The organism is Streptomyces sp. NPDC048659 (genome assembly GCF_040650575.1).
Taxonomy (GTDB): Bacteria; Actinomycetota; Actinomycetes; order Streptomycetales; family Streptomycetaceae; genus Streptomyces.
This window is the reverse complement of the sequence record NZ_JBEZHM010000046.1, coordinates 1-56,481: the sequence shown is the minus strand read 5'-3', so window position 1 is coordinate 56,481 and position 56,481 is coordinate 1. Positions and strand designations below refer to the sequence as shown.

Genomic DNA, 56,481 nt, shown 5'->3' with positions numbered 1-56,481 from the left:
GGAGGCGAGCACGAGGACAGTGACCAGTCCCAGTGCGCCCGCGGCCATCGGACGCCGGCGATATTCCGTGAACATGCGATTCCCCTTGCCTGGCCGTCGCGCGCGGCCAACCGATGCGGCGTGGATCAGGTGATGTCGCGGAGGTCGCCGCGAGGTGACAGGAACGGGGGTTCCGATCCGGGCGAACGACCGTGCGAGGTTGGTGACTTGGTCCTCAGAGGCGCCAAAGTCACCACAGTGCAACACCAATCAACTAGACACACCACAGAAAAGCGCTGACCTCACCAAAAGTCAACATCAGATTCCAGGCGTCCTGGGTCGATCCTGCTCCGCTGTCGGCGCCGACTTGGATGACTTCACCCTCTTGCCACCCTCTTGCCCGCAAACCGGGCATGCCGCTCTTCACCGTCGAGATGTTGAACTTTGTTGGTTCCGGCTGGGCGGGACTGTGGCCGGCCAGAGCCGTCCTCGTCTCGGCGAGGAGGCGGTGCTCCGCGGGCTGGACGCCGAACGGATCACAACCGCGGTCGGCGCGCTCCCCCGGGACCAGTGGCAGGTCCTCGTCATGCGGGATGTGCAGGGCCTGCCGGGCAGGACCGTGGCGCGGGCGCTCGGCCTGAGCACGGCCGCGATGAAGCTGGGTCGTCGGTCTCGTCCGGACCGTCTCCCGGGGCCGTCTGCGGCGCCGTTGCGACGACGGCGTCTGCGGCCTCGTCGCGGCGCCCACGGTGAGCGTGACCCGCGGAAATCCGGGTGCCGGACGGCCGTTCGCCCGACGGCCGGGGTCGTCCCGGCCGCCGGGCGGAGGTAACTCAAGCGGTGGACGCGGCTGCGGTCAGGCCGCCTCGGTGACGAGGCGGTTGACCAAGGCCGTGAGCTGGGTCGGGGTCTTGGCCAGGGCGAAGTCCTCCTCTTCCAGGGACACCTGGAACTCCCGCTCCAGCCTGCTCGCCGTCTCCAGTAGGGCCAGCGAGTCGTAGCCGAGGGTGGTGAACTCGGTCTCTTCGGGGCTGCGGTTGGTTGCCACCGGGTCGCCCTCGCCCGCGCACTCCCGGATGATCTCCATGAGGCGGTCGGTCGTCAGCTGTGTCATGTGGCTGTTCTCCTGTCGGCGGTGGGTGGGCGTGGCGCGGCGGTGCTCAGTGCGGGGCCGTCAGGACCACGGCGGAGTTGAAGCCGCCGCGGCCCCGGGCGAGGACCAGGGCCGCGGCGAGCGGGGCCTGGCGCGGGGTGGTCACGAGGTCGAGGGTGTGCTCGGGCAGCGGGCGGCCGACGTTGACGGTCGGGGGGATCACTCCCTCGCGCAGGGCCAGCAGGGCGGTGGCCACGTCGAGGGCGGAGCCGCCGGCGCTCAGCCGGCCGGTCATGGTCTTGGGCGCGGTGACCGGGACCCCGTGCGGGCCGAACAGGGTGCGCAGGGCGTCGGCCTCGGCCGCGTCCTCCTCGCGGGTGCCGGCCGCGTCCGCGAAGACCACGTCGATCCCCTCGGGGTCCAGCCCGGCGTCGTCGAGGGCGGCGCGGGCGGCGCGCAGCAGGTTCGGGGGGCGGCCCGAGCCGGGCGGCGGGTCGAACGTGGCCGCGTAGCCGGCGATCCGCCCGTACCACCGGGTGGCCCCGCGGGCGCGGGCGGACTCCTCGCCCTCCAGGACCAGCAGGGCGCCGCCCTCGCCCGGCACATAGCCGTCGGCGCCGGGGCCGAAGGGGCGGTACGCGGTGGCCGGGTCCGTCTCCCCGCTCATCCGGCCCGTGCTGAGCTGGGCCACCCAGCCCCAGGGGCACGGGGAGCCGTCCACCGCTCCGGCGAGCACCATGGGCCGGCCGCGGCGCAGGTGCCCGCGGGCCTGGCCCAGCGCGTCCAGGCCGCCGGCCTGTTCGGTGACGAGCGCCCCCGCGGGGCCGCGCAGGCCGTGCCGGATGGAGACCTGGCCGGTGTTGACCGCGTAGAACCACGCGAAGGACTGATAGGCGCTGACGTGGGCCGGGCCGCGGCCCCACAGGTTCTGCAGCTCCCGGTGGCCGAACTCGAAGCCGCCCGCGGAGGCGGCGGTGACCACGCCCATCCCGTACTCCGGCAGCGCGGCCGGGTCGACCGCGGCGTCGGCGAGGGCCCAGTCGGAGGCCACGAGGGCCATCCGGGTCATGTGGTCGGTCTGCGGCAGGAGCCTGCTGGGCAGGTGCTCCTCGGGTACGAAGCCGGGCACCTCGCCGGCCAGACCGCTCGGGTAGCGCGCCGCGTCGAAGCGGGTGACGGGGCCGATCGCCGAGGCGCCGCGCAGGGTGTTCGCCCAGTGCTCCTCGTGCCCCAGGCCCGTGGGCGCGACCACGCCGAGGCCCGTGACGACGGTGTCCGCGCTCATCCCGCCGCCCCGGCGGCCGCGTCCGGCCCGGCCAGCACCATCGCGCTCTGGAAGCCACCGAACCCGCTGCCGACCGTGAGGACGCGCGAGACCGGCACCGCGCGGGCCTCCAGCGGCACGTAGTCCAGGTCGCACTCGGGATCGGGCTCCCGCAGGTTCGCCGTGGGCGGCACCACGTCGTGCCGGACGGCGAGCGCGCAGGCGGCGATCTCCAGGGAGCCGATGGCGCCCAGCGAGTGGCCGATCATCGACTTGATGCTGCTCACCGGGGTGCGGCGGGCGTGCTCGCCGAGGGCCCGTTTGAAGGCGGCGGTCTCGTGCCGGTCGTTCTGGCGGGTGCCCGAGCCGTGCGCGTTGACGTAGTCGATCGCGGACGGGTCCGTACGGGCCTCGGCGAGGGCCGCCCGGATCGCCTCGGCCATCTCCCGCCCGTCGGGCCGCAGTCCGGTCATGTGGAAGGCGTTGCAACGGCTCGCGAAGCCGGTGATCTCGGCGTACACCTCGGCGCCCCGGCGGCGGGCGTGTTCCCGCTCCTCCAGGACGAACACCGCCGCGCCCTCGCCGAGGACGAAGCCGCGCCGGGTGCGGTCGAAGGGGCGGGACGCCTCCCCCGGCCGGTCGTTGTCGGGGCTGGTCGCCTTGATCGCGTCGAAGCACGCCACGGTGATGGGCGAGATGGGCGCCTCGGTCGCGCCGGCCACCATCACGTCGGCGGCGCCCTCGGCGATCAGGTCGGCCGCCCGGCCCACCGCGTCCAGACCGGACGTGCAGCCGGTGGAGACCAGCGATACGGGCCCCTCCGCCGCGATCCGGTCGTGGGCGACCTCGGCGGCGATGGAGCTGGGCACGAAGTAGTCGTAGAGGTGCGGGACGGCGTAGGCGTGGTCGACCAGCCAGCGGCTGCCGCTGTCGCTGACGACCGCGTACTCGTTCTCCAGGCTCGTGGTGCAGCCCACGGCGCTGCCGATGACGACGCCCACGCGGGTGCCGTCCAGCGCCTCCCGGTCGATGCCGCTGTCCTCGATGCCCTCCCGGGCGGCGACGACGGCGAATTGGGCCGCGCGGTCCATGCGGCGGACCTGCCGGGGGGTGAGCCCCTCCGCCGCCGGGTCGAAATCGCATTCCGCGGCTATTCGGGAACGGAACGGGGAGGGGTCGAACGCGGTGATGGTGCGGGTGGCGGTGCGCCCCGAGGTCAGCAGATCCCAGAACGGTTTCACGCCGATCGCTCCGGGTGCCACGACCCCCATTCCCGTGATGACCACGCGCCGATTACTGGCCGCCTTCATTCGCGTCCCCCTTTACCCGCGCCGGTGACCTCGACTGAAATGTCCACACGGCGAGCCTGCGCCGGTGGGCTCGTGTTCGGCTCAATGCTGTGTGGAGGATCGCGCGGAGCCTTGACACCGGCGGCGGGACCGTGTCGGACGGCGGGGCCCGGAAGGCGGGCGGGGCGCCCGCGGGGTGGATTCCCGCTGGAGGAACGCTGGAGCCTGGGCCTCGGCGGGTTGCAGGAGCGATGGACAGAACGGGACCGAAGGCGTCCTCGGTGGCGGGAAGCGACCCCCCGGGCGCCCCTTACCTCTCCTCGCCGGGCGCCGTGACCGGCCGGTCGACGGCGGACCGGCGGGGCCGGCCGGGGACTCCGGGAGCGAATCTCCGCCACTTCCGGATGACCAGCGCTTTACGGGAACTTTTCCCGGAGTCGGCGATTCCGGTGCCGCTCCCCGACTTCCGTGCCTCCACCCGTCATTGACCAGGCGTTTTCGACGATCTATCGTGAAGTCGAGGTGATCAACCGATGAGGAAGAACCTGAATCGGGAGGAAACATCTTGGAGTTCCGGCTTCTGGGGCCCGTCGAAATACGATGGCGGGGGCGCAACATCATGCCGACCGCGCCCAAGCCCCGACAGGTCATCTCCCTGCTCATGCTGCGGCACAACACGGTGGTCCAGGCATCCGAACTGATCGACGAGTTATGGCCCGAACTGCCGCCCCCGAGCGCCGTGACCACTTTGCAGACCTACATCTACAAGTTCCGCAAACTCCTGCTGAAGCAGGGTCTCGGAAACCTGCTGCAGACCCAGCCCGGCGGCTACAGTCTCACCATTCCGCCGTCGAGCCTCGACGTCAGCCTCTTCGAGCGGACGGCCGAGGAGGGCCAGGAGCTCCTCCAGCGAGGCGACTCCGCCGCGGCGCTGGAGAGCTTCGAGCGGGCGCTGGCCCTGTGGCGCGGACCCGCGCTGGCCGACGTCGAGACCGGGGGACGTCTCTTCTCGTACGTGACCCGGCTGGAGGAGCTCCGCTTCCGCATCCTCGAACAGCGCATCGAGGCCGACCTGGAGACCGGCCGGCACCGCGAACTCATCAGCGAGCTCAAGTCGCTGGTGCTGGAGCATCCCCTGCACGAACACCTCCACGGACTCCTCATGGTGGCCCTGCACCGGTCCGGGCGCCGTCACGAGGCGCTGGAGGCGTACCAGAGCCTGCGTCAGAAGATGATCGACGAGCTGGGCCTCGAACCCGGGAAGGAGCTCGCCCGGCTCCAGCAGAAGCTGCTCTCCGACCACCCCGCCGAGCCCGAGGAGCGACCACGCCCGCGGGCCGCGCCCGTGCCGTCCTCGCGCCCGGCGCCCCCGCCGGTCGACGACCGCGCGCGCGTTCCCCCGGAACCCGCCCCCCTCCCCGTACGGGAGTCGATCGGGAACCCGGCCCAGCTGCCGGCCGGTCTGGCCGGGTTCGTCGGCCGCCAGGCGGCCCTCAAGGAGCTGGAGGCGGCGCTGCGCGGACCCGACGGCCCGGGCGCCGACGGCACCGCGGCGCGCATCGGGGTCGTCACCGGCCCGCCCGCGATCGGCAAGAGCGCGCTGGCGGTGCACCTGGCGCACCTGCTCCGGCCGCGGTTCACCGACGGACAGCTCTACGCGGACCTGCGCGGGTCCTCCAGCGAGCCGCGCGACCCCGCCGAGGTGCTGCGCGGTTTCCTGCGGGCCCTGGAGGTGCCGACCTCCCGGATCCCGGAGAGCCCGGAGGAGTGCGGGGCGCTGTTCCGGTCCCGTACGACGGGGCGGCGGGTGCTGGTGCTCCTCGACGACGTCGCGTGTTCAGCCCAGATACGGAACCTGCTGCCGGCCGATCCGCGGTGCGCGCTGCTCGTCACCGGCCGCCGCCGGATGACCGCGCTGGTCGAGGCCGAGCGGGTCGAGCTGGGCCCGCCGCCGCGGGAGGAGGCCCTGGAGATCCTCGCGGCCCTCACCGGCAGGCAGCGCGTGGAGCGCGAGCCGGAGGCGGCGCTCCGGATCGTGGAGCTGCTGGGCCGGCACCCGCTGGCCCTGCGCTGTGTCGGCGGGCGGCTCGCCGCCGGGCCGCGGCTGTCCTTGACGGCCCTCGCCGACCGGCTCGGCGCGACCCCGCGGATCCTCGACGTGGCACGGCTCGGCGAGCTGGACGTGCGCTCCCGGTACGACGCCAGCTACGCGGGGCTCACCTCGTCGGAGCAGGGGGCGTTCCGGCTGCTGAGCATGCTGGGCGAGTCGCCGTTCACGGCGGCGCAGGCCGCGGACCTGCTGAACCGGCCGGCCGCCGAGCTGGAGTTCGTGCTCGAAGTCCTGGCCGACCAGCACCTGTTGGGCGCGGACCGCTGCGCCGACGGGGTCGGGCAGTACGTCTTCGACCGGCTGACCCGGGCCTACGCCAAGGAGCGGCTGGACGAGACGCTGCGCGCGGCTCCGGTCGTCGAGGAGGTGGGCGCCCGCTGAGGGGACGGGCGGCGGGCCGGTGCGGCCGGGTGCCGGGTCCGTGAGGGGCCCGGACGGGCTCGGGGAGGAGGCCGGGTCAGCCGGAGTCGAGACGTTCTCCACGGGTCCCGGCCAGGCTCGCCGCCACGCGTCCGGGAGCGCCGGACGGGAGGACGACGAGACGAGGAGGGCCCGCCCATGCCCGACGGGATCCGCCACGACACCGAGGTGACCTTCGTCAACAGGTTCACCGTCCACGGTCCGGCCGCGGAGTTCGAGGAGGTCTTCGCCCGGACCTCCGCCTTCATGGCCCGCCAGCCGGGCTTCGTCCGGCACAGCCTGCTGCGGGAGCTGGAGGACCCGGCCGCCTATGTGAACCTGGCCGTGTGGGCGGACCGGGCCTCGTTCCAGCGGGCGGTGGGGCGGCCGGAGTTCGCGCCGCACGCCGCCGCCCTCCGGGCCCTGAGCCGGAGCGAGAACGGGCTCTTCGCCGCCCGGCTCTCCGTGTCAGGACAGGGTCTTGAGGACCTCGCGGAGGGCCTCGACGACCCGGTCCTGGGCGTCCGGGGCGAGTGAGGGGTACATCGGCAGCGAGAAGATCTCGCCCGCCAGCCGCTCGGTCACCGGGAGGGAGCCCTCCCGGTGACCGAGGTGCCGGAATCCGGTCATGGTGTGGACCGGCCACGGGTAGCTGATGTTGAGCTCGATGTCCCGCTCGCGCAGCGCCTCGATGATCGCGTCCCGGCGCGGGTGGCGCACGACGTACACGTAGTACACGTGCTCGTTGCCGGGGTTGGTCCCGGGAAGGACCAGGTCGGTGTCGGCGAGGCCCTCGGCGTAGCGCCGGGCCACCTCGCGGCGGTCGGCCACGTAGGAGTCGAGGCGGCGGAGCTTGCGCCGCAGGATCTCGGCCTGCACCTCGTCGAGACGGCTGTTGTGGCCGGGGAGCGCGGTGACGTAGTAGCGCTCCTCCATGCCGTAGTAGCGCAGCCGGCGGAGGGCCTCGGCCACCTCGGGGTCGGAGGTGAGGACCGCGCCGCCGTCGCCGTAGGCGCCGAGGACCTTCGTCGGATAGAAGGAGAAGGCGGCGGCCTTGCCCATGGTCCCGGCCGGGCGGCCGTGGTGCCGGGCGCCGTGGGCCTGCGCGCAGTCCTCCAGGACGGCGAGCCCGTGGCGCGCGGCCAGTTCCTCCAGCGGGGCCATGTCGACGCACTGGCCGTACAGGTGGACCGGGAGCAGGCAGCGGGTGCGCGGGGTGATGGCGGCCTCGACCTGGGAGACGTCCATGAGGTAGTCCTCGCGCACGTCGACGAAGACCGGCGTGGCCCCGGTGCCGGTGATGGCGAGCACGGTGGGCGCCGCGGTGTTGGAGACGGTGATCACCTCGTCCCCGGGGCCGACCCCGAGGGCCTCAAGGGCGAGTTTGACGGCGTTGGTGCCGTTGTCCACCCCGACGCAGTGCCCGGCGCCGTGCCGGGCGGCGAACTCCTCCTCGAACGACCGGACGCTGTCGGCGAGGACCAGGCGGCCCGACCCGAAGACGGTGTCGACCGCGTCGAGGATCTCCTCGCGTTCCGCGGCGTACTCGTCCAGATATCCCCACACACGAATGGTCACTGGCAGTCTCCAATTCCGCTCGGATGGGGACCGATTTCAACCGATGCCGCTCGTATCCATCTCGATTGCACCTCGACTCCGCATTTCCGTTCTTGTCGTCCCGGATTTCACCTGGCTAGCATCCTGGCCATGAAGGGAATCATTCTGGCCGGAGGCACGGGAAGCCGCCTCCATCCGATCACGTTGGCCGTTTCGAAACAGCTGCTCCCGGTCGGCGACAAGCCGATGATCTACTACCCGCTGTCGGTGCTGATGCTGGCCGACATCCAGGACATCCTCGTCATCAGCACCCCGCACGACCTGCCGCAGTTCCGCCGTCTGCTCGGTGACGGCAGCGATCTCGGCCTGCGCATCAGCTACGCGGAGCAGCCCAAGCCGAACGGCATCGCGGAGGCGTTCGTCATCGGCGCCGACCACATCGGGGACGATTCCGTGGCCCTGGTGCTGGGCGACAACATATTCCACGGGCATTCGTTCTCCGACCTGCTCAGAAAAGAGCGGGAGAATGTGGACGGATGCCTGCTCTTCGGATACGCGGTGCACGACCCGGAGCGGTACGGGGTCGGCGAGACCGACGGTAACGGAAAGCTGCTGTCCATCGAGGAGAAACCCGTCAGGCCGCGCTCGAACCGTGCGATCACCGGGCTCTATTTCTATGCCGCCGACGTGGTCGGGATGGCCGCGGGACTGCGGCCCTCGGCCCGCGGCGAACTGGAGATCACGGACCTGAACCGCGCCTACATGGAGGGCGGACGGGCCCGGCTGGTGGAGTTCGGCCGCGGCTTCGCCTGGCTGGACACCGGGACCCCCGAGTCGCTGCTCCAGGCCGCCCAGTACGTGCGGACCCTGGAGGAGCGGCAGGGGGTGCGGATCGCGTGCGTCGAGGAGGTGGCCCTGCGGATGGGCTTCATCGGCCCGGAGGAGTGCCACCGGCTCGGCGCGCGGCTGGGCAACTCGGAGTACGGGCGCTATGTGATGGCCATCGCGGAGGAGTTCGCGGCGGCCTCCGGGTGAGGGCCGCCCCGGCACGGCTCCGGCCCGGCGCGGCCGAGGCCACTCCCCCGGGCTCCCGTCAGGCGCGGCGGGCCACGAAGAGCCCCCGTGCCGTCCAGTCGGGGCGCAGGTACTCCGCCGGGCAGCCGGCGTCGGCGAACGCCGCCAGGTACTCCTCCTCGGTGAACAGGGTGAGCAGGTCGATCTCGGTGAACTCCCTGATGCCGCCGGCGTCGCCGACGACGAACCGGACCTCCATCCGGGTGGTCCGGCCCCGGCGGGTCGAGTGCGAGACCCGCGCGACCGTGCGCCGCTCGTCGCTCGCCAGGTCCCCGGCCACGTACCCGTCCAGGAACCGCTCGGGGAACCACCAGGGTTCGACGACCAGCACCCCGCCGGGGCGCAGGTGCCGGGCCATGGCCGCGACCGCCGCCCGCATGTCCGGGAGGTCCGGGAGGTAGCCGATCGCGGTGAAGAGGCAGACCACCGAGTCGAAGGTGCGCCCGAGGTCGAAGGCGCGCATGTCGCCCCGGTGCAGGGGCACGTCGGGCGGGAGCCGGGCGGCGGCGCGCTCCAGCATGGCCGGCGAGAGTTCGAGCCCCTCGGCGTGGCCGAAGTGTCCGGCGAGGGTCTCCAGGTGGGCGCCGGTGCCGCAGGCGACGTCCAGGACGGAGTCCGCGCCGGGCAGCCGGTCCCTGATCAGCCGGGCGGTCTCGGTCGCCTCGGCGGCCCAGTCCTTGCCACGGGAGCGGTAGACGAGTTCGTAGACGTCCGCGAGCTCGTGACCGAACATCGGCCTCCTTCGGGTCGGGGCCCGGGATCGGGCGCCGGTGGGATGGGCGGGACGGGTGTACGGGGGGCGGTGCGGTGGCCCCGTGGCTCACTCGTCGACCAGCGCGACGGCGCGGGTCCAGCCCGCCCCGGCGCCGGCGATCTTCACGGGGAAGCAGGCGACCCGGAAGCCGTACGGCCCGGGCAGGTCCTCCAGGTGGTCGAGCCGCTCGATCTGGCAGTACTCGCGGTCCCGGCCGATCATGTGCGCCGGCCACAGCACGTCCCGGTCCCCGGTGGCCCGGTAGCGCGCGATGATGTCGCCGAAGGGGGCGTCCAGGCTGAAGGCGTCCGTGCCGACGACCCGGACGCCGAGGTCCAGGAGCAGGTGGAGGGCGGGGCCGTCGAGGCCGGCGAAGTCGGTGAAGTACCGCTGGGTGCCCTGGTGGCGCTGGGCCCCCGTGTGCAGCAGGACGATGTCCAGGGGGTCCGGGCGGCGCCCGATCCTGGCGAACTCCTTCTCCAGCCGGTCCGCGCCGATCGTCCCGGTGGGCGCGTCGGTGAGGTCGAGGAGCATGCCGGGGCGGAGGAACCAGTCCAGCGGCATGTGGTCGATGTGCCGCGGGACGCCGTCGCCGTACCCGGCCCGCGACCCGTAGTGGGAGGGCGCGTCGACGTGCGTGCCGGTGTGGGTGGTGAGGGTGAGGCGGTCCAGGGAGAGGAACTCCCCGCCGGGCAGCTCGTCCGGGTCGAGGTCGACGCCGAAGTGGGCGCGCATCTCCTCGCTCATGTGCAGGGCCCCCTCGCGGGGCGTGAGGACGTGGTGCTCCACCGGGTCGGGTTCCCAGAGCGAAGCGTCCACCGGCGAGGACAGGTCGATGAGCCTCACGTCGCACCTCCGTGGGATGGGTCCGGGATCAGGACCGGGGACCAGGGCCGGGATCAGGGTCGGGATCCTCCCGGCCGGTTCCGGAGCAACGGTCGAGCCGTACTGGAGGCCGGGGCCGGTCCGGGCACGAGTCCGGCTCCACACGGCCGCGCGAGCATCCGGGCAGCGGCCCCGCGACCGGCGCGGGCCGGGAGGGAGAAACGTGAGCCAGACCGTGAGCCCGGCGTCCGCCTCGTACGCGGCGCTCTGTGCCGAAGTGCGGCGCTTCCACGCCCGGCAGATGCAGCTGCTCGACTCCGGCGACGCCGACGCCTGGGCGGCCACCTTCACCGAGGACGGCCTGTTCGCGCCGCCCTCGCTGCCCGAGCCGGTGCGCGGGCGCGCGGCCCTGGCCGAGGGCGTCCGCACCGCGCACGCGGCGCTCGTGGCCGAGGGCGAGGTGCGCCGGCACCTGCTGACCACCGAGGTGGTGGAGGAGCCCGTCGCCGGGGACGCCGACGGCGCGGTGCGGGTGCGCTCGTACGTGCAGGTGGTGGCGACCCGGAAGGACGAGGAGCCGCGGCTGATCCTGATGTGCGTGTGCGAGGACGTCCTGGTGTCCGAGGACGGCGAGTGGCGGGTGCGCGAGCGGTACGTGACCCGCGACGACCGGCCCTGAGCACGGCGCGAGGCCCGGGGGACGCCGTGGGGCGTCCGCCGGGCCTCGCGCCGCGCGCCCGCGGGCTCAGCGGAAGGAGTCCGCCGAGACGACCGTAGGTTTGGGGAAGGGCAGGACGAACCGCCCGCCCGCCCGCAGGAACTCCCTCTCCTTCCGCAGGATCTCGTCGGCGTAGTTCCAGGCCAGCATCAGGTAGACGTCGGGCGGGTCGGCGCGGGCGTGCTCGGGGCTGCGGACCGGGATGTGCGTGCCGGGCAGCACCTTGTCCTGTTTGAGCCGGGTGGTGTCGGTGCAGTAGGCGACCTCGTCCGGGCCGAGCCCGCAGAGGTTGAGGATCGTGGTGCCCTTGGCGGAGGCCCCGTACCCGGCGACCCGGTTGCCCTCCGCGACCAGCGACCTGACCAGGGCGGGGAGCTCCTCGCGGACGGTGTGGACGCCCCGGACGAACTCCTGGTAGCCGGCGTCGGTGCCGAGCTCCGCCCGCTCCTCGGCCGCGATGAGCGTGCCGACGGCCTCGGTGACGGGCCGCACGCCGGGCAGGCCGACGAGGACCAGGAGCGAGCCGCCGTGGACGGGCAGCCGTTCGACGTCGAAGAGGCTCAGTCCGTGCCGGGTGAAGAGGGTGTCCAGGGTGCGCATCAGGAAGTACGACAGGTGCTCGTGGTAGATGGTGTCGAAGGCGTGCTTCTCCAGCAGGTCGACGGCGTACGGGACTTCGACGGCGAAGACGCCGTCGGGGGCGAGCAGGGTGCGCACCCCGGCGAGCACTCCGGCGAGGTCGTCGATGTGGGCGAAGACGTGCCGGCCGAGGATCAGCCGGGCGGGTCCGTGGGCCCGGCCGACGGCCTGGGCGGTGGAGGGGGTGAAGAACTCGGGCAGCGTGGGGATCCCGATCCGCTGGGCGAGGGCCGTCAGGTTGCGGGCCGGGTCGACGCCGAGCACGCGCGCCCCGTCCCGGGCGAAGACGGCGAGCTGCTGGCCGGTGTTGCTGCCGAGCTCGACCACCAGGTGGCCGGGGGCGAGTCCGGCGCGCCCGCGGCAGACCTCCGCGACGAACTCCATGTGCCGGGTCATGGTCTCCGAGCCCGAGGTGACGTAGCTGTAGGTGCGGTAGAGCACCTCGGGGTCGACGACGTGGGTGACGCTCATCAGCCGGCAGGAGCGGCAGGACAGCACGCCCAGCGGGTAGGCCGGCTCGTCCTCGTAGGAGGTGGCCGGTTCCAGGAACGCGTTGGCCAGCGGCACGTCGCCGAAGGCGACCACCTCCTGCCAGTTGGAGGCCCCGCACACCCGGCACCGGGTGACCGGTCGTACGTTCTCGGCGTTCATCACCGCACCTTCCTCTTGGTGGTCGGCGCCGGCTCCTCGGGCGCGAGCAGGCTCTGCAGACAGGCGACCAGGCTGCGGGCCTGGACGTTGAGGTAGTGGCTGTGCCGCAGCAGCTCGACGAGCTGGTGCACGGTCATCCACCGGTAGTCGGGGTCGTCGGGCGGGACGTCCGTCCGGCCGCCGGGTCCGCCGTCGGTGTCGACGATCAGATAGCGGTTGAGCGCGTGGTGGAAGCGTCCGCCTTCCTCGGAGAGGACGGATTGGAAGCGGATCCGCGCGGGGTCCGCGCGCTCCACCTCGTCGAGGAACCGCGGCCGGGCGCTGTCCGGCAGGTACGCGTAGGAGTCGGGGGTGCACTGGACGGTGGGGGCGAGTTCCACCACGTCCATGTAGCCGGCCTCGGCCCGGGCGTGCATCAGGACGTGCAGCACCCCGTCGAGGGTCCGGGTCAGGAAGGCGACGACGCCGGTGCCGTGCGGTTCGATCATCGGCTGCGACCAGCCGACGACCTCCCGGCCCCGGGCCTCCACGCGGACGCCGATGACGTCGAAGAAGGCCCCGCTGTCGTGGGAGACGCGGTCGCGGGTGCGGTGCCAGCCGGGGAGTCCGGCGAGCGGGACGCGGTGGGCGCGGACCTCGGTGCGGGTCCGGGCCTCGGTGATCCAGCTGAGCACGGAGCCCAGCGAGTGCCGGGACCCGGCCGTCGGGTCGCAGGAGCGGAACAGGGCGGCGCGGAACGGGTCGGCGGGCGGCCCGAGTTCACGGGCGAGCTCCGCGTGCGCGAAGGGCAGGCAGGACAGCACGGTCCGGGCGTCCATGTTGACCAGGTCCCGCTCGGCGAGCAGCCGGTGCAGCTGGCCCAGGGTGAACCAGCGGAAGCCCTCCTGGACCTCCACCTCGCCGTCGGCCTCCACCACCATGTTCCGGTTGCGTTTGTGGTGGAACGCGGAGCCCTGCTCGGACTGGCGGACGTCGACGAGCGGGCCCCGGGGGCCGGGGTCCCGGAACAGGTCCAGGTAGGGCACGGGACGGCCGCCGTGGGCGCCGGTGTAGTTGCTGCGGGTGGCCTGCACGGTCGGGGACATCTGCGGCCCGCCCGCGTTGCCCGGCTCGACCTTGGCCTGCATCAGGCAGTGCAGGACGCCGTCGAACTCCTTGACCAGGATGCCCAGGACGCCGATCTCGGGCTGGTTGATGATGGGCTGGCTCCAGGCGGGCACCGGTCCGCCCGGGATGCGCACGTCGAGGCCCTCCACCGTGAAGAAGCGGCCCGTGTGGTGGTGGAGGTTGCCGGTGCGGGGGTCGGTCTCCCAGCCGTCGAGCCCGTCGAGCGGGACCCGTTCGACCCGGGTGTAGGAGCGTTCGGCGAGCGCCGCGAACCAGTCGTGGACGTCGTCGCCCGGGGTGCGGACGCCCTCGCGGGCGCGGGCCGAGGCGGCGACGCGCAGGGCCGTGGGGGTGGCGGGGCGCCGCGGGCTCGCGCGGCGCGTGGTGGCTTCGGTCATGCGTGCTCCACTGGGTGGTCCGCGCGGCTCGCGTCCCACATGTCCTTGATCGATGTCGGCAGGTCGACCTCCGGCCGCCAGCCCAGCAGGCGGGCCGCCCGGCCGATGTCGGCCAGGGTCCAGTCGCCGCCGCGGGAGTCGACGGGTGCGGTGCGCAGCCGTACCGCGCCGGGCGGCGGGGCGGCGGCTGCGATGAGCAGGTCGAGCAGGTGGGACAGGGGTACGGCCTCGCCGCGGCCCACGTTGACGACCTGTCCGGTCACCGGGGCGGCGGCGGCCGCGACGACGGCCGCGGCCAGGTCGCGTACGTCCAGGAAGTCCCGGCGGGCGTCGGCGACCGTCAGTTCGGCGGGCCGGTCCGGGGTGGCGGCGCGCAGCCGGCGGACGGCGGCGCCGAGGAACCCGGCCGCCGACACGTCCGGTCCGCAGAGGTTGACCACGCGGAGCACCACCCCGTCCACGGCGCCCGCGCGGGCGGCCCGGAGCACGGCTTCGGCCCCGGCGAGCTTGGTGCGCGCGTAGACGGACTCGGGGCGCGGGACGAGGGTCTCGTCGGCGGCGGTGCCGGCGGGCAGCGGGCCGTACTCGTGGACGGTGCCGAGCTGCACCAGCCGGACCGGGTCCGGCAGCCGGGCGCACGCGTCGAGCACGTTCTCCACGAGGCGGACGTGGGCGCGCTCGTTCTCCGCCGGTCCGGTGACCCAGCCGCCGGCCGCGTTGACCACGGTGCCGACCCCGGCGGCGGCGAGGAGCTCCGCGAGTCCGGCGGCGTCGACGGCGGCGAGGTCGAGCGGGTGGAAGCGGCGGCCGGCCGGGTCCGGCGGCGGGCGCCGGGCCACTCCGAGGACCGGGCGGCCGGCCCGTTCGAAGGCGGCGGTGACCGCACGGCCGACACAGCCCGTCGCGCCGAGCACGGCGACGGCCGGCCGGTGGGCCGGGGGCCGCCTCCCGCCGGTCATCGGGCCGGGCCGCCGCACAGCGCCCGTTCGAGCTCCAGACACCGGCGGTAGTCGGGGAGGGTGCCGGACTTCTCCGCCGTCTCCAGGGTGGGCGCGGCCCGGTCGCGCGGGGACATGACCGGGTCGAGCCCTTCGGGCAGCGCCAGGTCGAGCGCCGGGTCGTACACCGACAGGGAGAGCTCGTTCTCCGGTACGTACTCGCCGGAGAGCATGTACGACATGACGGTGTCGTCCTCCAGCGCGACGAAGGCGTGGGCCACGCCGACGGGGAAGTAGACGGCGCGGAACTGCTCCTGGTCGAGCAGGACGGCCTCCGAGCGCCCGTAGGTCGGCGAGCCGACCCGGACGTCGATGACGATGTCCAGGGCGCTGCCGCGCGCGCAGTACACGTACTTGGCGATGCCGGGAGGTGTGAGGGTGTAGTGGGCGCCCCGGATCGTGCCGCGCCGGGAACGGCTGTGGTTGGTCTGCGCCACGGGGAACAGGGGGTGGCCCAGGGTCTGCCGGGCGGCCGTCTCCTGGAAGGGCGAGACGAAGAGCCCTCGTTCGTCGGTGAAGATCTTCGGCCGGAACTCGAACGCGCCGTCCACGGCGAGCTGTCGCGACTCCATGGCACCGTCCTCGTCTGCTGGGGTCTGCTGGGGTCTGCTGGGGGGCTGGGGGGCTGGGGTCTGCTGGGGTCTGCTGGGAATGACCGCCGGTCTCGCCGACGGCGTTCTGCGGGGTCAGAGGACGCGGACCTCGGGCGCGTAGACGATCCACCGGCCGCCGGACTCGCGGAACAGCCGCTCCTTGGCCATGATCTCCTCGGCGTGGTTCCAGGCGAACAGCACCGCGTAGTCCGGGTAGGGCTCGGTCAGGGCCTCGGTCGGGCGGACCGGGATGTGCGTGCCGGGGGTGAGCCGTCCGTGCTTGGCGGGTGTCGCGTCGCAGACCCACTCGATCAACTCGGGCCCGATGCCGCAGTAGTTGGTGACGGTGGCGCTCTTGGCGGTGGCGCCGTAGCCGACGACCCGCTTGCCGTCGGCCCGCAGGCCGCGCAGGAGGTCGGTCAGCTCGGTGCGGATGCGCTCGATCCCGGCGGCGAAGCCCTCGAAGACCTCGGGCCTGCACAGCCCCCTGCGCTCCTCCTCGGCGGCCAGCTCGGCGACGGCCGGGCTCGGGGCGCCGCGGCCGGCCCGCCGGAGGGTGTAGCGGAGCTCGCCCCCGTGCACCGGCAGCCGTTCGACGTCGACGACCTCGAAGCCGTGGCGGGCGGCGGCCGTGCGCACCGAGGTGAGGGTGAAGAAGTAGAAGTGCTCGTCGTAGATCTGGTCGAAGGTGGTGCGCTCCAGGATGTCGCCGAGGTAGGGGTCCTCGAAGACGAAGACGCCGTGCGGGGCGAGCAGCGTGTCGAGGCCGCGGAAGACGGAGTCGAGGTAGGGGATGTGGCAGATGGTGTTGGCCGAGTAGACGAGGTCGGCGGCGCCGTCCTCGGCCCGGATCTCGGCCGCGGTCCCCTCCTCGAAGAAGGCGTCGCGGACCCGGACGCCCTGCTGCCGGGCGAGTTCCGCGACCCCGCCGGAGGGCTCGACGCCCAGGTGGCGGATGCCCTCCTTGGCCAGGGCCCGCAGCATCACGCCGTCGTTGCAGCCGATCTCCACCACGAAGGGGTCGTCGCCGCGCAGATGGGCGCGGGAGAGCCGGCCGGCCGTCTGCTCGAAGTGGCGGCGCATGTGGGCCGAGCCGGAGGAGTGGTAGGGGTACGCCTCGTGGAACATGCGGTCCCGGGGGACCTCGTCCAGGAGCTGGGTCATGCCGCAGGACTCGCAGAGGCCCACGGCGAGCCGGTAGAAGTACTCCTCGTCGACCCGGTCGGGGTCCACGAAGGCGTCGGAGAGCGGCTGGCGCCCGAAGTCGAAGAACTGACGGACGGGTCCTCCACAGACACGGCACATGGGGGGCCTTCCTCGCGGTCATTGGGTCCGGTTCAGGGGGTCGGGTGTGCACGGCCGGTGTCCCGGCGTGCGACGGGGAAGCGGAACACGCCCCCGGTGATCGGTGCGCGGAGCCGGCGCAGCACCTCGCCGGTGCCGGCCAGGCCGGGCAGCTCCGCCGCGCAGGCCCGCAGCGCCGCCTCGGCCGCCAGCCGGGCCGCCGGGCCGACGAGGGCGTCGAGGCGTCCGTCCTCCGGGAGGAGGCGGCGGCCGTGGGCGGGCCGGTGGACGTCGAACCGGTCCGGGTCGGTGTGACGGTCCGGGTCGCGGTGCGCGGCCCCGGCGAGCACGACCAGTTCCTCGCCCCGCGCCACCTTGGTGCCGGCGAGTTCCAGGTCCCGGTCCGCGTACAGCCGGTGGAGCCGTACGGGAGGGGCGCAGCGGAGGGTCTCCGCGACGCAGGCGGTGGCGAGCCCGGGGTCCTCCCGCAGCGCCCGCCACTGGTCGGGGTGGTCGAGGAGCAGGGCGACCGCGTCGGCGGTCAGGGTGGTGGCGAGCTCGACGCCCACCAGGGTCAGCAGGGCGCAGACCGTCAGGACGTCGGCGGGCGCGGGCGGCCCGTCGGGTCCCGGGGCGGCGAGGAGCCGCCCGGCGAGGCCCGGTCCGTGCGGCCGTCCCGTCGGGGGGTCCGCGCGCCGCGCCCCGGCTTCGCGGACCGTCTCGGCCAGCAGCGCGTGGAGCTCCGGGAGCGCGGCGCCGTGGCGGCGGGCGGTGTCCAGGCGCGGCGGGCAGAGCGTGGCGTCCCACACGCCCTCGGCCTCGGCGCACAGCCGGGTGAAGCGCGCGGCGTGCCGTGCGGGAACGCCGAGCAGGACGCGCGCGGCCTCCGTGGTGGCGGGCCTGACCAGGTCGTCGACCAGGTCGAAGCGCTCCCCCAGCGCGACCGCCCGCCTCCAGTAGGCGCGTACGGCCGCCGGGCGCAGGCGGCGCAGGGCCTCCTCGCCCAGCACCGGCGCGGCCCAGCGGTGGAGCCGCTCGTACTCCGCGCGGTCGAGCGCGGCCGGCAGCTCGGGCAGCGGCAGCGTCTCCCGCAGTGCCGGTACGTCCCAGGGCGCGGGCTCCCCGGCGGGTTCGCCGTGCGGGGGGCCGGGGTCGGGCGGCCGGGGGGTGAGCCGCGGGTCGGCCAGGGCGGCCTCGGCCACCTCGTGATCGGCCGTCACCCACGCCTCGGCGCTGCTCCAGTAGAGGGGACCCCGGTCGCGGACCCGCCGCCCGAGGTCGTTCGGGTCGTCTCCGGCCGCGCGGAGCAGCAGCGCGTACGGATCTCCTTTGGTGCCCAGAATCCATTGGACGCCGCGCAGGGTCAGCAGCACACGCCCCAACTCGCCGTCGGTCATCCTCGCCGTCATGGAAAGGACGCTAGGCAGGCGTCCTCGATCACCCCTCGACTCCGCTTGGCCGCGCCCGGGGCCGCCGTCGAGCCGGGCACGAGGGTGTGGTGGCACCGGCGCCGTAGGGTCACGCGGTCATGGACATCATCGGCAAGGGTTTCATCGCCCGGCATCTGTGGCCGTTGCGCGCGTCGCATCCCGGGGTGACGGTGCTGGCGGCGGGCGTGCCGCGCCAGCACCTGCCGGACAGCGAACACGAGCGGGAGGCGGCGCTGGTGCGGGAGACGGCCGCCGGTTGCCGCCGCCGCGGCGAGCTGCTGGTCTTCCTCTCCACGGCCAGCATGTACGGCGGTCCCGGCTGCCGGGGCCGCGAGGACGACCCGCTCGTGCCGAGCACCCGCTACGGGCGGCACAAGTTCGCCCTGGAGCGGGTGGTGCGGGAGTCGGGCGCGGCCCATCTGGTGCTGCGCCTCGGGTACGTCCTGGGGCCGCACGGGCCGGACTTCCGGCTGGTCCCGGCGCTGGTGTCGCAGCTGCGCGAGGGGCGGGTCCGGGTGCATCCCGGGGCCCGGCGGGACCTGCTGCACGTGGCGGACTTCGTCGGGCTGGTGGACGGGCTGCTGGCCCGCGGGGTGCGCGACGAGACCGTGAACGTGGCCTCCGGCGACTGCGTGGAGGTGCGGGAGCTCGTCGCGCACCTCAAGCGCCGGCTGGGTCTGGACGCCGAGGAGGTGGTCGTGGGCGGGGGCGACAGCGCCTTCTCGCACTGCCCCTCGGTGGTCAAGCTGCGGCGCCTGGTGACGGAGGCGGCCGGGGCGCGGTTCGGCCCCGGCTACCACCGGCGGGCCCTGGACCGCTATCTGCGGGAGACGGCGGACGGGCCCGCCCGCTGAACCGGCCGGTGCCCGGGCCTCGGCCGAGGGGGCGGCGGCTCTCGAACGGGCGTCGACGGGCGCCGTGCGCCATCGGAGCCGTCCCGGTCCGAACCGGGCGGCAGGGAAGGGGAGTCGAGTGAAGGAAGCGGGGAACACGATGACCACGTACGACGGGACCCTGGCGGTCACGCCCGATCTGCGCGAGCCGAGGACCGCCTCCGGCCGGGCGCTGCTCGGCCTGCTGGAAGGGCACCTTCCGGCGGTACGGGCCGGGGCCGGGCGGGCCGACCGGGCCGGTGTCTTCCCGGCGGAGGTGTTCGCGGGGCTGCGCGCGGACGGGGTGCTCGGGGCCACCGTGCCGGACGGGCTCGGCGGCCTGGGGGTCGGCTCGCTGCACGACGTGTGCCTGGCCCTGACGACGGTGGCGGAGGCGGACGCGTCCACGGCGCTCGCGCTGCACATGCAGCTCAGCCGGGGGCTGACCTTCGCCCACGAGTGGCGGCACGGGGACGGGCCGGCGCGGGCGCTCGCGGAGCGGCTGCTGCGGGGCATGGGCGCGGGCGAGGCGGTGGTGTGCACGACGGTCAAGGACGCGGGCGGCGGCAGGGTGGTCACCCGGCTGCGGCCCGCGCCGGACGGCGGCTGGCTGCTGTCGGGCCGCAAGACACTGGCGAGCATGGCGCCGATCGCCACCGACTTCGTGGTCTCGGCGCGGGTGGAGGTGGCCGGGGTGGAGCGCTCGGCGGCGGCGGTGCTGCCGCGGACGGCGCCGGGGCTGAGGGTCCTGGACAACTGGGACGGGCTCGGCATGCGGGCCTCGGGCAGCGTGGACGTGCTCCTGGAGGACTGTCCGGTCCGGGCCGAGGACGTGTTCCTGCGGGGGCCGGTCGGGGAGCGCTCGGACGCGGCCCTGGCGGGTCAGACGGTCAGTTCGATCACCATGCTCGGGATCTACGTGGGGGTGGCGCAGGCCGCCCGCGACCACGTGGTGGCGGAGCTGGCCCGGCGGGGCGGGCTGCCGGCGGCGGGCGCCGCGACGCGCACGCTGATCGCCGAGGTCGAGGCCCGGCTGTACGCGCTGCGGACCACGGTGGCCGGCACCCTGACGGCGGCGGACCACCTGGCGTACGCCTTCGACACGGATCCGGCGGAGCGCGGGCGGCGGATGATGCTGGACTTCCAGCGCGCCAAGCTGATGGTGAACCAGCTGGCGCCGGAGATCGTCTCGGACTGCCTGTCGGTGATCGGCGGCGCCTCCTACTCCGGCAACCATCCGCTGGCGCGGCACTACCGGGACGTGCGGGCGGGGGCGTTCATGCACCCGTTCACGTATCCCGACGCGGTGGACTGGCTGTCCGAGGCGGTGCTGGAGGGCGCGAAGGACTGACGGCGCGAGAGGGGGGAGGACCGGAGCTCCGGTCCTCCCCCCTCCGTGCGTGGGTCAGCCCCGTTGCCTCCGGACGTGGGCGACCGCGTGTTCCATGGTGGTGCCGCTGTTGCGGCCCAGGGCGCCGCGGACGAACCGGCGGGCGTCGGCGACGGTGGCGTCCGGCCCGAGGACCGCCGTGACGGCGTCCTCGTCGAGGACCACGGTGTGCACGGAGGTGATCCGGCCCTCGGCGAACAGCCACGCCCCGGTGTGGGCGGTCATCAGGGCCGGGGTGACGAGCTGTTTGTAGACGATCCGCTCGTGCGGGAAGCAGATCCGTACGGAGCTCGTCGTGTGCGAGGAGCCGTCCGCCGTCCTGGTCTCCATCTCCAGCGTCTGCACGCCGGGCGTCTCCTCGGCCAGGGCGGCGCGGGCCACGTGGGGCAGCCGCTCGGGCCAGCGGCCGGCCTCGTCGACGAAGGCGTAGGCGGCCTTGGGGTCGCCGGTGAACTCCACGGTGTCCTCGAAGGTCAGGACGAGCTCGGCCCGGTTCTCGGCCTGTTCGGCCGCGGTGCGCAGAGCGGCGAGTTCGGCGGCGCTGTTGTGGTCGATCGCGCGCCGGATCCACTCCGTCTTCTCCGGGTCGTCGTCGACGGCACGGAAGTCGTGCAGCAGCCGGACCCGGCTCTCGGTGGCGGAGAGCGGCTCGACGATCCACTCCCCGCCCATGGCGGCCACCGGCGGCTGGGAGACCTCCTGGCGGAAGCGGACGCTGAGCCGCTCGCGGTCGAGCAGCCGGCGTGAGGTCCAGGTCTTGACCTGCCCGTTGGCGGTGGCCCAGATCCGGATGCGCTCCTCCGTGTCGCCCCGCTCGACGTGTTCGACGTGCACGGTGGGCGGGAAGGTCTCCGGCCAGCGGCCGACGTCGACGATCAGGCCGAAGACGCGCCGCGCCGCGGCGGCCACCGTGATCGCGTGTTCGGTGTGGTGGGTCACGGGAAGTGCCATGGTCCTCCGTCCGGCTCCACTGCGGGTCAGTGGGGCCCCAGCGTCGGCCCCGGCCCTGGACGGCGGCTGGAGAACCGCTCGGGCGGGCGGACGGACAGGGCGTGGTGGAACAGGTCCAGCGGGTCCCAGCGTTCCTTGGCCCGTTGCAGCCGCCGGTGGTTGCCCCGGTGGTAGAGCGTGCTCGCGGGCACGCCCGAGGTGTTCCAGCGCGGGTCGGCGAGGTCGGTGTCCGGGTAGTTGAGGTAGGCGCCGCCGTTGGCCTCGTCGGGTACGGGGACGCCACCGGTGTCGGCGTGCAGCGCGCGGTAGAGGCCGCGGACCCAGGCGAGTTGGCCCTCGGTCTGCCGCTCTTCGCCCCACAGGGCCTCGTGGACGACGCTGAACAGGCAGTCGCGGTGGGGCATGGCGGTGGCGTCGGGGCGGACGGTGTTGATCCGGCCGCCGAGGAAGGTGAGGTAGACGCCCGCGGTGGCGAACTCCTCGCCGCCCCGGTTCAGATACGTGTGCAGGACGCCGGCCTGCCGGTCGTTCCAGGGGGTCCGCAGCAGCGTCGACTTGGACTTGAAGCGGGCCCCGCCGGGCCACTGCACGCCGCCCAGGACCGACCTGAGCCAGGGTGTGGTGGCCGCGGTGACCGTGTACGGGGCGGCGACGGCGCCGGTGAGTTCGGCGACGAGGGCGTCGAGGAGCTCTCCCGCGCGGGGCCGGGAGGCGTCGAGGGCGGCGTCCACGGTGATCCGGCCGCTCGCCCGGTGGCCGAGGGTGAGGCCGCTGGACAGCTCCGCGTACGGGGAGCCGGTCCCGGCGTGCCGCCGGTGCCAGTCGCCGTGGACCCGCAGCAGCCGGACGAACGCCTCCCGGTCCAGGTCCTGCCACTGCCAGCCGAGGGAGACCGACCGCACGGCGGCGGGCGGCCGGGGCAGCAGCCCGCCGGGGGCGCCCGACGCGCCGGGGGTGCGGAAGAGGTAGCGGGTGACGACGCCGAAGGTGCCTCCGCCGCCGCCGGTGTGCGCCCACCACAACTCGCGCTCGGCGCCGGTCGAGTCGCGGGTGGCCTCGACGATCCGGGCGCGGCCCGACAGGTCCACGACGACGGCCTCGACGCCGTACAGGTGGTCGACGACCAGCCCGTACCGGCGGGAGAGCGCCCCGTATCCGCCGCCGGCGACGTGCCCGCCCACCCCGACGGTGGGGCAGCCGCCGCCGGGCAGGGTCACGCCCCACCCCAGGTAGAGCGTCCGGTAGACCCGCCCGAGCGTGGCGCCGGACTCGACGGCGAAGAGCTCCCGCTCCGGGTCGTGGGAGACGGCCGCCATCTCGGAGACGTCGATGAGGACCCGTACGGCCGGGTCGTCCACGAAGCCCTCGAAGCAGTGGCCGCCGCTGCGGACGGCGATCCGCTTCCGGTCGCGGGCGGCCTCGTCCACGGCGCGGACCACCTGCTCGGCCGAGCCGACCAGGTGCACCACGTCCGGGGAGCCCGTGAAGCGGCCGTTGTGCCCGCGGGTGGTGAGCTCGGCGTACCGGGGGTCGGCCGGTCCGATCAGCACCGGCCCCAGGGGCGGCGGGCCGCCGGCAAAGCGCGGGGCGGCCTCCGCCGCCGTGCCGCCGAGCAGCGTGGCGCCCCCGGAGGCCGCCGAGAGCTCCATCAGCCGTCTGCGCGTGAGTCGTGCCAAGGGGACGCACCGCCCTTCCCGTGCGGCCGTCGGCCGCTCGCCCAGTGGGCGGCCAGCGTGGGCGCCGCCGCTGGCGGGCCGGTGGAGGGGCGCTGGACGGTACCGGCGCGGGGAGGAAGGGGCGTGTGACGGGCGGTTCGAAGGGGCGTCTGGAACCGTCAGTGAGGCTGACAAAGACGTTATTGACGCTTCTAAGCTCTCAGAAGTCAAGAGCCCAGAGCATCTGACTTCCCCTCGGCCTGTCCGGGGCCGGACCTCCGGCCCCCGCGGAGCCATGACCAGCGTGCCCTCCCAGGCCCCGCCCCTCCACGACCCCCGTACGGGAGAACCCATGATCCACACACGCGGACTCACCCGCAGTTTCCGCGCCAAGGGAGAGACCGTCGAAGCCGTGCGCGGCCTCGACCTCGACATCGAAGCGGGATCCGTCGTCGCCTTCCTCGGCCCGAACGGCGCCGGGAAGACCACCAGCCTGCGGATGCTCACCACCCTGCTCCCCCCGACCTCGGGCACCGCGACCGTCGCCGGGCACGACGTCGCGGCCGACCCCGCCGCGGTGCGCCGCCGCATCGGCTACCTGGGCCAGGGCAACAGCGCCGGGACCAACTTCCGCGTCACCGACGAGCTCGTCACCCAGGGCCGCGCCTACGGACTGGGCAAGGCGGAGTCGCGCGCCCGCGCCGAGCGCCTGCTGGGCGCGCTGGAGCTGGAGGGCCTGGCCGCCCGGACGGTGGGCACGCTCTCCGGCGGCCAGCGCCGCCGCCTGGACATCGCCATGGCCCTGGTCCACGAGCCGGAGCTGCTCTTCCTCGACGAGCCCACCACCGGTCTCGACCCGCACAGCCGCGCCAACATCTGGGAGCACGTGCTGCGCCTGCGCAAGGACCTCGGCACCACCGTGGTCTTCACCACCCACTACCTGGAGGAGGCCGACCTCTGGGCCCGGCGGGTGCTGGTGGTCGACCACGGCCGGGTGATCGCCGACGACTCCCCCGAGAACCTCAAGGCCGACCTGGCCGGCGACCTCGTCACCGTGGGGGCCGCCGACGCCGCCGACGCGGGACGGGCGGCCGAACTGGCCCGCGCCCTCCCGGGCGTGCGCGAGGCGAGCGCCGAGGACACGGAGGCGCGGGTCCGCGCCTCCGACGGCGACGTCCTGCTGCCGGTCCTGCTGCGCCGGCTGGACGCGGCCGGGTTACGGGTGCGCAGCGCCCGGCTCGCCCGCCCCACCCTCGACGACGTCTTCCTCACCCTGACCGGCCGCACCCTTCGGGAGAGCGCCGATCCCGCCCCCGCCGACGCCGCCGACGCGCACCCCGGAGCCTGACCATGAAGGTGATCAACGACACCCGTACGGCGTTCGCCCGCGAGCTGCTGCCCGAACTGCGTCAGCCCGCCGGGCTCCTCTTCACGATGATGCTGCCCTTCCTGTTCCTCGGGCTGTTCGCGCCGCTCCTCCCGGGCATGGGCACGAGCGGCGGCGGGGCCGGAACGGGCTCCCCCTGGCAGTGGTTCGTGCCCGGCATGCTCGTGCTGCTGGGCCTCTCCGCCACCGCGGGGGCCGGTGCCTCGCTGCTCAACGAGATCTCCTCGGGCGCCTTCGAGCGGATGCTCGTCACCCCGCTCAACCGGGCGGCGATGCTCGTCGGCCGGACCCTGAAGGAGGTCGTGGTCCTGCTCACGCAGGCCCTGCTGATCCTCGTCCTGCTGCTGCCCACCGACTTCCGCCTCCACCCGGCCGGCGCCGTGGCGGGCCTCGCGCTGCTGAGCGTCTTCGGCGTCGGGATCGGCGCCCTCTCCTTCACCCTGGCGCTCCACTCCCGCAAGCAGCAGACCCTCTTCTACGGGGTGCAGCAGGTGATCTTCTTCCCGCTGCTGCTGCTCTCCGGGGTCCTGCTGCCCATCACCCAGGCGTCGGCGCCGGGCTGGCTGTACGTGCTGAGCCGGATCAACCCCGTGACCTACGTGGTCGAGGCCGAACGCGCCCTCTTCGCCGGCCGGATGGCCGAGACGAGCGTGCTGTACGGGGCGGTCGCGGCGGTCGCCATCGCGGTGCTGGGCGTCTGGGCCGGCATCCGCGGCATGCGCAACGCGACCGTGTGAACGCCTCCCGTCCCGCGCCCGGCCCCCCGCGGCGCGGCGGCGAGCGCCGGGCACCCCTCGAAGGAAGGACGACCGTTGGACACCCGAACCGTCGACGTCTGGTTCGACCCCTCCTGTCCGTACACCCTGCTGACCTCGCGCTGGCTCCGGGAGGCGGCCCGGGTCCGCCCGCTGGACCTGCGCTGGCACCTGATGAGCCTGACCTTCCTCAACGAGGGCCGCGACGGGGATCCGGAGGGGGACCCCGAGGGATATCTCCTGGTGCCCGCGCGGATCGCGACGGCCGTGCTGCACGAGCACGGGCAGCGGGCCCTGGTCCGCTTCCACGAGGCCCTGTGGGCCGACCGCACCAAGCGCTGGATCGACGACCCCGCGGTGGCCCTGGCCGCCGCGGGGCTGCCGCCCGGCCTCGCGGCGGCCGGCGCGGGCACCGCGTACGACACGCGGCTGCGGGCCTCGCACACCGACGCGCTGGGCCTGCTCGGCCCGCGCACCGGCACCCCGGTGGTCGCCGTGTCGGACCCTGCGGAGCCGGACCGGCCCGCCGTGGCGTTCTTCGGTCCGGTCCTCTCCCGCGTGCCGCGCGGGGAGGCGGCGGGACGTTTGTGGGACGGCACGCTGCTGGTCGCGGGCACCCCCGGCTTCCACGAGCTCAGGGGGACGCCCGCCGACCCGGACCCGGACGTCGGCGCGGCGGACGGGCCGGCGTGACGCGGGGCGGGGCGGCGGGCGCGGGTGGGGCGGCGCGGCGCGGCGGATCAGTAGTTGCCGAGGCCGCCGCAGACGTTGAGGGCCTGGGCGGTGATGGCCGCGGCCGTGTCCGTGACCAGGTAGCCGACCAGCCCCGCCACCTCCTCGGGGGTGCTGTAGCGGCCCAGCGGGATCTTCGCCTCGAAGCGTTCGAGGACCGCCTCGGGGGTGGTGTCCCACACCGCCGCGTACCCCGCGCGCACCCGCTCGGCCATGGGGGTCTCCACGTACCCGGGGCAGACGGCGTTGACGGTGACGCCGGTCCTGGCCAGTTCCAGGCCGAGGGCCTTGGTGAGGCCGACGACGCCGTGCTTGGAGGCGGAGTACGGGGCGCCGAGCACCACGCCCTGCTTGCCGCCGGTGGAGGCGATGTTGACGACCCGGCCGCGGCCGCGTTCCAGCATGCCGCCGGTGGTCAGCGCGGCCCTGGTCACCCGGAACACGCTGGTGAGATTGGTGTCGAGCACGTCGAGCCACAGCTCGTCCGTCAGCTCGGCCGTGGGGCCGCCGCCGTTGCGCCCCGCGTTGTTGACGAGGACGTCGACCGGGCCGTAGCGGGCGACGGCGGCGCGCACGAAGGCGTCCACCTGCTCCGTGGAGCGCACGTCGCAGCTCCGGCCGTCGGCGTCCACGCCCTCCTCCCGCAGGAGCTTGACGGTCTCGGCGACCGCGTCGCCGTCCCGGGCGCAGATGAAGATCCGCAGCCCTTCCCGGCCCAGTGTGCGGGCCACGGCGAGGCCGATCCCACTGGTCGCCCCGGTGACGACGGCCACCCGTTCCTCCACGCCGCTCATGGTCCCTCCCGGATCGTGACTTGGAGTGTGCGCACGGAGATGCGCGCACGCTGCCCGAGGGTGGCGACACCCGCTCGACGGGCGGTGGAGCCCGGCGGGAACGGCACACACCGCAGTACGACAGGAACACGACGCACGAAGGAGACGACATGACCGTTCTGGTGACGGGTGCCACGGGGAACGTGGGCCGGCACGTGGTGAAGGGCCTGCTGGCGGCGGGCGAGCGGGTGCGGGCGATGACCCGGTCACCCGAGCGGGCCGCGCTGCCCGAGGGGGTGGAGGTGGTGCGCGGCGACCTCGCCGATCCGTCGAGCCTGGACGCGGCGCTCGCCGGGGTCGACCGGGCCTACCTGTTCCCGCTGCCCGGCACGGCCGAGGAGTTCACGGCGCGGGCCGCCAAGGCCGGGGTGCGGCGGATCGTCGTGCTCTCCTCGGTGTCGGCCGAGTACGCGGACGGGGACTACAGCGGCGACCACCACACCGCGGTGGAGCGGGCGGTGGAGGCTTCCGGCCTGGAGTGGACGCACGTCAGGCCGGGCGAGTTCATGGCCAACCTGCTGACCTGGTGGGCCCCCACCATCCGGGCCGAGAACCTGGTTCGCGCCCCCTTCGGCGCGGCCCGCAGCGCCCCGGTGCACGAGGCCGACATCGCCGACGTGGCGCTGGCGGCGCTGCTCCAGGACGGGCACGCCGGGCGGGCCTACTCCTTCGCCGGGCCGGAGTCCCTGGCCAAGCACGAGCAGGTACGCACGCTGAGCCTGGTCCTGGGCCGCGAACTGCGCTTCGAGGAGCTCACGGTGGACGGGGCCCGCGCCCTGTGGCTGGGGCAGGGCATGCCGGCGGAGGCGGTGGACTGGCTGCTGCAGGACCCGGTGGACGTGCCGGTGGGCCCGACCGCCGAGCGGATCACCGGGCGGCCGGCCCGGACGTTCGCGGAGTGGGTGGCCGACCACCGCGCCGACTTCTGAGCCGGGGACCGCGGGGCGGAGCGCGCCTCCGGCTCCGCGTTTAGTGTCGGTCGAGCGGGTCTCCAGGGCGGCCGTCGACGGTGTTCGGGACCTCTTCCCTGAGCGAGTACACCGAGGGGACGCCGACATGGTGGATGCCGCAGAGAACGCCCTGATCCGACGCCTGATCCGAGCCGGAGCCGGCACCGACGACGAGATCGACGCCCTGCTGAAGGACGCCGGTCTCGCCGCGGTGGCGCGCGTCCTCGTCGAGGAGGTGGTGTTCCGCTGCCCCGAACCGGCCAACACCGCCCCCGTCGAGGTGGCGCTCGACCTCACCCACGGCGGTGAGCGGCACGGCGTCGCGCTGCGCATGGTGCGCGACGAGCCGGTCCGGGTGGTCGCCGAGGAATCAGCCCGGGTCCGCTCCCGAGTGACGTTCACCGCCGCGGGGCTGATCCGCCGGCTCTTCGGGCCGACGGACTCCCCGCGCACCGGGGACTTCACCAACTCCTTCCTGCCCACGCCCGAGGACCCCGGGCAGCTGCGCGAGCTCCTCACCGAGATGAACACGGTGCTGCGCGCGGCCGCCCAGGCCACGGCCACCCTGATGGCCGGCTGCACGGGGCGCCGCCCCGACCTGGGCGAGCTGTCCATCCGGTACGGCTCCGACAAGTGGGCCAGCTTCCACTGGTACACGGCCCACTACGAGCGTCACTTCGCCCGCTACCGCGACCGTCCGGTGCGGATCCTGGAGATCGGGATCGGCGGCTTCGAGGACGACCTGGGCGGCGGCTCGCTGAAGATGTGGAAGCGCTTCTTCCCCCGGGGCGAGGTCTTCGGCCTGGACCTGTACGACAAGACGGCGCTGACCGAGCCCCGGATCACGGCACTGGTCGGCGACCAGAACGACCCGGAGTACCTGACCGCGATGGCCCGCGAGCACGGCCCGTTCGACCTGGTCATCGACGACGGCAGTCACGTCAACGAGCACGTGCGCACCTCGTTCCGGACCCTGTTCCCGCTGGTGCGGCCCGGCGGCCTGTACGTGATCGAGGACCTCCAGACCGCGTACTTCGGCGACTTCGGCGGCAGCTCCGGCGGCGTCGCCGGGCCCGACACCTCGCTGGGTCTCGTCAAGGAGCTGATCGACGACCTGCACCACCGGGAGCACCGGGACCCCGCCGTCGGCCGGCCCACCGTGACCCAGGGCACCGTGACCGGGCTGCACGCCTACCACAACCTCGTCTTCGTGGAGAAGGGCACCAACGGGGAGGACACCCTGCCCACGTGGATGGACGCCGACGTGTGGACCGCCCTCGGCGCCAAGTGAGGCGGGCGGGACGGTCCGAGCGCGTCGAGACGGAGGGAGTACACCGTGCGCGTCCTGTTCACCGTGTCGTCCTGGCCCACCCAGTACGCGGCCATGGTCCCGCTGGGCTGGGCCCTCCAGGCGGCGGGCCACGAGGTCCGGGTGCTGTGCGCCGCCTCCCAGGCGGACGCCGTCGGACGGTCCGGCCTGCTGCCGGTGCCGGTCCTGTCGGCGATGGAGGAGGTGCTGCGGCTCCGGCTGCAGTACCACGCGGAGGCGGTCCGGGGGATCTGGCCGTACCCCTGGCTCCCCCCGCACCCGCTGACGGGTGAACGGCTCGACCGGCTCGACGCGTTCGACGCCGGACGCTTCGCGGCGGAGACCGAGCCGGCCCTCGCGGAGTCGGCCGCCCGGGGCTTCGACGCGGCCGTCTCCTACGCCGGGGACTGGCGGCCACAGCTGGTCCTGCACGATCCGGGGAGCCTGGAGGGCCTGCTCGTCGCCAAGCTGTCCGGCGTCCCCTCGGCGCTGTGCCTGTGGGGCCCGGCGAGTCCGCACGACCCCGAGCACATGCGGATCGTCCCCACCGACCACAGCGGCTCGTTCCCCCGGTACGGCCTGGGGACGTTCGGCCTCGGGATGATCGAGCGGGTCGTCGACCCGAGCCCGGGGTCGCTGAAGGTCCCGGTCCTGGCCGAGCGGCTGCCCGTCCGCTACGTCCCGTACAACGGTTCCGGGGCCGCGCCGGCCTGGACCGCCCGGCCGCCGGGGCGGACCCGGGTCTGCGTCACCTGGTCGACCGCCCTGTCGACGCTGTGCGGGCCCGACTCGTTCCTCCTCCCCCGGATCGTCGCCGCCCTCGAAGGGCTGGACTGCGAGGTGGTGCTCACCGCCACGGCCCGGGACGTCGCCGCGCTCGGTGCGGTGCCCGACTCGGTCAGGGTCGTCGAACACCTGCCGCTGGCCGCCCTGTTGCCGGGCTGCTCGGCCGTGCTCCACCACGGCGGCAGCGGCAGCGCCCTGACGGCCCTGTGGGCGGGGGTGCCGCAGTTCATCGCGACCTTCGCCGCCGAGCAGCAGATCGTCGGGGAGCGGCTGGCGGGCAGCGGAGCCGCGCTGCACGTCCCCGGGCACCTCGCCGACGAGGCCGCGATCCGGTCCGGCGTCGAGCGGCTGATCGAGGACCGGGCGCACCGGGACGCGGCCGCACGGCTCCGCGCGGAGATGGCCGAGGCGCCGACCCCCGCCGCGCTCGCCACCGACCTGGAGGCGCTGGCGACGGGCGGGTGAGGGGCGGGGTGGGGGCGGGGGCGTGCGGCCCGCAGGGCACGCTCCCGGGGGGACAGGAGGGGGCGGGAGACGGGGGACGAACGCGGTGAGCTCGGTGCGCGAGTGTCGAGGCGCTTGCGAGGCGCCCTCCGGATCCTGCCCGGCATGACCACACGAACCGAGGAAACCGAAGGCCCGGGCCGCCCGCCCGCGGACCACGCCCCGCGCGGGATCGTCGTCACCGGCGGCGGCACCGGCATCGGCCGGGCCACCGCCCGCGCCTTCGCCGAGCACGGCGACCGCGTGCTCGTCGTCGGCCGCACCGCGGCCACGCTCGCCGGGACCGCCGCACTCCACCCGGGCATCCGCGTCCTGGTCGCCGACGTCACCGAGCCGGACGCCCCGGACCGGATCGCCGACGCCGCGGTGAGCGCCCTCGGCGGGCTCGACGTCCTGGTGAACAACGCGGCCGCGATGGGGTACCGCCCGCTCGCCGCCCTGGACCGGGCCGAGGCCGAACGGCAGCTCCACACCAACCTCCTGGCCCCCGTGCTGCTCACCCGGGCCGCGCTGCCGCACCTGGCGGAGCGGTCCGGCACGGTGGTGAACATCGGCTCGGCCGGCGCGCTGGGCCTGCGTTCCTGGCCGGACAACGGCCTGTACGGGGCCGCCAAGGCCGGCCTCGACTTCCTCACCCGGACGTGGGCCGTGGAGCTGGCCCCGCGCGGCATCCGGGTCGTGGGGCTGGCTCCCGGGGTGACCGACACCCGCTCGGATCCGGACCCGGCCGACGCCGACCCGGAGCAGGCGGCCTTCCTGAAGCAGATCGCCGCCCGGACCCCGAGCGGCCGGGTGGCCCGCCCCGAGGAGATCGCCTGGTGGGCCGTCCAGCTCACCCAGCCGGAGGCTGCGTACGCCAACGGCCTGGTGGTCCCGGTCGACGGCGGACTGTCCCTCACCTGACCCGAGGCGAGCCGAGCAGAGCCGAGGCAATCCGATCCGAATCACGCTGAATCGCACCGAACAGAGCCAAGCCGAGTCGAGTCGAGTCGAGTCGAATCCAGTCCAGTCGAGTCGCATCCAGCCGGTTCGGGTCGAGCCGACTCGACCCGACCCGGCCCCAGCCCTGCCCGATCGAACCGTCCGAGAGGGGACCGCCGATGCGCGTCCTGTTCCAGCCCTTCGCCGCCGCCACCCACGTGGCCGCCCAGGTCCCGCTCGCGTGGGCGCTGCGCGCCGCCGGGCACGAGGTGCGGGTCGCGACCCAGCCGGACGTGACCGAGGACATCACCCGGGCCGGCCTGACGGCGGTGCCGGTCGGCGACCCGCTGCACGTCGCGGCCAAGATGAACCCCGACGACACGGGGCTCCCGGCCGAACTGCGCGACGACGCCTGGCTCCGCGCCCTCGACCCGGGCGAGATCGACCCCGCCCGGCTCACGCCCGAGCACGTGCACGGGATCTTCGCCGCGTGGACGCCGATGGTGCACCGGAACACCGTGCCGGACCGCATGATCGACGAGCTGGTCGCCTTCGCCCGGGACTGGCGGCCGGACCTGGTGGTCTGGGACACCATGACGTACGCCGGGCCGGTCGCCGCCCGCGCCTCGGGCGCCCCGCACGCCCGGCTGCTGTTCGGGCTCGACCTGGTGGGGCTGCTGCGCGAGCGCTACCGGGCCGTCCTGGACCGGCTGCCGCCGGAGCTGCGGGACGACCCGCTGGAGGAGTGGCTGGGCCCGGTCCTGGAACGGCACGGGCTCGCGGGGCCCGGCCGGGGCTTCGACGAGCAGCTGGTGACCGGGCAGTGGACCATCGACCCGGTCCCCGCCTCCCTGGCCCTGCCGCTCCCGCTGCCCCGGGTCCCGGTGCGCTACGTGCCGTACAACGGACGGGCGGTGGTGCCCGGGTGGCTGGACGAGACTCCCGCGCGGCGCCGGGTCTGTCTGACCCTGGGCGTCTCCTTCCGCGAGGTGGTCGGCCGGGACCAGGCGTCCGTCGGCGAACTCCTCGCGGCCGTGGCCGACCTGGACGTGGAGGTGGTGGCGACGCTCGACTCCGCGCAGCTCGCGGAGCTGGGACCGCTGCCGCCCAACGTGCGCGCCGTCGACTTCGTCCCGCTCAACGAGCTGCTGCCGAGCTGCTCGGCGGTCATCCACCACGGCGGGGCCGGGACCTTCCTGACGGCCTTGGCGCACGGGGTGCCCCAGGTCGTGGTCCCGGCCCGGATGTGGTGCAACACCCCCCGGGCGGAGCGGGCCCGGGCGGCCGGGGTGGCCCTGACCTGCCCGCCGGAGGAGCTGACCGCCGGCCGGCTGCGGGCGATGGTGGAGCGGGTGCTCGACGACGGGTCGTTCGCGCGCGCCGCGGCCAGGGTCCGCGACGAGCTGCGCGGGACGCCGTCGCCCGCGGAGATCGTGCCGGGTCTGGAGCGGCTGGTGGCCGCGCACCGCTCCGATCGGCGGAACGGCGGTGCATGACATACCGTCGGAGGAGAGAAGATCACGCGTCTCCCGGTCGAGGTGAACCTTGCGGACCCACATCCCCTATCTCTTGGCCGTGGCGAGCACCGTGGCCACGCGCCGGGTCGACGAGCGGCTACAGGACTACGATTTGACGGTTCGTCAGTACGGTCTGCTGACCCAGCTCTCGCTCGAACCGGAGCTGACCATGGCGGAGCTCGCCCGGCAGCTCGGCGTCGCCCGGCAGTCCGTGCACCAGTTGGTGAACGACCTCGCCGAGGCCGGCCATGTGCGCCGCCGGCCGGGCGCCGACGACCGCTCGCGCCGACTGGAGATCACCGACACCGCGCGCTATCTGCTCACCCGGATCGACGGGCCGCTGGAGCGGGTGGAGACGGAGCTGCTCGGCGACCTCGACGCGGACGAGGTGGAGACCCTGCGCGAGCTGCTGCAGCGGGTCCTGGCCCACGCGACCGACGACGAGGCATGGCTGCCCGGCCCCTGAGCCGGGGCTGGGGCCTGTCCGGTGGATCATGAACGGGGTCGCGGCCCTGATCCACCGGACAGGCCCTGGAGGACGGGTCGAGGCGGGCTCGACCGCGCGTCGCGAACCGGTCGCGGAACCGCTCGCGCGCGCGTCGAGGCGGCTTCGAGGTCCGCTTCCTAGCCTCGCCGCCATGCGAGTGCTGTTTGTGACCCTGGCCGCCACACCCCACTTCTTCGTCCAGGTCCCCTTGGCCTGGGCCCTGCGCGCCGCCGGCCACGAGGTGCGTGTCGCCAGTCAGCCGGACCTCGTGGAGGCCATCACCGCGGCGGGGCTCCCCGCCGTCCCGGTGGGGCCCCGGCTGGCCCAGGACGAGTCCGTCGAGGAGCTGCGGCGGCGGCGGGAGAAGGCCGCCGAACGTCTCGCGGACCCGCCCGACGCCCAGGAACTGATGCGGATGACGGAGGACCGTCCGGAGCGGCTGACCCCCGACTTCCTCGACGGCCTGTTCACCGTCATGACCTCGTCCATCTTCCAGAACTTCTCCGCCGAGGAGACCGTCGACGACCTGGTCGCGCTGACCCGTCGCTGGCGTCCCGACCTGGTGATCTGGGACACCCTCATGATGGGCGGCTCCATCGCGGCGCGGGCCTGCGGGGCGGCGCACGCGCGGCTGCTCTACGGCCTCGACCTCGTCGGCACCATGCGGCGGCGCCACCGCGCCTCGCTCGCCGCCCGGCCCCCGGCGCTGCGCGAGGACCCGCTCGCCGAGTGGCTGCGGTGGACCGCGGGCCGCCACGGCGGCGGCTTCACCGAGGACCTGGTCACCGGCCAGTGGACCCTCGACCCCGCCCCCGCCGCGCTGCGCACCGCCACCGACCTGCCCTGGGTCCCGGTCCGGCACGTCCCGTACAACGGGCGGGCCACGCTGCCCGACTGGCTGCGCGAGCCGCCCTCCCGGCCCCGGATCTGTCTCACCCTCGGGCTCTCGTTCCGCGAGGTGATGGGCGGCGAGCGGGCCTCCGTCCCGGTCCTGCTGGAGGCGCTCGCCGCGCTGGACGCGGAGGTCGTGGCGACCCTCGACGCGGGCCAGCTCGCCGAGACGAGGCAGCTGCCCGACAACGTACGGGCGGTGGACTTCGTCCCGCTCGACGCGCTGCTGCCGTCCTGCTCCGCGATCGTGCACCAGGGCGGGTTCGGCACCTCCCAGAACGCGCTGGTGCACGGCGTCCCGCAGATCGTCGTCCCCAACGACCTGTGGGACCTGCACCCGAGGGCGGACCTGGTCGTCCGCTCGGGCGCCGGTCTGCGCCCCTCCGGCCCGGGTCCGCTGACCCCGGAGGAGCTGCGGGGGCTGGTGACCCGGGTGCTGCGCGAGCCCTCGTACGCGCGGAACGCGGCACGGCTCAGGGACGAGATCGCGGGCATGCCGTCACCCGCCGAACTGGTCCCCGTCCTGGAGGGACTGACGCGGCGACACCGACGGCCCGCCTGGGCCGCCTGAGCCCCCGGCGGCCCCGCCCCCCGTCGCGTTCCCCGTCGCGTCCTCCGCCGCCTCCCCCGTCCCGTGCCGCAGCTCCTCCCGCAGCGCCTCGCCCAGCGCCTCGCGCCACGGCCGGGGCGGCGGGATGCCGGCCTCCCGCCAGCGGGCGTGGCCCAGCACGGTGTACGGGGGGCGGGGCGCACGTCCGCCGAAGGCCGCACCGGACACCGGGCGCACCCGGCCGGGGTCGGCTCCGACGAGCCGGAACACCTCGCGGGCCAGCTCGTACCAGGTGGCCCGGCCCGCGTTGGTCGCGTGGAAGACCCCGCGCGCGCCCGGCGTGCGCCCGAGGGCGAGCAGGAGCCGGGCCACGTCCGCCGCCCAGGTCGGCTGCCCCACCTGGTCGGCGACCACGTCCACGGGCCCCTCGCCCCGCGCGCGCCCGGTCATCGTGCGGACGAAGTTCGGCCCGTGCCGGCCGTACAGCCAGGCGGTGCGCACCACGACACCCCGGTCGGGCAGGAGCTCCAGGACGGCCCGCTCGCCCGCGCGTTTGCCGCGCCCGTAGGCGTTGCGGGGGTCCGTCGGGTGGTCCTCGGCGTACGGGGTGTCGGCGTCGCCCGGGAAGACGTAGTCGGTGGAGAGGTGCAGCAGCCGGGTGCCGTGCCGGGCGCAGAGGGCCGCCAGGTGCCGGGGGCCGTCCCTGTTGACGAGGAGGGCCCGCCGCTCCTCGTCCTCCGCCGCCTCCACGGCCGTGTAGGCGGCGCAGTTGACCACGAGGCCGGGGCGGTGCCGGGTGAAGGCCGCGGCGAGGGCGTCGGGGTCGGTGACGTCGAGGGCGCGCCGGTCCAGGCCGACCGCGTCGGCGCCCTCGGCGGCCAGGGCGGCCGTCACCTCGTGCCCGAGGAGCCCGCCGGCTCCGGTGACCAGCCATCTCATCGGGAACTCCTTCTCCTGGAATCAGTGATCGGTGGGTGATCGGTGTGCGGCTGCCCGTCCAGCGGCCGTCGAGCCGTCGGTGACCGCCGCGGCGGACACTCGGGGCCTCGGACACCCACGACCTTGGAGGCACGATGGCGCTGTTCGCCGTGCTGGCGACCCAGTCCCCGACCGGTATCCCCGCCGACGAGTTCAGGCGGCGGCTGCCCGAGGGCTTCGGGTACATCAGGGGGTTGGTGGACAAGGGGGTCATCCGGCACAACTGGATCAGGGTCGGCGCCTCGGGCGGTCTGCTGATCTACGAGGTCGGCTCGCACGAGGAGCTGAACACGCTGCTGTACGGGAACCCGCTCAGCCCGCACCTCCGCTTCGAGGTCATCCCCTTGGCGGAGGTCGGCGGGTTCGACCCCACGGCGTTCGAGCGCGAAGCCGGCTGAGCGAGGGGTCAGGGGGTGGTGAGGGACCGGGCGAGGGCACGGTAGAAGGCCGTCACCCCGGGCTCCTTCGGCGAGAGGTGCCCGCGTGCGGCGAAGCGGGAGCCGGCCACCCGCTGGACCGCCTCCATGCCGACGCGGTCCTCCCGGTTGACCACCTCGGCGCCCGCCGCGAGCTCGGCCGACTGTGCGTCGAGGGCATCCCGGTCCAGGCCGGCCAGGGCGGCGGGGTGCATGAGCACCCCGCCGCGCACCTCGACCCGGTCGAGGGCCAGCGGGACCATCGTGATCCAGACGACGGAGTCGCCGAAGGCGGCGAAGCTGCCGCAGGGGAAGACCGCGCAGTTGTACATGGTCGCCCGCTGGTCGGCGTCGAGCGGGAGCGCGGTGGCGGCGAGGGGTTCGCGGAACGGGCTGAGCAGCCGGGTGACCCAGCGGGTCTCGGTCCGGACCTCCATGGCGCCGCCGGGCGGGGTGATGAGGGCCACCGTGGTGGGATGGAGCCCCATGGCGTGATAGTTCTCGTGGGCGTTCTGCACGGCGATCTTCCAGTTGCACCGCCACTCCTCGGTCCAGGAGGCGACCTGTGTCATCTCGGACAGCCGGTAGGCGGCGAGTTCCTCGCCGGTCCGCCGCAGGTGCGGGGCCAGCGGCTCGGCCGTCCCGTCGGGGTTGACGAAGACGAGGCCCCGCCACTCCTCCACGGCCGGCGTCGGCCGGTGCGGGCCGAGGGCGGACCGGGCGCGCAGGGTGCCGTCCGGCTCCCGGGTCACCGTGACGGGCCGGCCGGCCGGGGCGAGGGTCACGCTCGCGCCGGGCCCGGCCAGCTGGTCCACGTGGGCGGCGAGCAGCCAGGACCGGGCGAGGACCCGTTCCTGTTCCGCCTCCCACAGCTCCGGTGAGGTGAAGGCCGCCGGGGGGAGGCTCACCTGGGGGGCGTCGTCGTCCAGGTAGCGTTCCAGCTCCGCCAGGATCTCCGTGAGCCTCATGCTCCTCGCCGTTCCCTCCGGTGCAGGGCCGTGAGCCGCTCGATGGCGGCGACGGCCTCGTTGGGCGTCGGCATCTCCTCGGTCTCCCGCCGCAGCCGCCGGGCATGCGCGGCGTACGACGGGTCCCCCAGCACCGTCGCGACCTTCTCGCGGAACCGGTCGGGGGTGAACTCGCGCAGCGGCAGGGAGAGGAGGTTGCCCTGCTTCTCGTAGGCGGCGCCCATGGATTCGGTGACCCACTCCCAGCCGGTGAGGAGGACCTGGGGGACGCCGTGGAACTCCGCGGTGGCCTTGGTCTGGTAGCCGCCGTGGTGGACCACGGCCGCGCAGGTCGGCAGCAGGTCGTGCATCGGTACGTGGTCCACGACCCGTACGGTGTCGGGGAGCGGCGGCAGGTGGGCGCGCTGCCGTTCGGAGAGGGCGGCCACGACCTCGACGTCCAGCCCGGCGAGGGCGTCCAGCATGCCGACGAGCACGGTGTCGAGGTCCCAGAGGCCGTAGCCGCTGTCGATGCTCACGCCGAGGGTGACGCAGACCCGGGGCCGCGCGGGCGGCTCGCGAAGCCAGCGGGGCACCTCCGAGCGCCCGTTGTACGGGATGTAGCGGGCGGGGACGACGGTCAGGCCCAGGTCCTCGCGCAGGCTCGCGGGGCGGGTGTCGACGGTCCACTGGCCGGTGAGCACCGACTCGTCGAAGCGGGCGTCGGCGCCGAGGCGTTCCAGGGTCCGGTCGAGCCATTCGGCGGTGGGGTCCTCGCGGTGCTCGGGCGGCTGCTCGGCGGCGAGCCGCAGGAAGGCCCGCCGGGTGCCCAGCTGCATGGCGAGTTCCGGCCCGGAGACCAGGCGGGCGTGCGCGGCGCCGACCGTGAGCGCCGCGACGGGGCCGGCCAGGCAGAGCGTCTCCCAGATCACCAGGTCGGGCCGCCAGTGGCGGGCGAAGGCGACCAGTTCGTCGATCAACCGGTCGGAGTTGAGGCGGGAGTTGAGGGCGGGGACGATGACGCTCTCGTAGCCGAGCTGCTCCGCCCAGCCGCCCTCCCGGTCCGGGTCCGTTCCGGCGGCAGGGGCCCGGTCGGGGTTCTGGTCGGCGGTGCCGAAGTGGGCGATGGCCTCCTTGTGGAAGTCCTCCAGCCCTTCGTACCAGGGCGGGCTGTCGAGCGGGACGGCCGTGATGCCCGTCCGGGTCACGGTCTCGACCACGCCCGGGACGCAGGCGGCACGCACCTCGTGCCCCGCGGTGCGCAGGGCCCAGGCCAGGGGGGCGAGCAGCTGGAAGTGGCTGCCCTCCAGGGAGCTGAACAGGACCCTCATCGCTCTCCCGTCCTCCTCGCGCCCGGGGCGGCGGTCGCCCGCAGGGGGACCCGGGCGGGGCCCCGGGTCAGCGGTGCCCGGGGGCGGCGTACCGCCGGGGCGGTGGGGCTCAGCGCGGTGTAGCGGTCCGCCAGGGCCGCGAGGAGGCTCTCCGCCATCGCGCGCCGGAGCGGGGCCGTGGCCCGGAGCACGGGCGGCTCGGGGCCGTCGTCGAGCAGGACCGCGAGCCGCTCGCCGGCCGCGATCCGGGCGCCCGCGAGCTCGATGTCTGTGTGGGCCAGGAGCGGGGCGATCCGCACCGGCGGCTCGGTGTCGAGGGCCCGGTCGACCGCGGCCGCCGCCCGCCCGCCGGGCAGCGGCAGCCGGGCGCCGAGGACGGTGCGGGCGACGAGGTCGGCGCCGGTGCGCGCGCCTGCCACGACCGTGGCCGGGTCCGGCGCGCCGCGGGCGGCGCCGAGCAGGGAGCGCAGCACGTCGAGGGCCGGGCCGGTGCGCCGGGCGGTCGCGAGCCGCTGCGGGCACACGACCGCGTCCAGGGCGGTCCCGCAGTCGGCGAGGGCCTCGGCGAAGCGCCCGTGCTCGGCCTCCGGCACGGCGCAGGCCCGGGCCAGGGCGCCCGCCGCGAGGGGTTCCGCGAGGTCGGCGACCAGGTCGAACTCGGCTCCCGCCGCGTCGAGCAGGCGGGCGCACAGCGGGGCGAGGTCGGGGACGGGCAGGGGGGTCGTGGACGGCGGGGCGGCCTCGCCGGGGAGGAGGGGCTCGTGCCCGGTCCCGGGGTGGGCGAGCAGGGCGGCGCCGACGGCAGGGTCGGCGGTGACCCAGGGACCGGGTCCGGAGCGCCAGAGGGGTCCGGCGGCGCGGACGCGCTCCCTCAGCGGGCCCGGGTCCTCGTCGACGTCGCAGAGGAGGGCGGCGTACGGGTCGCCCTTGAGCCGGTGCAGCCACAGCGTCCCGTACGCGCGCTGGAGCCGCTCCCCCAGCTCCGCGAGCTCCGCCGGGCCGACCCGGCCCGCCCGGTCCGCCGGGGCCGTCGGGTCCGTGCTCACGCCTCGGCTCCGGGTCCGGGCCCGGGGGCGATGAGGGGGAAGCGTTCGCCGTCGACCGGGGCGCCCGGCCGCAGATGGGCGACCGGATGGTCCTGTACGCCGGGGCGGTAGGTGGCGTCGGAGTCCATGTAGACGGCGGCGAAGGCGAGCCGGCGTTCGCCGTCCGTGTTGACCCCCGCCATGTGGACGGTGCGGAAGTCGTGGAAGACGAGGTCGCCGGCGCGCATGGGAACGGCCGTCCTGGGGCTGAACGGGAAGTCCGGCCAGACCTCCTCCATCGGCCGGTAGTCCTGGAAGCCGGCCAGGTGGACCTGGCGGTGCTCCGGCGGGCGGCGGTGCGAGCCGGGGACGTAGATCAGGGAGCCCCGGTCGGCGGGCACGTCCACGAGCGGGATCCACACGGTGAGGGTGCGGGTCAGTCCGGCGAGCGGCAGGCCCGGTTCGTCATCGTGGACGACCGTGGGCAGGTGGACGTGGGGCTCCTTCTTGAGGACGTCGGTGCCGTAGAGGCGCAGCGGCCCGCCCGCCAGGATCTCGGCGGCCCGGGTCACCACGGGGTGGAGGGCCAGCCGGCGCAGTGCGGGGTGCTTGCGCCAGGCGGCCTCCACGTAGTGGACCTGGGTCTCCGCCTCGGAGGCGCCCCAGGTCTCGGGGCCCTCCTTGTCGAGGAGTTCCTCGGCGGCGGCCCGGTAGCCGGCCACCTCTTCGGCGGAGAGCACCGCCCGGAAGTGGACGAAGCCCTGGTCGCGGTAGTGGCGGAGGGCTTCCTCGTCGGGGTGGCCGTGCTCCGTCAGACGGGCGGTCGTCAGCATCTGTTCGCCTTTCCTCGCTCGTGTGGGAGTGCGGTTCACCCGACGGCCGCGACGAGCCGGGCGGCGGTCTCAGCGGGTGTGGGCATCGCGCGCAGCTCGTCCCTGACCTGCCGGGCGTTCTCGCGGAGCGCCTCGTCGCCGAGCAGCCTGCGGCACTGGGCGGCGCCGAGGGTCCCGGCCTCGGCCACGATCCCGATGCCGCGCGCGGGCAGCAGGTCCGCCCCGGTCTGCTGGTAGGAGCCGCGCGGGATGACGCACTGCGGGAGTCCGGCGGCGGCGGCCGTGAGCATGGTGCCGCTGCCGCCGTGGTGGATGATCGCGTCGCAGCTGTGCAGGAGGAGGTCGAGCGGGGCCCAGTCGACGAGGCGGACGTTGGGCGGGGCGTCGCCGAGCAGCGCGGGGTCGCCGCCGCCGAGGGTGACGACGAACTCGGCGTCGACGCCCCGGGCCGCCTCCATGAGGGGTTCCAGGATCGCGAGTCCGCCCCACTGGGCCTCGATGGTGCCGAGGGTGACGGCGACGCGCGGCAGCCCCGGGGGTTCGGCCAGCCAGGCCGGGAGCACGGACCCGCCGTTGTAGGGCACGTGGCGCAGCGGCCGGGCGAGGGGCGTGCGGCGGTCCTCCGGGAGCAGGGCGGTGAGGCTGTCGGGGAGGGTGGTCAGGGGCACGGTCTCCGCGGGTTCGCCGGTGACGCCGTGACGGTCCCAGTGCGGCTCCATTCCGGCGCGGAGCAGGGTGCGCAGGCGGGCGCCGCTGTCGTACGAGCCGAGCCGGGGCTCGATCAGGGGCACCTTGAGCGCGGCGGCGACCAGCCGGCCGGCGCCCTGGAGGGGCGGGGCGACGACGAGGTCGGGCGACCAGTGCCGGGCGGCGGCGAGGGCGCCGTCCACCATGACCCCGGAGACCCGGGCGAAGAGGGTGGCGAGTTCGGCGTCGTCGGGGTCCTCGGCGAACATCGGGTGGTCCACCGGGGCGCCGTCGGCCCCGGGTGCCTGCGGCAGGTAGACGGGCAGGTAGTCGAGGCCGGGCGTGACGTCGACGACGTCGAACCCCGCCTCGGCGGCGGCCAGGCTGAGCCCGCCGGTGGCGTACCGGACCCGGTGTCCGGCGGCGCGGAACGCCTGGGCGAGGGGGATGGTCGGGAAGAGGTGGCCGAGGCCGGGAGAGGTCACGAACAGGACGCGCATGCGGCCTCCAGCCGGGAGTGGTGGGTCGGGGCGTCGACGAGGCGCGGCGGGGACGTCACGCGGCGGCCCCGAGGAAGAGGCCCCGGCCGGAGTGCGGCCCCGGGACGTACGTGACGGTGAGGCCGGCCGCCCGGAACGCGGCCTCGTACGTCGCGCGGGGGAAGAGGGAGATGCGGTGGGTCTCGCTGAAGTGCCGGGCCCCGGCGCCTGCGTCGGCCACCACGTAGTGGACGTCCATCCGGCAGGCGTCCCCGTCCCGCGCGGAGTGCGAGACGCGGGCCACGGTCCGGCCCGCGAGGGTCGTGACGGCCCCGGAGACGTAGCCGTCGAGGTAGGTCTCAGGGAACCACCAGGGGTCGACGGCCACCACTCCCCCGGGTGTCAGGTGCCGGGCGAACGCGGCTAGGGCGGCGTGGAGTTCGGCTTCGTCGGTGGCGTAGCCGATGGATCCGAACATGCAGGTGACGACGTCGAAGCGGGTGTCGAGGTCGAAGGCGCGCATGTCGCCGACGTGGACGGGCACGTCCGGCAGCGCGCGGCGCGCGGCGTGGACCATCGGCTCGGACAGCTCAAGGCCGGCGACCCGCTCGTACAGATCGGCGAAGTGGCGCAGGTGCGCGCCGGTGCCGCAGGCCACGTCGAGCAGGGAGCCCGCTCCGGGCCGCAGCCCGCGGACGTGCCGGGTGAGCTCGCGTGCCTCGGCCTTGTAGTCCTTGCCGCGGCTCTCGTGGATCAGTTCGTGGATCTCGGTGAGGTCAGCGCCGTACATGGACGGATCGTCGGAGGGCCCGCTGGAGGAAACGCACAGGACGGGTGGAGGCGGTGCGGCCGGGGTGTCGACCGGGCGGCGAGGGGTTCGCGAGTGTCCGGGAGCACCCTCGGCCGGACCGAACCGAGGGAGGGCCGACGTGGACGTCCGGGAGATCGTGACGGAGCTGGAGCGTTATCTGGGACCGGACGCGGCGGCGTTGAGCCTGCCGCCCGAGGCGTTCACCTCGCCGGAGCTGTGGGAGCGGGAGCGGGAGCGGGTGTTCGGCCGTTCGTGGGTGCTGGTGGCGCACGTGGACGAGCTGGCGGAGCCCGGCGCGTACGTGGCGCTGTCCGTGGCGGGTGAGCCGGTGGTCGTGGTGCGCGGCGAGGACGGTGTGCTGCGCGGTCTGTCGACGGTGTGCCGGCACCGGTTGATGCCGGTGGTGGAGGGGGGCTCCGGCCGCACCGACGTGTTCACCTGTCCGTACCACCTGTGGCGGTACGGGCTCGACGGGCGGCTGGTCGGCGCCACCCACATGAAGCGGAATCCGGCCTTCGATCCGTCGGCCTGCCGGCTGCCCGGGTTCGCGGTGGAGGAGTGGCAGGGCTTCGTCTTCGTCAACCTCGACGCCTCGGCCGAGCCCCTCGCACCCCATCTGCGCCGGATCGGCGAGGACCTCGTGAACTACCGGCTGCCGGAACTGACCCAGGTCGCCGGGTGGACCGAGGAGTGGCACTGCAACTGGAAGGTCGCCGTCGAGAACGCGCACGAGAACTACCACGTCATGGGCTTCCACCCGGAGACCCTGCAGCCGACGACGCCGGGCGGGGCGGAGACCCGGGTCCGCGCGGACTCGCCGTGGGCGGACAGCATGCGGGTGAGGTACGCGGCCCCGCTGGAGCCGGTGGTCCTGGACCTCACCGAGGAGGAACGGGCCCATCTGTACGGATTCTTCGTCTTCCCCTCGGGCAGTCTGGCCGCCTCCGGGGACATGGTCGTCTGGCTGACCCTGGTGCCGTCGTCCCTGGACCGCACGCTGGTCAGGGGCGGGGTGCTGATGCCCACGGCCATGGTGGAGCACCAGGACCGCGACACCGTCCGCAAGGAGGCCGAGGCATACGCGGCGACGATCAACACCGAGGACCGCCACGGCCTGGAGGCCGTCCAGCGGGGCGCCACCTCCCGCTTCGCCGAGCGAGGCCACCTCTCCCCCAAGGAACCCGGCGTCCTCCTCTTCTACCGCAGCCTGGCCCGCGCCTTGTGCCGCGAGGACGCGGACTATCCCGGGGGACTCTGACCGGGCGGGCGGGGGCGGGGGCAGCGGGCGCGGGGCGGCCGGTCAGGGGCGGGGCCGACCGGGAGCAGCGGGCGCGGGGCCCCCACCGCGGCGCCGTCGCGCGCGGCGGTGTTGCTGCCGGCGCCGTGGGACGGCAGCTGTCGCCGGCCGTGCACGGGTGGCCGGACCGGTTCCAGGTGGTGCTCACCATGCCCGAACTCGCCCTGCCACCCGTCCACTTCCTCTTGACGGGCGCCGACGAACGGGTCTCCCGGGCCCGCGAGGCCACGGGGTGACCGGTGGCCCGGGTCCGGGGTCACCGGTCACATGTACATGTACGACGAGACGGACCGGCGTCGGCCAAGTGGCCGCACGCGCCATCCCCCGAGTCCACCTGCTTCCTTGACCTGTGCGGCGACGGCACGACCGGATTCATGCCTTCCGCGACGCCCGACGCGGTCTGGGTGCTCCACGCCATGTACGAGCACGACCAGACCCGGCCGACGTGTCGTAAGCCCGAGTACCGGCAGGCACGCCTGACGGAGGGACTCTCCGGCCCAACTCCTTCGCGGGCGTCGACGTCGAGGCGAGCGTGTCCACGGGACGCGGCCGGGGCTGCCCAGTGCACCCCGGCCGTCGGCGACTACGCTGGGTCGAACTCGCGCGCTACACCGGCGATCCCCTCGTGCCTGAAGGGCTGATGCCCTGCTACCGCTGCTTCGCCTCCGCCAAGCGGCCGGCAGTCGGCCCCTGGGCATCATCCCGCCCACCGAGGGGGCCTCGACCGTGACACCTGGAGCAGGCTGATCGCGGTCCTGACCGAGCAGAGCGCCACCACCTCGGACACCCCCTGCGAGGCCTACTACAACTCGTTGATGCTCGCGACCGTCGCGTTCGACCACCTCCACTTGCGGGTCGGCCGACCGGGCAACGCCGGGCCGCTCTACGACAATCCCGCGGCCGATTTCAGCCCCTCCAACCTCTGTCCCCAGGACCGCTCATGGGTCCTGTGCACCGACTACGACCTCTGGGCCACCAAAGTCGCCGGCCCGCCCGCCCTGATTGAAGCGCTGCTGACCGACCCGGAGATCGAGGCGGTACGCCTGCCCTGGGCCCCCTGACGGGAGACCGGGCGCGCCGCCTCTCCTGGAATCGGACACCCCACGACGCCCGAGAACGGCTCCGCCCGCACCCCACGGGAGCCCAGGGCGCCGCGATCGACGGTCCGGGGATTCCCGTGGGATCCGCGACGGAAAGCGGAACCGTCAGCGCGTTCCAGCCCGACCCCAACGTCTTCGCCTTCGAGCTCGACGACCGCGGATCGCCGCGCCCGTCGAGGTGGCCCTCGCATGGAGCGGTACCTCCGCAGGCGGCACCGTCCGGAGCCTTGCCGACCGCAGGCCCACACCGGGATCGAGGCCGAGGCCCGGCCGCCCACCGGAGCGTGAGCCCGCCGGCGGCCCGGCCACGAAGCGAAAGGCAACGGAGGCGAGTTGCGGGGATACAGAGCCATTCGCCTCCCCTACGTCCCTCTTGTCACCGGGTTCGCCCCTCCTTGTCTCCGTCCAGCGGATCCCTGGCCAGGCGGACATCGGCCCGTGACGGCTGATTCCTGCTCCTCACACGACAACTCATGGATTCCTCACCTGCCCGTAGCCGTGCAGGAGGTTCTGGACATCGACGAATTCCGCGACGCCTGTCGTCTGAACCCCTGACAGTGCCCGCCGATTCCATCAGCGGCCGTCTTGGTGGGGCCGGTGGCACGTGGTCGTACCTGAACGATCCACGCATGCCGACGTTGGAACACGGCTGGAATCTGCACGTATCGGCGCGTCCAGGCGACCTCGACGCAGTGGTCCGGCTCGTCCTGCCGGTGCTGGCGCGGCACGTCTGTCACGGGAAGTTCGCCCGTGATCCGGATACGCTGCGTCGTCTCAACTCCGGTGCGGTGAGAGACAGAGCCGTCGGCAAGGCGATCACCGTTGTTCGCTCGACGGCTGCGAGCTGGGCGAGAGCCTGATGCCGGAGCGGACGCCAGAGTGAGCTTTGAGGTCAGGGCGCTGGCGGCGGCGTGCTTGTTCCAAGTGGCCGGGCCGGAGGTTCAACATCTGGGTGTCCTTCGACAGCCTGACGGAGGGCCCTTCGCGTCGTCAAGTACCGCGCCGCTCAACTCCAGCGCGTCACAGACCTGACGCATCATCCGTTCCGGCCGCCATCGCGTACGCGGCACTCGCCGGCCGGCCCTTCATGGTTTGGACCTCATCGAGGCGGACGGCTTCCTTCGTCGTCTGCAATGCCCCACACGGCAGATCCGTGCGGGGCATCAGCAGGCTGAGGCAACCCTCTCACAAAGGGCCACGAACACTCGCAGATAAACGCGTCTCCCGAAGATTCACATGTCGCGGCGAACACATCGCCTAGATTGATCAGGATCAAGAATCCCCTGACCAATCTAGGGTATCCATCGCAAAATGGAATCAACAGGCGATCCGTTTACTTACTTGCCGCTTTCACGAGGAATCGCGCAAGAAATCTACTCGATTCACAAGTTGATCAACTTCTTCGTCCCATTCAGGGCCGAACTGCGCCAAATCAGCGGCTGCCGCCTTGAGGAGCTCCACATCGTCCGGCCTCTGCAAGCAGGCGAGCCGAAAAGCCAGATTTCTCGCCCATACAGGAAGAGCCATCCAATCTTCTTCCAGGAGAGTCCGAAGGGAACTATACAGAACGTCCGGATCCTCGAACGTCGCCGCCTCCACGAAACTAGCGGCGATAAGTGCATGGTCTTCACCCTTCGCCTCACCATCCCTGGCCCGAATTACATCTCGCGCCGCTTTCATGAAACCCGACATCGCGTTCTCACCTATCTGACATTTGGCCAATACGTGCCGATTTGATACTGATTTCCACCACCGGGACGTGATACGCGATACCCCACCGAAACGCCATCCACCATGACATCAAATTCAGAGGCGAAAGGCTTTTCTCCAGTCCAAGGGTCAGCGATCACTTCACCCTCCTTCATCTTCTTATAGACATCTCCAATGATAGCCTTTTCGACTACATCGGGGTCACGCAGATGCGTATCTGCGAGGAAGTCCCCAGAACGGTGACCTCTGTAGAAACTATGCCCTGTATTGATTCCCCAATTATCGCCTCCAACCGTAGTTTTTCGGCGAATATTTTTGGGTACGTCGGCCCCATTTGCCACAAATGGACTAATCTTGGGGGCATCATCAGCAGTCTTCGTCGCACCCTTCGCTAGAGCCTTAGGGGCGTTCCTCACAAGCCCCGCGAGGCCCAAGAACGAGAGGACTGTCGCAAGGCCATCGCCGGCCGCGAAAGCCTTCGAGTTGGTGTCGACTCCGTGTTCGGACGTGAAATCGTCGTAGCCGCCGGCCATGTCGCCGGTGCAGTCTTCGAACCAACAGCCGGGGGCAAGTTCGATTAGGCTCTCGAAGCTAGCAACGGCGTTGTGTCCCATTCCGGCGATGAAGTCGGTGAAGCTGCCCTGCGCGCGTGCGTCCGGCGGAGCGCCGTTGGTGACGCATTCAGCTCGCATGGCGGGGTAGCCGCTGCCGCATGTTGCGGAGTTTCCGCTGTTGACGTAGCTCGCGCTACCGCTTGACCCCTGCCTCGAGGACGTTCGGGACCCCTGAGTGCTGGACTGGCGGTGCTTGACGTGGAGTACCGCTCTGACGATCGGCATCACGATCCTGATGATGGCCAGTGCCGCGAAGAAGAATCGTCCGTCGGGGTCGGCAAAGGTGACGGGGTTGTTGTTGCTGTATGCGTAGCCGTTGATCTGCTGGGGGTCCTTGAGATCGGCTACCGGGTCGGCGCTGATGAAGCGGCCGATCGTGGGGTCGTACTCGCGCGCGCTGAGATGGGTGAGCCCTGTCGGGTCCTTGGTGCCGCCGACGAAGCCCTTGTCGCCGGCCCAGGCGGTGGGGGCGGGGCCGCGGTCTTCGCCGAAGGGCTGGGTGTAGCGGCGGGTGAGTGCCTGGGTCGTGGCGTCGATCTGGACGCTGGCGGTGCCGTTGTGGTCGTTGCCGATCCAGGTGAGGGATTTGGGCGTCCTGACCGCTACGGTCTGGCCGGCGTGGCCGTAGTAGCGGGTGGCGGTGACCGCCTTGGTGGCCTTGTCGTAGCGGAGTTCGGTCTCGCCGAGGTAGAGGGTGGACCCGGTGGCGTCGCGCCGGATCAGGCGGTTGCCGTTGGCGTCGTTGAGGAAGGTGGTTTCGCTGCCGTCGGCCTCGGTGACCTTGGTGAGGTCGTTCTCCGCGCCCCAGTCCAGCTTCTGGGTGTCGGTGCCGGTGGTGCGGGTGAGGGTGTTGCCCGATTCGTCGTAGGTGTACTTGGTCGTCGGGGCGACCGTCTCGTCGGGCGACGTGGCGGTGCTGGAGAGCAGGTGCGGGCGTACGGTGCCGCCGGCGGTCTTCTCCCCGTAGTTGTAGGTGCTGGTGGCGGCGCCGCCCTGGGTGAGGTGGTCCGTCGTGGTCTTGCGGTTGCCGGCCGTGTCGTAGGTGAACGACTTCCAGTAGGGGGCGACGCCGCCCACCGTGTCGGCCGTGGGTGCGGTGGCGCAGTCGGCGGTGGCGGTCCAGGCGGTCTTGAGCCTGCGGTGGCCGTCGTAGGTGTAGCACTGGCGGTCGCCGGTGGCCGTGGACCTGTCCTCGACCTCGACGGGGTTGCCGGCCGGGTCGTAGCGGTAGTGGACGTCGGCGTCCGTGCTGCCGCGGGATTCGGCGATGATGGTCTGGCGGGCGAGCCGCTTGGTGCCCGACTCGTAGGACTGGGCGATATCGACCCACTTCGCCGTGGAGGACACACCGAGGGTCGTGTTGATGCGCTCGCCGGCCGGCAGGTACTTGGTGTCCTGGACGATGCCGGTCAGGCCCGCCAGTGTGGTCGGCAGACGCTGGTCGTTGTAGCCGTAGACGAGGACCTCGAGGCCGAGGCCGCCCATGGCGGGGATGGTGCGCTGCTGGAGGGTTCCGTCGCGGTTGTAGGCGTTGGTGATGGTGTAGACGCCGGTGCCCGCGGTGGCCTCCTCACCGGTGTTGACGGTGTACTGCTCCCTGAGGACCCGGTAGAGCGGGTCGTAGGCGGCGTTGGTGACCGCGTAGACCTTGCCGGCCTTGCCGCCGTCGTAGCGGATGGCCGAGGTGAGCTGGCCGGTCGCGATGCTGTCGTAGGTCCAGCGGGAGAGGTACTTGCTGTCGTCGAGGGCCGGAAGATTGTTGACGACCGGGATGCGGTCGCGGAGCTTTCCGGTCGTGCGGCCCAGCTTGTCGTAGGTGTAGCTGAGGATCTTCCCCCGGGCGTCCTCGGTGACGGCCACCTGGTCGAGGTCGTCGTACTCAGTCCTGGTGGTGCCGGCGTCGGGGTCGGTGGTGCCGGTCTGGCGGCCCAGGAAGTCGTACTCGTACGTCCAGGCGTTGCCGTCGCTGTCGGCGACCTTGGTGAGCCGGTCCCCGCGTCCGTAGGCGTAGGTGAGCTTGGTGTAGGAGCCGGTGGCCTTGTTGCCGTCGTACTCGCGCTTCTCGGACAGCTGTCCTCGGCTGTCGACCAGGTCCTTGACGGCCGCCGCGCCTGCGGGTGGTTCGACGGTGGTGGAGTTGCCCTCGTAGGTGGTGGTGGTGCGGGAGTGCTCCTTGCCGTTGGCAAGGTTGATCGCGAGGGTGGTGCGGCCGGCGCCGTCGTAGACGGTCTGGGTTCCGCCGGGTGCGGCGGTCAGCAGGTTGGCCAGTTCGCCGGTGGGGGCGGTGGTGTCGACGTAGTCGGTCGCGGTCTCGACGGCGAGGCCGCGGGTGTCGTACTTCGTCTCGGTGATGACGTGACCGCCGCCGACCGCGGCCGGTGCCTGCGTCTGGCGCGGGCGCAGCAGGGCGTCGTAGATGACGTAGGCGGTCTGGTAGGTCTTGCCGTCGTTGTTGAGGGACTTGGTGGCCGCCCAGGATGCCTTGCCCTGCTGGATCTTGTATTCGATCTTCTTGCTGGGCGTTTCGGTGGCGCGCTTGCGGTCGGCGAACCAGACCTCGGTCAGGCGTCCGAGGGCGTCGTAGGCCATTTCGGTGCGTCGGCCGGTGGGATCGACGCTGGCCTTGTTCATGCCCCAGTCAGGATAGATCTCGGTGGTGACCGTGTGGTCGAGGGCGTTGAGGACCTTGGTCGACGTGAGCGGTCCGCCGGCGGCGGGGGTGTACTCGACGTGCTTGACGCGGGTGCTTTTGGTGTCCCACACGTCGGTGGTGCGGCCGAGTGCGTCGTAGGCGGCGGTGTTGACGACCTGCGGCTTGAGGGCGGTGCCGTCGGCGTTGTAGCCGGTGACGCGGGCGTTCTCGGTGACGTCGCCCTTGGTCGGAGCGGTGCCCCAGGCCAGGCCGTCGTAGGAGGTGCGGGTGTCGGAGAGGACGTCCGTGGTGGCCGGGTCACCGGTGCGCTTGGGTGTGGCGCCGCAGGCGACCGCGAGCTTCTCGACCTGCTTGGGCTTGTCGAGGATCCAGGCGGTGGTGTTCTGGGCGTAGGACGTGACGGTGCAGTCCTTGGTGCCGGCGCCCTCGGTCTCGACGGTCAGCGGCAGGCCGCTCTTCTCGTCGTAGGTGGTGCTCACCTTGGAGGTGATGTCGGCGGAACCGGCGACCGGGGTGCGCTTGGTCTCGGTCTGTGTGCGCACCATGTAGGCGCGGACGGTGCCGAAGCTGTGTGTGCGTGAGGCGGTGTTCCAGGAGCGCGGGGTCGTGATGGTGCCGGAGATCTCCTCTCCGGTCGCCCCGTTGTACGTGATCTGTTCGCGCGGCTGACCGGCGTACTGCTCCTCGTCGGTGACCGTGGTCCCCTCGGAGTCGGTGATCTTCTCGACGCGTGTGGTGCTGTCGGCCTGCTTGTCGCCGTTCATGCCCCGGTAGTAGAGGCTGACGGTCTTGGAGCGGGTTCCGGCGGCCTCGCCGACGAGGGTGGTGACCTTCTGGTAGCCGCGCCAGGTTCCCCAGGTGCGGTACTTGTCCTGGGTGATCGGGGACTGGTCGTCGTACGCCCATGCGCCGCCGGCGGGGTCGTAGACGTAGTCGGTCTGCTTGAGCGGTGCGCCGCCGGTGGGGTCGGATTCGGTGACCTGGGTGGTGACGTACTTGTGGAACCAGTCCGTGCGGGGCTGGGGGTCGGTGCCCGGGGTGGGGTTGGACGGCGGGATCCACTTGACCGGGTAGCAGCGCTTGGTGTTCTTGTCGAGCGCGGTCGGGATGTTGGTGCCGGCGATGCACTCGGGCTCGGAGTAGTTGACGGTGAGGACCGAGCCGGTCTCCGAGGTGACGGTGCGCACGCGCCACTTCTTGAACGGCGGGATGTCGTCGCCGGTCTTGTCGACGCGGTTGTCGAGCTGGACGCCTCCGAAGGTCACCGGGGGCAGCGGTTCGGTCGTGGTGCCGTTGGTGGACTTGCCGGTGTGCTGGATCGACTTGAGCCACAGGCCGGCGTTGGAGCCGTCACCCGGGTCCGGGAACGAGTGCTCGAGGTGCCAGTTGTTGACGTCGCGGTAGTCGGTGTCCGCGCCGGTGCCCGTGCCCTTGTAGACCTGGGTGGTGATGTCGGTCAGGCGCTTGCGGGAGAAGAACGAGGGGGTGGACTGGTCCGTGCAGACGGTGTCCTTCTTGCAGATCTGGTCGAAGGGAACGTCCGGCCACGCGTTCTTGTTCGCGGCGGTGAGGTTGGCGCAGGTCTCCTTGCCCGCGACGGCGATGCAGCGCTCGGCCACGGTGAACTTCACTCGGGCCGCGGCGGGCTGGGTGGTGGAGAAGACGGTGTCGGTGCGCTGGCCGTAGTCGATGCGCTTGAGGTAGCCGCCACGCGTGTACTCGGTGCCGTTGCCGGTGGCGTCGTTCTTCGCGTAGGAGTTGAGCTCCTTGTCGTACCAGTACGTCATGACGTTGCCGTGCGGGTCGACGACGTAGTCGAGGTTCCACCGCCATGCCTGGTTCTTGGCGCGGGCGGCGAAGGCGGTGCCGGCGGAGTAGCCGGGTTCGCCCGCGTCGTCGCCGAAGACGGGGACGGTCCACACCGAGTTGGTCTCGGGCTTACCCGTGCTCCAGCCGGGCAGCTGGTTCTTGCCGAACACGTACTGGGTGCCGTCGATGCCGGTGACGGTCCAGTACTCGCCCTTGTCGCCGGCGTCACCGTCGTCGCCGTTGACGGCTCCGGTCCCGCGGACGACGCGCTCGCCGTCGTCGCCCTGGAGGCGCCACTCGCCGCTCTGGGTGTCCTTGATGAGCGTGCTGGACTTTCCGTTGAGGACGATGGAGGCGTTGTCCTCACGCCAGCACTGGTCGCCCTTGTCCTTCTGTCCGTCGTCGGCACAGCTTCCGTAGGCCCGTTCGATGTACGAGGTGGGCAGGTCGAAGCCCTCGCCCACCCAGGACGGCTGGGCGGCGGTCGCGGAGGTGCGGCCGTCGACGCTCTGGGCGGAATAGCCGATCGACGGGCCGGGGGCGGGGCCGGCCGGAGCCGGAACGACGTCCATCGCGTAGGACCACCTGAAGTCGCCGTTGGAACCGCCGCCGGACCAGGTGGCCGACGGGGACAGCGCGGTGGCCTCGTAGGTGCCGCGGTCGGAGGAGGCGCCGGCGGACAGGGCCAGCACAGCGAACGCGCCGGCCGTCCGCGTGGCCGTGGGAGTGGCGACCTGGGCGGTGACCGTCTGCTGCCCGGTGTCGTTGTGGGACGGAACCGGTGTGGTGGCGCGGCAGGAAGGCTCGTCCGGGGTGGTCAGCGCGCAGGCCGGGAGTTGGACCATGCGCAGCCGGGAGGACCAGTTGCCGCTGTAGGCGTCGGCAAAGCCCTGGTAGTCGACGGCGACGTCCAGCTTGGAGGCGTCGGTCTTGCCGTCGGCTCGCGCGACGCTGAGGACGACGCCGTCGATGCCGAGCTTGGCGGTGGCATCGCGGTCGAGGACGCGGACCTCGGCCGTCTGCGGGGCGGGGGAGGCGGTCGTCTCCGCGGTCTTGGCGGGGGCCGAGGAGCGCGCGGTGGCGGGGCCGCCCGGGGTGGGCTTGGCCAGGGTGACGGGCAGGCTCTTGGCCTGTGCCGCGGCGCCGTCGGCGGCCGGCAGGTCGACGCGGGTGGTCGCGGCCGTGGGCCAGACGGGCTTCGAAGCGGCCCGCTGGCGGGTCTTCGTCTCCGCGGCGGGGATGTGGTCGGGTGACTTCTTGGTGCGGGGCTGGAAGGTCTCGGCCCTGCCGTACTGGGCTTTCTGGAGGGGAGCGTGGTCCCGCTCGAATTCCTGGGCGGGGGCTGCTCCGAGGAGTGTGGTGACGATTGCCGTGGTCACGGGCAGTGCGACGGCCGCCATTCGGCGTCGGCTCGCATTGCGCCAGGACCAGGTAGGCAGCACTTGTCGTGTGCCGAACACGTGGATCTCCGCATTCTGAAGGCCGGGGTGTGCCGTGAGGGCACACCCCGGTGGGTGAAGGTGATCTGGTGGAGACTCGGGAAGAGGGCTACTCGATGTCGATCGGAGGCTGGCTCTCGAAGGCGAGGCCGGTGATGTCCTGCTGCGACATGGCGCCGGTGTAGACGCGGAGGTCGTCGACCTGGCCGAGGAGCGTGTCGCCCCACGCGCCGGTCGGGTATATACGGGACTTGCCCGCCGTGATGAGGCCGCCGGGCTGGTACGTGTTCTTGATCAGCACGCCGCGTTCGTCGCCTTGGCGGACCCCGCCGAGGAAGAGCCGAGCGGCACCCGTGACCGAGTCGTAAGTGGCCGTGACGTGGACCCAGCCCTTGGGGGCTTCCGTCAGCGAGGAGTACAGCAGTGTCCGGGGGCCGCCGGCGACGTCGTTCTCCGCCATCTCAAGGATCCAGTAGCCGTCCGACTGCCCCTTGGGCTGGTAGTAGACAACCCGGAAAGCGCTGGTCTGGTTGCCGGGGTGAGCGATGATCGTGGCGGCGTGGCCGATCGTGGTGTCCTCGAGCCGGCTGTCCTCGGTGACGTCGACCCATCCGGCGACAGTGAAACTGCCCGAGGTGTCGACCGGCACGGCGGCGCCGGCCGACGCGTCCGCGGCTCCGCTGAGACCGAGTACGGTCTCACGGCCGAGGGATCCGGTGGAGGTGAACGAGGCACCGGGTGCCAGGGTCAGGGGGCGCTCGTTACCGCTGCTGTCGGAGGCGACGGTGCCGGACGTCTCGTCCATGGCCCAATGGGCCTCCAGCCGCGGCCGCTCACGACCGGTGCCCTCCTCTTTGGCATTCACCTCGGATCCGAGCTCGTCCGGGTGAACGGTCCGGTTCCACACCTGGAGCTGGTCGACAGCGCCCGGGAAATAGTCCCTGGCCGCGCCCGTCGCCCACCGTCCGACCTGGAGCGGTCCGCTGCCGGCGAAAGGTGTGGTGTAGGGCGATACCTGCTGGAGCTGGCCGTTGACGTAGAGCCGCACCTGGCCTGCCTGCTGGTCGTACACGCCCATGAGGTGAGTCCAGGCTCCGAGTACGGGGGGCTTGAGCGAGGACGCTCCGATGGTGACGCCGCTGGTCGTGTCCGCGGAGTAGCGGGCGAACACCCACCGCTTGGCGTAGGCGGAGTAGTAGAGCTGGAAGGAGGACATGACGGTGCCGGGCTGTCCCACCACCGCCGCTGCGGCGTCGTCCTTGTCCAGGCGCACCCAGGCGGAGACGGAGAAGTTGTTCAGAGTGTCGACCACGGGGGCCGTGGTCTGGCCGGTCGTGGTCCGCTTCAGGTCGACCGCGCCGTTGAGCCGACCCTGGTTCGTCCAGGAGGTGCCTTCGGTGAAGGTGAGCGAAGCGGAGCCCCTCTCGGAGGTGTCCGGGGCCGTCGTGCCGGAGGTCTCGTCCATGGACCACGCGGCCACCGGCTTGCTCCCGGCGGCGACGTTGAACCGGTAGTCCACCGGAGCGCTGACATTGCCCGCCGCGTCGTAGGTGGTGGCGCGCAGGGTGGTGAGCCCCTTCTTCGACGGGGCGACCCTCACCGTGTGCGTCTTGGTGTTGGACGTGTAGGTCTTGTCGTCGATCACAACGCCGTTGAGCTCGGTCTTGAACCGGCGGACGTCGGTGTTGGGGGTCGTGATGGTGAAGGTGCCGGTCATCCCGACGCTGCCGAGCTCAGGGTCCTTCTCGCAGTTCTCGCCCGCGCATTCGGTGTAGGGCGAGCCCGTCACCGTCGGGGGGTCGGGAACCTTGGTGTCCACACTGAAGTAGCAGCGCGCCGACCATGGCCCGTACAGCGACGTCGTGGCGCCGCCGTAGGTGTAGCGGTACTCGGTCCGGGCAGCGAAGCTGTACGTCTTCCCGTCCGTCAGCGCGGCCGTGGTGACACTGCCTGCGGTGGCGCTCGCCGTCCACGTGCCCGGGGACAGGGAGGCGACCTTGGCGTTGGCGGAGTCGAAGACCTCGAAGTTCGGGCGCAGGCTCGCGTTCGAACCGTCGGTCGAGGTGGGCGTAGCCGTCAGGCGAGGGGTCGTCTTGCGGATTCCGGCCGGGCTTGACGCCGCCGAGCAGGCCAGATTGGGGTCGGCGAGCTTGACGTACGAGGGCGTGGCGTCCGGGAGCGAGACGTAGGTGATCGACAGGCGGGGCTTGCGCGAAGCCGTCGCGTCAGGGTCGGCGGGCGAGAGGAACTGCTTCCAGGCGATGGCGTCGCTCTCATCGGCACGCAGACCCAGTGTGGTCGTCGTGGCGTTCGCCTTCGCGGTGAAGGCCACCGCCGACGTCGCGTCGAACTCGATGTCGCCGTCTGGGCAGTTGCTGTCGTAGCCCTTTGCCGCGAGCACCGTGTCGACCTTGGCGGACCAGGCCGGCTGCTTCGCGAAGGTCGTCCCGGAAGAGATGGCACCGGTACGCCACAGCTCGACGTTCTTCTTCGTGCAGTTCGCCGACCAGATCGCGTACGGGGTGAAGGTGGCGTTGAGGATCTTCTTGCCCGCCACCCGGCGCGTGTCGAACTGGAACAGCGACCGGGCCTTCTTGTTGTCCACCCAGGCGTCGTAGCCGACACCGAGCGAATGCGACGTCTTCCAGAAGGAGGTCGAGGCCGAGTTGGACCAGACGGTGGTCCAACCGGTCAGCGACGCCGCCACCGCCGGCGGGTCGATGACAACCGGATAGGCGGTCGCGGAGTCGGCGAGGAAGCCCTGGTCGGGCGTCACCGACAGCGCGTCACGGGAGACGGTGACGTCGGCGACGGCCGTACGGGCTTCGGGGGCCGGCTCGACCGCCGCCGCGGCGGCCGGTGCCGTAGGCGCCATGGCCGTGGTCTTCGCCGCACGGGTCACAGGCTGCTTCCCGGAATCCCACATCAGCGCACCGCTGCTGGAGAAAACGGCACGGCCCCGCTTGTCGACGAGCGACATGTTGCCGGCGCCGGTCTCACGCATGTCCAGCCCGTGCGTCGTGACCGGAAAGCGGACGCTCTTGAGCGCGGGATCAGCTGCGGCGGCCCGGTCGTGGACGACCAGGTTCTGCGTGAACCCGTCGGGCCGGACCTGCACCACAAGGTCGACACCGGGACGTACCGACGCGTACACGGCGGTGGGGCCGGTGACCGTCGGCTTCGGCAGGGCCCATGGCGAGCCGAGCTCGTAGGTGAGACCGTCCTTAGCCATCCGGGCCAGCGGCCCCGTCCCGCCACCGGACACGGTCAGATCCTGACCGGCCTTCGGCTCGAGCAGGCCGTCGGCACGCCGCACCAGCGTGGTGTCGACCGGGGTCCAGCGCCCGCTCTTGAGGACGCGTTCAACCGTGGGTGAGGTCTCGGCGGTGAAGGTGCCGTCGCTGTTCGCGAACACCATGCCGTTCTCGCTGGTCAGGCTGTCGATCGGGACACGTTGCCCGGTCTCCGCCGCCTTCCGTGAAGCCGCCTGCTCGGCTGACGCCTCGGGCAGTGGGCCGCCCTGCCAGAACGACTTGCCCCGCCCGGCATCGTCCGCCGCCGGCGACGACACCGGAGTAGCCGGGAACTCCGGCTCGCTGCCCACCGGCGCGGAAGCAGCTACCGCCTGCGCCGACAGACCAGTGGCCGTCACCAGCGACACAGCTGCCGGCCGGCCAGCAGGTCGTAGCCGTGCTCGACG

47 protein-coding genes and 1 pseudogene (1 of these 48 only partly in view) are annotated in these 56,481 nt (G+C 73.0%); 22 read left to right on the top strand and 26 right to left on the bottom strand.

Annotated elements, in window-relative coordinates; all coding sequences use genetic code 11:
- A protein-coding gene (locus AB0C99_RS29000) for a substrate-binding domain-containing protein (protein ID WP_362481115.1) crosses the window boundary here: on the bottom strand, positions 1-75 show its start. Its footprint begins 981 nt before the window's first position; the window shows 75 of its 1,056 coding nt (coding positions 1-75); the start codon lies at positions 73-75; its stop codon lies beyond the left edge, outside the window.
- Between the two features lie 403 nt (positions 76-478).
- Between AB0C99_RS29000 and AB0C99_RS28995 the strand changes: the two are divergent.
- A pseudogene (locus tag AB0C99_RS28995) lies at positions 479-637 on the top strand (sigma factor-like helix-turn-helix DNA-binding protein); the annotation flags it as partial.
- 198 nt (positions 638-835) lie between these two features.
- Here the strand turns inward: AB0C99_RS28995 and AB0C99_RS28990 are convergent.
- From AB0C99_RS28990 to AB0C99_RS28980, 3 genes are read right to left on the bottom strand one after another with little or no spacing between them, the layout of a single operon-like run.
- A complete protein-coding gene (locus AB0C99_RS28990; protein WP_362481112.1) occupies positions 836-1,093 on the bottom strand; it encodes an acyl carrier protein in 258 nt (85 codons plus the stop codon).
- Between the two features lie 46 nt (positions 1,094-1,139).
- Positions 1,140-2,357, bottom strand: coding sequence for a ketosynthase chain-length factor (locus tag AB0C99_RS28985; protein ID WP_362481109.1), 1,218 nt, complete (start codon positions 2,355-2,357; stop codon positions 1,140-1,142).
- The gene (locus tag AB0C99_RS28980; protein WP_362481106.1) at positions 2,354-3,646 is read right to left on the bottom strand and encodes a beta-ketoacyl-[acyl-carrier-protein] synthase family protein; all 1,293 of its coding nucleotides are present in this window, start codon (positions 3,644-3,646) and stop codon (positions 2,354-2,356) included. The genes AB0C99_RS28985 and AB0C99_RS28980 overlap by 4 nt, the downstream gene beginning before the upstream one ends.
- 598 nt (positions 3,647-4,244) lie before the next feature.
- On the opposite strand from AB0C99_RS28980, the gene AB0C99_RS28975 reads away from it, so the two are divergent.
- Both AB0C99_RS28975 and AB0C99_RS28970 read left to right on the top strand, forming a co-directional pair.
- Positions 4,245-6,116: a BTAD domain-containing putative transcriptional regulator gene (locus AB0C99_RS28975; RefSeq protein WP_362481103.1), complete on the top strand. Its 1,872-nt coding sequence runs from the start codon at positions 4,245-4,247 to the stop codon at positions 6,114-6,116.
- A 177-nt stretch (positions 6,117-6,293) separates the two neighbouring features.
- Positions 6,294-6,671 (top strand): antibiotic biosynthesis monooxygenase family protein, encoded by a 378-nt coding sequence (locus tag AB0C99_RS28970; protein WP_362481101.1) that lies wholly within the window; start codon positions 6,294-6,296, stop codon positions 6,669-6,671.
- On the opposite strand, the gene AB0C99_RS28965 is transcribed toward AB0C99_RS28970, so the two are convergent.
- Complete coding sequence (locus AB0C99_RS28965; protein WP_362481100.1) at positions 6,603-7,712, bottom strand: DegT/DnrJ/EryC1/StrS family aminotransferase; 1,110 nt, start codon at positions 7,710-7,712, stop codon at positions 6,603-6,605. The two genes, AB0C99_RS28970 and AB0C99_RS28965, sit on opposite strands and share 69 nt — an antisense overlap.
- A gap of 129 nt (positions 7,713-7,841) precedes the next feature.
- Here AB0C99_RS28965 and rfbA point away from each other — a divergent pair, with 129 nt between their 5' ends.
- Positions 7,842-8,726: a glucose-1-phosphate thymidylyltransferase RfbA gene (gene rfbA, locus AB0C99_RS28960; RefSeq protein WP_362481098.1), complete on the top strand. Its 885-nt coding sequence runs from the start codon at positions 7,842-7,844 to the stop codon at positions 8,724-8,726.
- 58 nt (positions 8,727-8,784) lie between these two features.
- Here the strand turns inward: rfbA and AB0C99_RS28955 are convergent, their stop codons facing one another.
- Together AB0C99_RS28955 and AB0C99_RS28950 are read right to left on the bottom strand one after the other, a co-directional pair.
- Complete coding sequence (locus AB0C99_RS28955; RefSeq protein ID WP_362481095.1) at positions 8,785-9,498, bottom strand: class I SAM-dependent methyltransferase; 714 nt, start codon at positions 9,496-9,498, stop codon at positions 8,785-8,787.
- An 87-nt stretch (positions 9,499-9,585) separates the two neighbouring features.
- Positions 9,586-10,365, bottom strand: coding sequence for a cyclase family protein (locus tag AB0C99_RS28950; protein ID WP_362481092.1), 780 nt, complete (start codon positions 10,363-10,365; stop codon positions 9,586-9,588).
- A 202-nt stretch (positions 10,366-10,567) separates the two neighbouring features.
- Between AB0C99_RS28950 and AB0C99_RS28945 the strand changes: the two genes are divergently transcribed.
- Positions 10,568-11,023 (top strand): nuclear transport factor 2 family protein, encoded by a 456-nt coding sequence (locus AB0C99_RS28945; RefSeq protein WP_362481088.1) that lies wholly within the window; start codon positions 10,568-10,570, stop codon positions 11,021-11,023.
- Between the two features lie 66 nt (positions 11,024-11,089).
- On the opposite strand, the gene AB0C99_RS28940 is transcribed toward AB0C99_RS28945, so the two are convergent.
- The 6 genes from AB0C99_RS28940 to AB0C99_RS28915 form a co-directional block, all read right to left on the bottom strand.
- Positions 11,090-12,352 carry a class I SAM-dependent methyltransferase gene (locus AB0C99_RS28940; protein ID WP_362481085.1) on the bottom strand — a complete coding sequence of 421 codons (1,263 nt, stop codon included), beginning with the start codon at positions 12,350-12,352 and terminating at the stop codon, positions 11,090-11,092.
- Positions 12,352-13,857 carry an NDP-hexose 2,3-dehydratase family protein gene (locus AB0C99_RS28935; protein WP_362481083.1) on the bottom strand — a complete coding sequence of 502 codons (1,506 nt, stop codon included), beginning with the start codon at positions 13,855-13,857 and terminating at the stop codon, positions 12,352-12,354. The genes AB0C99_RS28940 and AB0C99_RS28935 overlap by 1 nt, the downstream gene beginning before the upstream one ends.
- Positions 13,854-14,816, bottom strand: coding sequence for an NAD-dependent epimerase/dehydratase family protein (locus AB0C99_RS28930; protein ID WP_362481080.1), 963 nt, complete (start codon positions 14,814-14,816; stop codon positions 13,854-13,856). Before AB0C99_RS28930 ends, AB0C99_RS28935 begins: the two co-directional genes overlap by 4 nt.
- Positions 14,813-15,427 carry a dTDP-4-dehydrorhamnose 3,5-epimerase family protein gene (locus AB0C99_RS28925; protein ID WP_362481077.1) on the bottom strand — a complete coding sequence of 205 codons (615 nt, stop codon included), beginning with the start codon at positions 15,425-15,427 and terminating at the stop codon, positions 14,813-14,815. The genes AB0C99_RS28930 and AB0C99_RS28925 overlap by 4 nt, the downstream gene beginning before the upstream one ends.
- Positions 15,428-15,541: 114 nt before the next feature.
- Positions 15,542-16,753, bottom strand: a complete 1,212-nt coding sequence (locus tag AB0C99_RS28920) for a class I SAM-dependent methyltransferase (RefSeq protein ID WP_362481075.1) — start codon at positions 16,751-16,753, stop codon at positions 15,542-15,544.
- Between the two features lie 32 nt (positions 16,754-16,785).
- Positions 16,786-18,141, bottom strand: a complete 1,356-nt coding sequence (locus AB0C99_RS28915) for a P450-derived glycosyltransferase activator (protein WP_362481072.1) — start codon at positions 18,139-18,141, stop codon at positions 16,786-16,788.
- 119 nt (positions 18,142-18,260) lie between these two features.
- Between AB0C99_RS28915 and AB0C99_RS28910 the strand changes: the two genes are divergently transcribed.
- Together AB0C99_RS28910 and AB0C99_RS28905 are read left to right on the top strand one after the other, a co-directional pair.
- Positions 18,261-19,016 (top strand): NAD-dependent epimerase/dehydratase family protein, encoded by a 756-nt coding sequence (locus AB0C99_RS28910; RefSeq protein ID WP_362481069.1) that lies wholly within the window; start codon positions 18,261-18,263, stop codon positions 19,014-19,016.
- Between the two features lie 139 nt (positions 19,017-19,155).
- Complete coding sequence (locus tag AB0C99_RS28905) at positions 19,156-20,385, top strand: acyl-CoA dehydrogenase (protein ID WP_362481066.1); 1,230 nt, start codon at positions 19,156-19,158, stop codon at positions 20,383-20,385.
- A gap of 54 nt (positions 20,386-20,439) precedes the next feature.
- On the opposite strand, the gene AB0C99_RS28900 is transcribed toward AB0C99_RS28905, so the two are convergent.
- Positions 20,440-21,375, bottom strand: a complete 936-nt coding sequence (locus AB0C99_RS28900) for an aromatase/cyclase (protein ID WP_362481064.1) — start codon at positions 21,373-21,375, stop codon at positions 20,440-20,442.
- 26 nt (positions 21,376-21,401) lie between these two features.
- Positions 21,402-23,051 (bottom strand): FAD-binding protein, encoded by a 1,650-nt coding sequence (locus AB0C99_RS28895; RefSeq protein WP_362481062.1) that lies wholly within the window; start codon positions 23,049-23,051, stop codon positions 21,402-21,404.
- A gap of 331 nt (positions 23,052-23,382) precedes the next feature.
- Here AB0C99_RS28895 and AB0C99_RS28890 point away from each other — a divergent pair, with 331 nt between their 5' ends.
- The 3 genes from AB0C99_RS28890 (at position 23,383) to AB0C99_RS28880 (ending at position 25,865) form a co-directional block, all read left to right on the top strand.
- Entirely contained in the window at positions 23,383-24,378 is a 996-nt protein-coding gene (locus AB0C99_RS28890) for an ATP-binding cassette domain-containing protein (protein WP_362481059.1), read from the top strand.
- 2 nt (positions 24,379-24,380) lie between these two features.
- Positions 24,381-25,154, top strand: coding sequence for an ABC transporter permease (locus tag AB0C99_RS28885; RefSeq protein ID WP_362481056.1), 774 nt, complete (start codon positions 24,381-24,383; stop codon positions 25,152-25,154).
- A gap of 75 nt (positions 25,155-25,229) precedes the next feature.
- The gene (locus AB0C99_RS28880; protein WP_362481053.1) at positions 25,230-25,865 is read left to right on the top strand and encodes a DsbA family protein; all 636 of its coding nucleotides are present in this window, start codon (positions 25,230-25,232) and stop codon (positions 25,863-25,865) included.
- 47 nt (positions 25,866-25,912) lie between these two features.
- Here the strand turns inward: AB0C99_RS28880 and AB0C99_RS28875 are convergent, their stop codons facing one another.
- Positions 25,913-26,698 (bottom strand): SDR family NAD(P)-dependent oxidoreductase, encoded by a 786-nt coding sequence (locus tag AB0C99_RS28875; RefSeq protein ID WP_362481051.1) that lies wholly within the window; start codon positions 26,696-26,698, stop codon positions 25,913-25,915.
- A gap of 149 nt (positions 26,699-26,847) precedes the next feature.
- Here AB0C99_RS28875 and AB0C99_RS28870 point away from each other — a divergent pair, with 149 nt between their 5' ends.
- The 7 genes from AB0C99_RS28870 (at position 26,848) to AB0C99_RS28840 (ending at position 34,673) form a co-directional block, all read left to right on the top strand.
- On the top strand, positions 26,848-27,666 hold the full coding sequence (locus AB0C99_RS28870) for an NAD(P)H-binding protein (protein WP_362481048.1): 819 nt from the start codon (positions 26,848-26,850) through the stop codon (positions 27,664-27,666).
- 127 nt (positions 27,667-27,793) lie between these two features.
- Positions 27,794-28,978: a class I SAM-dependent methyltransferase gene (locus tag AB0C99_RS28865; RefSeq protein WP_362481045.1), complete on the top strand. Its 1,185-nt coding sequence runs from the start codon at positions 27,794-27,796 to the stop codon at positions 28,976-28,978.
- 45 nt (positions 28,979-29,023) lie between these two features.
- A complete protein-coding gene (locus tag AB0C99_RS28860; protein ID WP_362481042.1) occupies positions 29,024-30,247 on the top strand; it encodes a nucleotide disphospho-sugar-binding domain-containing protein in 1,224 nt (407 codons plus the stop codon).
- A 210-nt stretch (positions 30,248-30,457) separates the two neighbouring features.
- On the top strand, positions 30,458-31,189 hold the full coding sequence (locus tag AB0C99_RS28855; protein WP_362481142.1) for an SDR family oxidoreductase: 732 nt from the start codon (positions 30,458-30,460) through the stop codon (positions 31,187-31,189).
- 197 nt (positions 31,190-31,386) lie between these two features.
- The gene (locus AB0C99_RS28850; protein ID WP_362481040.1) at positions 31,387-32,703 is read left to right on the top strand and encodes an activator-dependent family glycosyltransferase; all 1,317 of its coding nucleotides are present in this window, start codon (positions 31,387-31,389) and stop codon (positions 32,701-32,703) included.
- Between the two features lie 79 nt (positions 32,704-32,782).
- Positions 32,783-33,190, top strand: coding sequence for a MarR family transcriptional regulator (locus AB0C99_RS28845; protein WP_205628114.1), 408 nt, complete (start codon positions 32,783-32,785; stop codon positions 33,188-33,190).
- 172 nt (positions 33,191-33,362) lie between these two features.
- Complete coding sequence (locus tag AB0C99_RS28840; protein ID WP_362481037.1) at positions 33,363-34,673, top strand: activator-dependent family glycosyltransferase; 1,311 nt, start codon at positions 33,363-33,365, stop codon at positions 34,671-34,673.
- Here AB0C99_RS28840 and rfbD read toward each other — a convergent pair.
- Positions 34,602-35,591 carry a dTDP-4-dehydrorhamnose reductase gene (gene rfbD, locus AB0C99_RS28835; protein WP_362481033.1) on the bottom strand — a complete coding sequence of 330 codons (990 nt, stop codon included), beginning with the start codon at positions 35,589-35,591 and terminating at the stop codon, positions 34,602-34,604. The genes AB0C99_RS28840 and rfbD overlap by 72 nt on opposite strands.
- A 134-nt stretch (positions 35,592-35,725) precedes the next feature.
- Between rfbD and AB0C99_RS28830 the strand changes: the two genes are divergently transcribed.
- Positions 35,726-36,028: a muconolactone Delta-isomerase family protein gene (locus tag AB0C99_RS28830; protein ID WP_362481030.1), complete on the top strand. Its 303-nt coding sequence runs from the start codon at positions 35,726-35,728 to the stop codon at positions 36,026-36,028.
- Positions 36,029-36,036: 8 nt separating this feature from the next.
- Here the strand turns inward: AB0C99_RS28830 and AB0C99_RS28825 are convergent, their stop codons facing one another.
- From AB0C99_RS28825 to AB0C99_RS28800, 6 genes are read right to left on the bottom strand one after another with little or no spacing between them, the layout of a single operon-like run.
- Positions 36,037-37,014 (bottom strand): SRPBCC family protein, encoded by a 978-nt coding sequence (locus AB0C99_RS28825; RefSeq protein ID WP_362481027.1) that lies wholly within the window; start codon positions 37,012-37,014, stop codon positions 36,037-36,039.
- Positions 37,011-38,324, bottom strand: a complete 1,314-nt coding sequence (locus AB0C99_RS28820) for an activator-dependent family glycosyltransferase (protein ID WP_362481024.1) — start codon at positions 38,322-38,324, stop codon at positions 37,011-37,013. The genes AB0C99_RS28825 and AB0C99_RS28820 overlap by 4 nt, the downstream gene beginning before the upstream one ends.
- Positions 38,321-39,370 carry a hypothetical protein gene (locus AB0C99_RS28815; protein WP_362481021.1) on the bottom strand — a complete coding sequence of 350 codons (1,050 nt, stop codon included), beginning with the start codon at positions 39,368-39,370 and terminating at the stop codon, positions 38,321-38,323. Before AB0C99_RS28815 ends, AB0C99_RS28820 begins: the two co-directional genes overlap by 4 nt.
- Positions 39,367-40,182, bottom strand: a complete 816-nt coding sequence (locus AB0C99_RS28810; RefSeq protein WP_362481019.1) for a phytanoyl-CoA dioxygenase family protein — start codon at positions 40,180-40,182, stop codon at positions 39,367-39,369. Before AB0C99_RS28810 ends, AB0C99_RS28815 begins: the two co-directional genes overlap by 4 nt.
- A gap of 35 nt (positions 40,183-40,217) precedes the next feature.
- The gene (locus AB0C99_RS28805) at positions 40,218-41,369 is read right to left on the bottom strand and encodes a nucleotide disphospho-sugar-binding domain-containing protein (RefSeq protein ID WP_362481016.1); all 1,152 of its coding nucleotides are present in this window, start codon (positions 41,367-41,369) and stop codon (positions 40,218-40,220) included.
- A 55-nt stretch (positions 41,370-41,424) separates the two neighbouring features.
- Positions 41,425-42,138 carry a class I SAM-dependent methyltransferase gene (locus AB0C99_RS28800; RefSeq protein ID WP_362481013.1) on the bottom strand — a complete coding sequence of 238 codons (714 nt, stop codon included), beginning with the start codon at positions 42,136-42,138 and terminating at the stop codon, positions 41,425-41,427.
- A gap of 139 nt (positions 42,139-42,277) precedes the next feature.
- Between AB0C99_RS28800 and AB0C99_RS28795 the strand changes: the two genes are divergently transcribed.
- The 4 genes from AB0C99_RS28795 (at position 42,278) to AB0C99_RS28780 (ending at position 45,416) form a co-directional block, all read left to right on the top strand.
- Positions 42,278-43,417 (top strand): aromatic ring-hydroxylating dioxygenase subunit alpha, encoded by a 1,140-nt coding sequence (locus AB0C99_RS28795; protein WP_362481010.1) that lies wholly within the window; start codon positions 42,278-42,280, stop codon positions 43,415-43,417.
- A 125-nt stretch (positions 43,418-43,542) separates the two neighbouring features.
- A complete protein-coding gene (locus AB0C99_RS28790) occupies positions 43,543-43,692 on the top strand; it encodes a hypothetical protein (RefSeq protein WP_362481007.1) in 150 nt (49 codons plus the stop codon).
- Positions 43,693-44,271: 579 nt separating this feature from the next.
- Positions 44,272-44,517: a hypothetical protein gene (locus tag AB0C99_RS28785; protein ID WP_362481004.1), complete on the top strand. Its 246-nt coding sequence runs from the start codon at positions 44,272-44,274 to the stop codon at positions 44,515-44,517.
- 668 nt (positions 44,518-45,185) lie between these two features.
- Positions 45,186-45,416, top strand: coding sequence for a hypothetical protein (locus tag AB0C99_RS28780; RefSeq protein WP_362481001.1), 231 nt, complete (start codon positions 45,186-45,188; stop codon positions 45,414-45,416).
- Positions 45,417-45,906: 490 nt separating this feature from the next.
- Here AB0C99_RS28780 and AB0C99_RS28775 read toward each other — a convergent pair whose 3' ends face one another.
- From AB0C99_RS28775 to AB0C99_RS28765, 3 genes are all read right to left on the bottom strand, one after another.
- A complete protein-coding gene (locus tag AB0C99_RS28775) occupies positions 45,907-46,248 on the bottom strand; it encodes a hypothetical protein (RefSeq protein ID WP_362480998.1) in 342 nt (113 codons plus the stop codon).
- Positions 46,249-46,259: 11 nt separating this feature from the next.
- Entirely contained in the window at positions 46,260-52,721 is a 6,462-nt protein-coding gene (locus AB0C99_RS28770; protein WP_362480995.1) for an RHS repeat-associated core domain-containing protein, read from the bottom strand.
- A 169-nt stretch (positions 52,722-52,890) separates the two neighbouring features.
- Complete coding sequence (locus tag AB0C99_RS28765; protein WP_362480992.1) at positions 52,891-56,433, bottom strand: LamG-like jellyroll fold domain-containing protein; 3,543 nt, start codon at positions 56,431-56,433, stop codon at positions 52,891-52,893.
- Positions 56,434-56,481: the final 48 nt, after the last annotated feature.

Excerpts from the sequence above, each read along its gene's own strand:
- AB0C99_RS28840 (WP_362481037.1), top strand. The coding sequence starts at position 33,363 with ATGCGAGTGCTGTTTGTGACCCTGGCCGCCACACCCCACTTCTTCGTC.
- AB0C99_RS28900 (WP_362481064.1), bottom strand. The coding sequence starts at position 21,375 with ATGGCACTTCCCGTGACCCACCACACCGAACACGCGATCACGGTGGCC.
- AB0C99_RS28825 (WP_362481027.1), bottom strand. The coding sequence starts at position 37,014 with ATGAGGCTCACGGAGATCCTGGCGGAGCTGGAACGCTACCTGGACGAC.
- AB0C99_RS28775 (WP_362480998.1), bottom strand. The coding sequence starts at position 46,248 with ATGTCGGGTTTCATGAAAGCGGCGCGAGATGTAATTCGGGCCAGGGAT.
- AB0C99_RS28870 (WP_362481048.1), top strand. The coding sequence starts at position 26,848 with ATGACCGTTCTGGTGACGGGTGCCACGGGGAACGTGGGCCGGCACGTG.
- AB0C99_RS28905 (WP_362481066.1), top strand. The coding sequence starts at position 19,156 with ATGACCACGTACGACGGGACCCTGGCGGTCACGCCCGATCTGCGCGAG.
- AB0C99_RS28875 (WP_362481051.1), bottom strand. The coding sequence starts at position 26,698 with ATGAGCGGCGTGGAGGAACGGGTGGCCGTCGTCACCGGGGCGACCAGT.
- AB0C99_RS28885 (WP_362481056.1), top strand. The coding sequence starts at position 24,381 with ATGAAGGTGATCAACGACACCCGTACGGCGTTCGCCCGCGAGCTGCTG.
- AB0C99_RS28820 (WP_362481024.1), bottom strand. The coding sequence starts at position 38,324 with ATGAGGGTCCTGTTCAGCTCCCTGGAGGGCAGCCACTTCCAGCTGCTC.
- AB0C99_RS28955 (WP_362481095.1), bottom strand. The coding sequence starts at position 9,498 with ATGTTCGGTCACGAGCTCGCGGACGTCTACGAACTCGTCTACCGCTCC.
- AB0C99_RS28800 (WP_362481013.1), bottom strand. The coding sequence starts at position 42,138 with ATGTACGGCGCTGACCTCACCGAGATCCACGAACTGATCCACGAGAGC.
- AB0C99_RS28940 (WP_362481085.1), bottom strand. The coding sequence starts at position 12,352 with ATGAACGCCGAGAACGTACGACCGGTCACCCGGTGCCGGGTGTGCGGG.
- AB0C99_RS28910 (WP_362481069.1), top strand. The coding sequence starts at position 18,261 with ATGGACATCATCGGCAAGGGTTTCATCGCCCGGCATCTGTGGCCGTTG.
- AB0C99_RS28890 (WP_362481059.1), top strand. The coding sequence starts at position 23,383 with ATGATCCACACACGCGGACTCACCCGCAGTTTCCGCGCCAAGGGAGAG.
- AB0C99_RS28830 (WP_362481030.1), top strand. The coding sequence starts at position 35,726 with ATGGCGCTGTTCGCCGTGCTGGCGACCCAGTCCCCGACCGGTATCCCC.
- AB0C99_RS28805 (WP_362481016.1), bottom strand. The coding sequence starts at position 41,369 with ATGCGCGTCCTGTTCGTGACCTCTCCCGGCCTCGGCCACCTCTTCCCG.
- AB0C99_RS28915 (WP_362481072.1), bottom strand. The coding sequence starts at position 18,141 with ATGACGGCGAGGATGACCGACGGCGAGTTGGGGCGTGTGCTGCTGACC.
- AB0C99_RS28865 (WP_362481045.1), top strand. The coding sequence starts at position 27,794 with ATGGTGGATGCCGCAGAGAACGCCCTGATCCGACGCCTGATCCGAGCC.
- AB0C99_RS28975 (WP_362481103.1), top strand. The coding sequence starts at position 4,245 with ATGCCGACCGCGCCCAAGCCCCGACAGGTCATCTCCCTGCTCATGCTG.
- AB0C99_RS28810 (WP_362481019.1), bottom strand. The coding sequence starts at position 40,182 with ATGCTGACGACCGCCCGTCTGACGGAGCACGGCCACCCCGACGAGGAA.
- AB0C99_RS28780 (WP_362481001.1), top strand. The coding sequence starts at position 45,186 with ATGCCGACGTTGGAACACGGCTGGAATCTGCACGTATCGGCGCGTCCA.
- AB0C99_RS28980 (WP_362481106.1), bottom strand. The coding sequence starts at position 3,646 with ATGAAGGCGGCCAGTAATCGGCGCGTGGTCATCACGGGAATGGGGGTC.
- AB0C99_RS28985 (WP_362481109.1), bottom strand. The coding sequence starts at position 2,357 with ATGAGCGCGGACACCGTCGTCACGGGCCTCGGCGTGGTCGCGCCCACG.
- rfbA (WP_362481098.1), top strand. The coding sequence starts at position 7,842 with ATGAAGGGAATCATTCTGGCCGGAGGCACGGGAAGCCGCCTCCATCCG.
- rfbD (WP_362481033.1), bottom strand. The coding sequence starts at position 35,591 with ATGAGATGGCTGGTCACCGGAGCCGGCGGGCTCCTCGGGCACGAGGTG.
- AB0C99_RS28920 (WP_362481075.1), bottom strand. The coding sequence starts at position 16,753 with ATGTGCCGTGTCTGTGGAGGACCCGTCCGTCAGTTCTTCGACTTCGGG.
- AB0C99_RS28930 (WP_362481080.1), bottom strand. The coding sequence starts at position 14,816 with ATGACCGGCGGGAGGCGGCCCCCGGCCCACCGGCCGGCCGTCGCCGTG.
- AB0C99_RS28990 (WP_362481112.1), bottom strand. The coding sequence starts at position 1,093 with ATGACACAGCTGACGACCGACCGCCTCATGGAGATCATCCGGGAGTGC.
- AB0C99_RS28970 (WP_362481101.1), top strand. The coding sequence starts at position 6,294 with ATGCCCGACGGGATCCGCCACGACACCGAGGTGACCTTCGTCAACAGG.
- AB0C99_RS28935 (WP_362481083.1), bottom strand. The coding sequence starts at position 13,857 with ATGACCGAAGCCACCACGCGCCGCGCGAGCCCGCGGCGCCCCGCCACC.
- AB0C99_RS28925 (WP_362481077.1), bottom strand. The coding sequence starts at position 15,427 with ATGGAGTCGCGACAGCTCGCCGTGGACGGCGCGTTCGAGTTCCGGCCG.
- AB0C99_RS28785 (WP_362481004.1), top strand. The coding sequence starts at position 44,272 with ATGCTCGCGACCGTCGCGTTCGACCACCTCCACTTGCGGGTCGGCCGA.
- AB0C99_RS28850 (WP_362481040.1), top strand. The coding sequence starts at position 31,387 with ATGCGCGTCCTGTTCCAGCCCTTCGCCGCCGCCACCCACGTGGCCGCC.